The organism is Microcoleus asticus IPMA8 (genome assembly GCF_013179805.1).
In the GTDB taxonomy this organism is placed as follows: Bacteria; Cyanobacteriota; Cyanobacteriia; order Cyanobacteriales; family Microcoleaceae; genus Microcoleus; species Microcoleus asticus.
In genome coordinates this window covers 115,343-162,334 of record NZ_SRRZ01000001.1, presented here as the reverse complement: position 1 = coordinate 162,334, position 46,992 = coordinate 115,343, and the positions used below count along the sequence as shown (strand labels likewise).

Below are 46,992 nucleotides of genomic sequence, written 5' to 3'. Positions count from 1 at the left end.
CGGGTAAAAGGCAGGGCTTAACTGCTTATCAAGCTATTCAACAAGCCCTCTCTATTCATGGCTCCCTTTTTTCCCCTAGTTGAGCAATTACGATTATTTTTCATGTCCAACAGTTGATAAACTATAAGTCTTACGTGAGCTAAATAAACCAAATTAAGCTTGCTAAAGTAATTATGATAGCCATTAAAGCTACCCAGATAAATCGATTGTCTTTGGTATTAACCTGACTTAAATCTACCGGTTCTGGTACGCTGGGCTGGGGTTTAGCGTACTTGATATCAGCGTTCGGATTTGCTTGAAAACTGATTGATTGATTTTCATCTAAAGCTGCCAAATCAGGGATTTTCACCATCCATTCAGGAGGGATAGTGAGTTTGGGAGCTTCGAGAATGAATAGCAAGCGCTTTGCTTGTTGGCGGGTTTCTTGGCGGGGATGGCGGGTGAGGTTCCGGCAAAGCTCGATCGCCCTTTCTGTATTGCCAGAGGCTTCGTAGGCTGTCACTAGCCACATCTGCACCTCACCGCCCAACCGGGAATTTCGATCGACTAAACCGGTAGCTGTTTCTAAACTTTGCACAGCTTCAGCATACCGGCCACTCTCAAAAGCTACTTGCCCAGCTTGGTACTCAGTTTGAACAATTTCTAACTTTTCTGAAGTCACGAGCACCCACCCAATTCACAAATATTACTTCCCAAATTCCCCAAACGCTAGAATTCGCTGTTGTTTTGCGACATACCCGACTCGTTGTCGCGTTTGGAACCCAGCAAGTCTAAATGGTCTACCTTAATTACCGGCTTCGAGCGATTTGAACCCGTATTGCGGTCTTGCCAGCGATCGAACTTCAAAGAGCCTGTGACGCCAATTAGAGAGCCTTTGCGAACGTAGTCAGCAGCAATCTGCGCTGTTTTACCCCAGATTTCCAGATTGAACCAGTCTGGTTGATCGCTGTTCTTGGTTCTGCGGTTCACTGCCAGCGTCAAACTACACTTAACTGTACCCGACTCAAAATACTTCACGTCCGGGTCGCCGCCGACGCGGCCTACTAAAGTCACAACATTAAGACTCATAAACTTTTTTGGGAATGTGGTCGATCGGTGATGTAGTTAAACAGTCCACACGCGCATTAGCCTCCAAACTGAACTTGGAACAACGCTTGTGAGGCTTCATCCTGATTGTACACCCACTTAGCAGAACATATTGATGGTGGATGATTGGCAAGTCTGCGCTCAACCTGAGCTCGACAATGTACATTTCTGACTAGACTCAGGATGAAAAACGTAATAGAATCCACCTCGGTTACATTTTTGTAACAACATTATTGCACACAATAGTATTTTAGTTTTTGGGGGGGGTACAAATCAGTGGGTCTTCTCAATCGATTTTCGTTATCTAGAGATATGGGTATCGACCTCGGTACTGCTAACACGCTCGTTTATGTATCGGGCAAAGGTATTGTTCTGCAGGAACCTTCTGTAGTGGCGATCGACCAAGACTTAAAAATACCGCTGGCTGTTGGAGAAGAAGCTAAAAAAATGCTCGGGCGCACGCCCGGGAACGTCATAGCACTGCGCCCGCTTCGCGACGGGGTAATCGCAGACTTCGATACGGCCGAACTAATGCTCAAGACTTTTATCCGCAGGGTTCACGAAGGCCGAAGCTTAGTTTCGCCGCGGATAATTATTGGCATCCCCAGCGGTGTCACCGGAGTAGAGAGGCGTGCTGTCATTGAGGCGGCGACTCAGGCGGGTGCTAGAGAAGTGCGGTTAATTGATGAACCTATCGCTGCGGCGATCGGGGCTGGACTGCCTGTTGCTGAGGCGACTGGTAATATGATTATAGATATCGGCGGGGGTACGACGGAAGTTGCGGTTTTGAGTTTGCAAGGTACGGTGATCAGCGAATCTGTGCGGGTAGCCGGCGACGAACTCAACGAGGCGATCGTCCAATACATGAAAAAAGTTCACAATTTGGTCATCGGCGAACGCACTGCTGAAGAAATTAAGATTCAGGTGGGTTCTGCATATCCAACTCCAGAGGATGACGACGTAATGATGGAAGTGCGCGGCTTGCACTTACTGTCTGGTTTGCCGCGAACTGTTACTATCAAAGGCCCTGAAATTCGTGAAAGTATGTCGGAACCGCTTTCAGTAATTGTGGAAGCTGTCAAGCGTACTTTGGAACGCACCCCGCCGGAATTAGCAGCAGATATTATTGACAGGGGAATTATGCTCGCTGGTGGTGGCGCGCTGATGAAAGGTTTAGATACTCTGATCAGTCACGAAACAGGAATTGTCACTCACGTGGCAGCCGATCCGCTGTGCTGCGTGGTTTTGGGAACTGGTAGGGTATTGGAAAACAAACAGTTGGAACGGGTTTTCAGCGGGCAGTCGTCGCGTAATATGTAGTTAACAAATTTGGGATTGTGGATTTAGAAATACGGCTGCAATCTCAAATCTAAAATCCTGAGATAACAATTTTAGATTACTGAAATTATGCTAAAAAATACATTCCGAAAGTGGTGGGATCTGCGGCTGCAAATTGCTCTTTTAGGTTTAGCTGTAACTGCCGCTTGGGGAGTTCGGCAAACACAAGGTGCGGCAGTATTTGAAGTTTACAATTGGGTGACTCGTCCGTTTCACGCCAACGGCTCAGGGCAAGAGGAGCTGATCTCGGCGCGCACTCAAGAATTGCAAGCGCAGCTATTAGAATTAGAAAATCAAAATCAGAAGCTAAAAGAGCTTTTAGGTTACGTTTCGGGTAAGAAACCTCAAGGAATTGTAGCTCCTATTGTCGGTCGGAGCGCCGACCACTGGTGGCAGCAAGTAACCTTGGGTCGCGGCAGTAACGATGGCATTAAAACAGATTTTACTGTGATGGGTCCCGGCGGTTTAGTAGGCAGGGTTGTCAGCGTTACTCCTAATACTAGCTTGGTGCTGTTAGTCAGCGACGCTACGAGTCAATTGGGTGTGGGAATTACCCGCAGTCGCCACATGGGTTTTATGCGCGGGAAAGGCGGAAATCAGGCTGTGATGGAGTTTTTTGATAATGTTCCTAATGTCAAGCCTGGGGATGTGGTTTCAACTTCTTCTTTCAGTCAGTTGTTCCCTCCTGGTTTGCCGGTGGGAAAAGTGGTTTCGGTGGATATGAATAAAACTCCGGCTCCAGAAGCTGTTGTTGAGTTCTCTGCACCGATGAATTCTCTGGAGTGGGCGGTGGTTTACCCCCACTCTAAGCAAGCCGAAACAAAGGATTCGCAGAGTCAATCTTCTGCACCATCTGAGGGAGTACAGCAGCAATGAAAGCTTTATCTCGGATGTCTTCGCGATCGCGCCAATTTCTCAATTTCGCAGTTACATTTCTATCTGTGATGCTGTGCATACTGATATTGCCCACTCGGATGCCGGGAATGGAATTGCTGGGAATTGGGCCGAACTGGCTGTTAATTTGGTTGGTAGCTTGGAGTATTAAGCGGAAACGTACAGTTTGGGGGGCTGGTAGCATGGGCTTGGTTTTGGGGTTTCTTCAAGATGCGATGACGGCTCCTCATCCCACCCACGCTGTGAGTCTAGTTGTTGTCGGAATCCTAACTGTTGTTTTGCAGAAAACCTGGTCGATTCCGGCAGATATTGTTGAGAGAGATCCGATTCCGATCGCGTTAATTGTATTTGGGATGGCGGTGGTAGCGGAAACGGTGATGGGGCTGCAATTTTTTGCTATGGGCGATCGGGCTTTACTGGAAATTTGGAGCTATCACCAGCGAGTGGCTTTGTGTTCTGCTATTCTTAGCAGTCTTTGGGCTCCGGTGATTTATTTTCCCCTCAACCGCTTGTGGGAAATGACCAGGAATGTAGAAAAGCCTTAGTTAGTCATTAGTCCTCAGTCAACAGTTAACAGTCAACAGTTAACTGTTAACTCATTACTGTTAACTAGAATCATTCTACTATTACTTGCTGGCCGGAACCTAATAAGTGATGAACGGCAATAATCAAGTCGCTGAGAATGAAATTAGGTTGGTGCTTTTGTAGTTGATAGCGGCTGCGAATTCCGCAGGTAACGGCAATTGTAGGTATTCCTAATGCTTGTCCTGCGAGGATGTCTGCTTCTGTATCTCCGATCATCCAAGCCGAACCCAGCGATGACTCAAATTCTTCTGCAACTTCAGCCAACAATTCAGTTTTTAAGGCTGTATAGTTGTGATAGGCGGCATCCACCATCTGAGTTCCCCGAATGCTGGTAAACAGTCTGGCTAAACCGTAATTTTGTAACAGTTGAACGGCTTGATTTCTCGGCCGCAGGGTGACTAAAATCAGTCGCACGCCGCGGGAGTGCAGAAGTCCGATCGCCCATTGCACTCCCGGCTGGATGCGATCTAAGTGCAACAAGTCTGGCTGATTGACAATCTGACTCACGCATCCGAGAAAAACGTGAATTTCTTCTCCCGACAAGCCGGAACTTTTGGCTATTTCAGCATCGGGCACTCGGTTTTGTTTCATTTGCCAAAACTGCTGTTTGCTGAGGATTTGGAGGTTGAGGTTGATTCCCCTAGCAAGATAAGCTGCTTGAGTGTCGGCCAATCCCTGTTGATAGGTGGCGTAGTAGCGATCGGACACATCGACTATGGGCCCGTCTAAATCGCAAAATACCGTCATCCGGGGGGATGAGTCAGTCTCTGATGGTAGCTTGTACTGAAGGTTTTCGGAGTCTTGGGCGACAGCAGTTAACATAAAACGTTAAGTAAATCAAGGGAGCTATACATTTCTTGACTGTAGCAAAAAATGTATAAGTTATAGTACATAATTTTTAATCACTTTATTAAAAAAACCTATGAAATTTTTGAGGATGGCGTTCAATAAAGGCGATCGAGCCTGTGCGTCCATAACTTCAAGGGAAAAAGTGATTTTTGTGGCTGTTAATATGTGCTTTAGCCATTAAAGTTTAGAATTAAGTTTTTAGTCTTTTGTAATTTACCCATGCTCAAACAAAGCGATTTTGTTAGGAATTCGGACACTAATCGAGTAGAGGTGCTGTCCGAAGCACTGCCTTACATTCAACACTTTGCCGGTCGCACCATTGTGGTCAAATATGGCGGTGCGGCGATGAAAGATAGCAATCTCAAAGACAAGGTGGTTCGGGATATTGTGCTGCTAGCTTGCGTGGGGATGCGTCCGGTTGTGGTTCACGGCGGCGGCCCGGAAATTAATATTTGGCTGCAAAAATTAGGAATTGAGCCACAATTTAAGGATGGTTTGAGAGTGACTGATGCGGCGACAATGGAAGTTGTAGAAATGGTTTTGGTGGGGAAAGTAAATAAGGAAATTGTTTCGTTAATCAACCAAGCTGGCGGCAAAGCAGTGGGACTGTGCGGCAAGGATGCCAATCTGATTCAAGCTCGTCCAGATGGTCGGGAAGGAATTGGATTTGTTGGTGAAGTCAGCGGCGTGAAAATAAATATTTTGGAGTCTTTGGTGAACAGCGGTTATATTCCGGTGGTGTCGAGCGTGGCAGCCGATGAGAAAGGTCAATCTTACAACATTAATGCTGACACGGTGGCTGGGGAAATTGCGGCTGGTTTGGGAGCAGAAAAGTTGATTTTGATGACTGATACTGCGGGAATTTTAGAGGATTATCACAAGCCGGATAGTCTGATTGCTAAGTTAGATATTCAAGAAGCAAGAGAGTTGGTTGAGTCGGGAGTTGTGTCTGGGGGAATGATTCCGAAAGTTAATTGTTGTGTGCGGAGTTTGGCTCAGGGTGTAAATGGTGCTCACATTATTGACGGTCGAATTCCTCATGCTTTGCTGCAAGAAATATTTACGGATGCGGGGATTGGGTCGATGATTGTGGCTTCTGAGTTTAGCAGCGCGAACTTAAGGCCTAAGTAAGGGGTAAATCCTAGCGTGGGGAGGGCGGGTGCGTGAAATGGGTAAACTCGCTGAAAGCGTGTATATTCTAACTAAACCTGCCCCTAAAAACCTTGAGAAGGTACTTCTGGGAAATTACTTCAACTAATTCTAACCGTTGTTGGATTTCAGCTTTTGTTAAACTATGCTCAAAAACTTTAGACTTTTGGATTCTGTTGCGATTCTCAAGCCGATTTCCAATACGCGATTAGCGCTAGTGGAACCAGAATACGCATCTATTTCTAGTTTGCCAGTTGGACTTGTGGGAACTATTATTGAAGTGTATGACGATACGGGAAAGGAATGTCAGTATTTAGTGGAGTTTGCTGATAGTCAAGGGAGTGAATATGCTATGGCTATGTTAAAAGCCGATGAAATTTTAGTTCTGCAATATGAACTTGCAGTTGCTTAGTAATGTGAGGAGAATAGAAGTTAGATAAGGGCGATCGCACTTGGGGACAGAAAGGGCGCTCGCTTTTTTTAGACAAGTAAAGGGCAGGCAAGATGCCAGCCCCACAAGTCATATTTTATCCAAAACGCAGGGCTGAATCTGTAAGGGGAACGATGAATGTAGCGCTCTGAACAGTCGCTGGTGTCACATTGAGAACATTGCCTAAAATGTCGCCGTTTGCTAGTTGGATAACCGTGTTCACACCAACAGCATTAAAACGGAGTTCGCTTGAGGAAATGTTGCCTGCGATCGCAATTCTATCGCCTTGACCAAAATCAGTAATTCGATCGGCTAAATTAGCATCGCGATTTCCTGCTTCAGAATTAGCGATCAGAATAAACGTATCTGATCCACCGCTACCAGTCAGAGTATCTGAACCAATATCGCCAATCAGAATATCGTTACCGTCACCGCCAATTAAAAGGTCATTGCCTCTACCGCCCCGCACAAAGTCATTGCCTGAGCCACCTTCAAGGGTATCGCTGTCTTGGCCACCACTGAGGATGTCATTCCCCTCGTCTCCAAAAATCCGATCTTCATTTTTGCCACCGCGCAGCAAATCATTGCCAGCAGCAGCTCTCAAACTATCCGCGCCTGCGTTGCCGTTGACTACATCATTGCCAGATGAGCCTAGGATAGTATCATTTCCTTCGAGGGCAAGTACACCGCCACTTGGAGTTCCTGCTAAACCTGGAAGTGATAAATCGACAAAATTATTGTCTGGGGTTAATTGGACAAAGTTGCCATTGGCAAGGCCTGCGGCTGCTGAGTTAGATAGGCTATCAAAAGCGTTCAGCAAGCTAGAGTCATTGATAATGACACCGGTACGAATAGATGTATCTCCTGGTACTGGTGTTGGTGGCGACGGCGGTACTGGAGGCCTTGGGGGTACTGGGGGTACTGGGTCTGGCGGTGTAGGGTCTTGAGGCGAGGGAACCCCTGGTGGCTGCGGTGCAGGTGGCACCGGCGGCGGTGGAGGTGTTTCTATCAGTGGAGGTTGTGCTACTAAAGTTGGTGTTGGTGTCGGTGTTGGTGTTGGTATAGCTGCACTGCTGATTGAGGGTTCGCCTGTAGGGTCAGTTTCCTCGCCAACCCACATCACCGCGTATCCTTTGTAGATTCCGACTCCTAAAGCCTTCCACTGTCGGTTTTGCCAAGAACTGCCTTGATTCAGGATGACAGCGTTGTGTAAGGAACTTTCTTTCCAACTCTTAAAAGCACTTTCCGCTGTGGCGACAAACTCACCAGAACCTCCGAAAGCGTTTTCGTAACCATTGCCGAGATAGCCTGTATTGAGTCGCTGGGGAGCTTTCCACATATTAGGCCAAGTGGCGGTATTGCTACTATCATAGGGTGCATCGCTCCAGCCATGAGTCAGAGTACCAACGTTTTCTGCTAAATCTTGGACATGGCGATTAGCAACGGTAGTAAGTGCCTTGGATTTTGGTATGGGTGGCAGTCCGTTTTCAGCGCGATATTGATTGATTAAGTTTATTAGCTGAACTTCTTCTGACTCTAAAGCGTCCTGCGGTGAAGGGGCGTAGATATTGACTGTCATGTTGAATAAACCTATTTATGTGTGATGTTCTTGATAGTATCTTTATTTAGGCGTCTTTAGCTTTGATTGGCAAAGATGTCTAAACTTCAGAAATCTCTATAGTTTTTATCTGTATGAATCTGCGATTTTTATGCAAAATTCTAATTTTTGGTTACAAAGGTTTAGTTGTCGGCTGTCAGACTTTGGTAGATACCGATGTTGGAGGCAAATAGGGAGCGATCGCACTTTCGGAAAATAAGCGCGATCGCCATTAATTAATCAAGGCTGTGCAGTAAAGAAAACATTTGCATTTAGAGCGCTTTGAGCTACTCCAGAGACAATAGCCAAATAATTGTCACCCCGTTTAATAGCAGTAGAATTGACAGAACTACCTCCATCAAGCTGTAAACTAACAGGCTCAAACGTCAGAGCAGAAAAAGTGAGGCCTTCGCTCAAACCAAAGCTATCTCCAGGGCGGAAGTCTGCAATGACATCAGCTTGATTAATCGTAGAAGCACTCGGCTCTAGCGTTAATATAAAGGCATCATTGCCGTCGCCACCTGTGAGAATATCTTGACCGCGCTCGCCATTGAGTATATCGTTGCCAGCTCCGCCAGTGAGGATATCATTTCCTTGACCGCCTAAGAGAACATCATTGCCGTCTCCTCCGATCAGGGTATCGTTATCATTGTTTCCTCGCAGAAAATCGTTAGCAGCACCGCCGTCAATGAAATCTGAGCCTTTCCCGCCTAATAAGATATCGTCACCACCTAGTCCAATTACTTGATCGGCACCTTGATTGGCGCTAATGGTGTCAGCACCCTCTGCGCCTGTCAGAAAGTCATTGCCGGATAGGCCTATAATTCCTTTACCAATAGCGACTGTTGGGATGGCTGTATCAGGATTGTCTGTTAAGAAGTAAAAGTCAGACCCGCTAAGATTTTGCGGTAGTCCTGTCGGATTCCCATTGCCTGTAGCATTCGGTTGGGGCGTTGTGATTATTGCTGTTCCTAGGATCGGTGTGGGAGTTACTGGCGTTGGTGTCGGTGTGGGAGTTACTGGCGTTGGTGTCGGTGTGGGAGTTACTGGCGTTGGTGTTGGATCTTGCGGTGTCGGCCTTACCGGCGGGATCAATGGTACTTGTGGTCTGGGTGGCTCTGGTGGCAGTGGAGAAAGGAATAGTAGTGGAGGGGGTGCGACCACTGGCACGTTGTTGCTGAGACCCGTAGCAGAATCAGTTAATATCTGACGTACTTGCTGTGGAGTCAGGCTAGGATTTGCACTCAGCATTAAGGCTGCAACGCCTGCGACATGAGGTGCAGCCATTGATGTACCGTTAGAAAAACCGTACTTTTCAGTAGGTTTAGTAGGTAAAGTTGAATAAACTTCTACTCCGGGCGCAACTATATACGCCATCTTGTTATCTGAACCTGCCAGATTGGAAAAATTAGCAATCTCTTTATTTATATTTACAGCACCTACAGCGATGCCATATTGAGTGGCATAGCCCGCAGGAAACGCAGGCGAAGGTAGACCATTACCCTTCTCATCTCCATTTCCAGCACTACTGACAACAACAACATTTTTACTAGCTGCATAGGCTATGGCTTCTTGCAATGCAGAATATCCTTTTTCCACATCCAGACTCATGTTGATGACATTGGCACCCATATCAGCCGCATACCGGATGGCGTCGCTCAAACTGCCATTATTGATGTATGAGTTGTTTCTAGTATCTCCCAACCTAATCGGCATGATCTTGGCATTGTAGGCAACACCACTGATACCTAAATTGTTGTTTGCGGCTGCGATCGTACCAGCAACATGAGTACCGTGAGCCTGCCCTGGATCATTAGTACCAGGTTTAACATCGTTGTCACCGTTCGCGTTAGTGCGTGTGCCAAAATTCCAGCCGTTGATGTCATCAACTTTGAGGTTTCCATCATCATCAATACCATTTCCTGGGATTTCGCCGGGATTTTGCCAAATATTGTTTTTGAGGTCTTCGTGAGTAATGTCTACACCACTGTCAATGACGGCAACAACAATTCCTTGGCCCGTGTATCCTTTTGCCCAAGCTTCGGGAGCTTTGACCAAATCGTTTCCCCAACTATTACCGCCCAAATCAGGGACATCTGTAAATGTGGCTTGTCCAGTTGCACCGGCAACTGCTGCCGCTGCGTTCACCAAGCCATAGCCAGAGGTACTGTTAAATTCTGATGTCATTTTTTCCTTTGTTTCTCAAATAGAGGTTTGATGGCTCGATATGTCTGTTTTTGTCTAGAACTGTTAGCTGAGCAAAAGCCCGATCGCACTTTCGTTATTAAATTCAGGCGTGAAAAAATTAGACACGTTATTCTCCCGTGTTGATTAGAGATAAGTACATAGACTTGCCCTGTGTTTGCTTGGATTAAATAAACTGTTTGTTGTAAAAGCCGATCGGCCGATCGCCCTAATGAACCCTTAGCCACGATGAACCGCAACAGTAGCGGTACTTCTAAAGCTCTATTTATCTATCAGGCTGAGTCCGCAAGTTTTATGCAAAATACTGCTTTTTTGTTACAAAACTTTACTTAGCGTTGTCTGCCTTTTGCAAATACTAGCTTTGACGTTAGTTGAAGCGATCGCGCCTCCCCGTTTATTTAAGTATTTACACTTATATATTTAGTCTTAGTAAAATAATACACTAGCTACCGCTACCAAACAACTAACAAACGCTAGCAATTTCGGTTATGCTATCGTTAGCCACATCTCACCGCACCCGAAAATGGCCTCAAAGGAAGACTTATTTGCCGAAGCCGCCAAACACTGGGATTTAGAAAGGCTGTACCAAGCTTTTGCAGAAGCTAAACGGCAAATCTCTCCTCGATCGCGAAGGGGACTAACAGAAACAGAAAAACTTTACCTGCGAGGATTGCTTTCCGGTTGCAGTCCCGCCGAAATCGCCCGCCAACTGTTTCAGAGTTCCAAAAGTGCAGAGGTTTATTTATGTAAAACTTTATACCAATATGTTAAAAAAATCGCAGATGTACCTAATGAACCTGTAGGAAATTGGCGCAATATTTGCGATCGGCTAGAGGAAGCCGGATATAAAACTCAGTCTTGTCCTGAATTTAAAATAAATAATTCTGTACCTACAGAAGCATTAATAAAGATAGTTAATATAGGTTGGCTGGAGCAAAGTACAATATCAATGGATATTAACATCCAATTAACATTCCCTTCAACTTCAGAAACTACGAAAACAGAAGACTTGCATAAAGACGGTTAGATGGGCGATCGCACTTGGGGACAGAAAGGGCGATCGCCCCTCCACTGAGAGGCAAAAATGTTAATAATCTTATAGCTGATAGTTTTAGAAGGAACTTTTTGATAAGATATCAAAATTAAAACTGTCTTACCGCTCGGATTTTACCTAAAACAATAAAATCAGTCAAAATTATGTCTCGATTAAGTATCCGATCGAACAAAAAAGCTCTGGGCTTTGTCCTTGGTTTATTAATTTTTGTCATTTTCATTCCCGGATGTTGGGCTTTAACAACTAATATTGCTCCCACAGCAGCACGGCAAGTAGATAACAAAGTAGCTGTGCGTGCAGATGTACAAAATACATCAAATTCTCGCTCTTCTTTAGGAGTTGGGCTTAATGGTATTGCTGACTACTCCACACAATTACCCTTTTTAGATGCTTTCAAATCTTCTAGACAATGGATAACTCAATGCGTCAGCGGACAACCAAACTGTAAAGGTGAATGGGATACAGAGGAGTATAATCTTTTAAATGTTGATGAAAATGGGTGGGTGAAGTCTCTCCCCTCGCCCGAAGATGCTCCTAAATATACTAGGGTAAGTACCCTATTACTTAGGGAAATCCCCAATCGCTATCCTTCAGGGCAATATATTGTTAGTTATGAGGGTGAAGGTGCGATCGAATATACCTATGATGCCAAAAAAGATGAGGCTGCGTCGAAACCCGGGAGGGATATTATTAATGTTGATGCCACACAAGGCGGAGGCATAATGATTACAATTACTGCTACCGATCCAAAGAAAACAGGGAACTATATCCGCAATATTAAAGTTGTTCGATCCCAAGATGAACAGCTTTATCAAAGCGGTGAAATATTTAATCCGCTGTTTATAGACAAGATTAAAAAGTTTAAAGTTTTGCGTTTTATGGACTGGATGGGAACAAATGGTTCGGAACAAAAAGACTGGTCAAACCGACCTAAACCAGAAAGCGTATCCTATGCTTATAGAGGAAATGTTCCCATAGAAGTTATGGTGAATTTAGCTAACAAAGTCCAAGCAGAACCCTGGTTTAATATCCCGCATCAGGCTACTGATGAATATATGACTAACTTTGCTAAAAGGGTAAAAGATAGTGTAGATCCAAAGCTGAAAGTTTATGTAGAGTATTCTAATGAGGTTTGGAATTGGTCATTTCCACAATCGCATTATGCTTTGGAACAAGGTAAAGCGAAGTGGGGAGATAAAGGCGATGCTTTTATGCAGTGGTACGGAATGCGTACTGCTCAAATGTGCGATATCTGGAAAGGTGTTTTTGAGGATCAAAAGAATCGAGTTGTCTGCGTTTTAGGAGTTCAAAGAGGCTGGAGAGATTTAGAAACTTATGCTTTAGAGTGTTCCTCTTGGGTAGCTGAGGGCAATAAACCTTGTTATCAACACGGGATTGATGCCGTAGCCATAGCTGGATATTTTAGCGGCAACTTGGGCGGAAAAGAAAGTGTCAGCACAGTAGAGTCTTGGTTGAAGGACGCAGATGGCGGGTTTGGAAAAGCTTTTAAGCAATTAAGAGAGGGCGGGTTACTTCCTGGCTTCAAAGATAGTTTGCCAGATGTTGATAATGACTTTAAGTATTTTTTAGATGTGGCTCAAAAAAAAGGTCTCAAGTTATTTGTTTACGAGGGCGGTCAACATATTGTAGGTACTGAAGGAGTGGAGAATAACGAAAAACTGACTGAGTTTTTTATGGAATTAAATAGGCGTCCAGAAATGTATGATATGTACACCCAATTACTGAATAGTTGGAAACAAGCTGGAGGCAGTCTTTTCATGCACTTTGTGGACGTGGGTGGATTTAGTAAGTGGGGAAGTTGGGGCGCTTTGGAATATGTGGAACAAAAGGGTTCGCCTAAGTATGATGCTTTGATGGATTTTATCGATCGCAATCCTTGCTGGTGGGATGGGTGTGCTGTGGAGGGATGATGAGGAATTGGGTGCAATCAAGAATCGTTCGATCGCACTTCTTCAAAATCTTCCGCATCCCCCGGCAAACCCGAACCATCGCTACCCCTCAACCGTGGCGATTCCCCATTACTCGCACCCGCACCGTAAGGCCCAGAATACCTATCCTCCAAACCCGAATCCCTCAGCGAAATCGCACTTCTTTGACTCGGCGATAATCTCTCTGTCGATCGGCGATTTGTCCCAGACACGGGCGGCTTCCTAGTTAAAGTTTTCCAAGCAGCCTTAATCCCAGTCACGACGCTGCGAGTTGTTACCTGCACGTTTTGCGCCTGCTTTTTAGCGCTACCAATACTCCGATCGACCTGTTTGACAACCTCGCCCGCACTTTGTACTCCCTCGCTGACATCATCTGTCAACTCGCTAATTTCCAGCCCCGTCAACCGAATCGCCTCCAAAGTGGGCGGAAATTCGCGAGAAAGCGTGTCAGCGAGCTTTTCCACGCTGCGCGCCGCCCTGGCCAGGGCTTGCACTGCAGGTATTAAAGTCACTAAAACAGCAGTCAGGCTAACTGCCACTAGAAAAATCGAAAGTCCTAGCCAAAATATGGGATCGCTCACTTGAATCTGGGATTTGGGGTTTGGGATTTCATGTCATTTAGCGGACGGGAGGGCGCAACGGGGGACTCACTTCGACTTCAGTTTCCGACAGCGTTTGGCGTTCCCGCTGAGTCGCCTCCAGACCTGCCGCGATCGCCTCTTTGAGTCTAATCAAAGTTTCGTCCCAATTTCGGATTGCAGTTTCAGAAAGTCGATCGGCCTGCAACTGCACGCTAGTAGATAAATCTTCCGCCAACTCCGGCAAAGCATCAGCCGATTTTTTCAATATCTGTCGCGTCTCCTTGCCCGTTCGCGGTGCCATCAGCAACCCAGTCACGGCCCCGATCGCAGAACCCACAAGCAAACCGCCAATAAAGAATCCTGAACGTTTAGTTGACATTTGTATAACTTCTCTCTATACACCAATTTTAGGCACGTTTGCCCGATCGCAGCCCTTTGCAAAGGTAGAAATATTGTTGACAATCCTAGGGAGTCAGCACGGGCGACTGTTTTAGGATAGCTTACCTCAAAGGTCGAGCGCGCCTCCGCCAAAGTGTCCGTCCCAAACCCAGCAATCCCAAAAGTTGCTGAACTTGTTGCAGTTGCAATTCTAATTGTTGATAACGCCGTCGCAGTTGGCGGGTACCTTGCTGCCTGTTAGCAAGAAAATCCGGCGACGTGCTGAGGACATTGCTGCTACAGCGTTCGATTGCTGCGATCCGAATTTCTAAAAGTGCGATCGTCCGCCTGATTTTCCACACCTTCGCAGCGATATAAAAGCAAACCAGAGATATTAGTAGATTGATAATTACAACAGCACTCAACATTTAATACCTGTTTTAAACTACTAACATATTCAGCTTTTTGTTGCTGCCTATAAGCCCTCTTGTGTAGGGACACAACAATGTTGTGTCCTCATCCATTTTGTAGGGACACAACAATAATGTTGTGTCCCGCTCTATGTGTCCCTATCCCTAAGCTGAGTCAAGTTTTAAGCCTGAGACATAGCAGGCAAACAAACCTTAGTACCGCCCAAACCGCAATAACCGTTCGGGTTTTTAGCAAGATACTGTTGGTGATAGCTTTCTGCGTAATAAAACTCAGGAGCCTCAATAATCTCAGTGGTAATCTTGCCGTAACCGGCCGCCGTCAAAGCCTGCTGGTAAGCATCTCGCGAAGCTTCAGCTTGCTGCATTTGAGTAGCTGAATACGTGTAAATTCCCGATCGGTACTGAGTACCAGAATCATTGCCCTGACGCATTCCTTGAGTAGGATTGTGACTTTCCCAAAAAACTTTGAGCAGCGTTTCGTAACTAATTACTTTCGGATCGAACACAACCAGAACTACTTCGTTATGTCCCGTCATCCCGCTGCAAACTTCGTTGTAAGTAGGATTTGGAGTAATCCCGGCTGCGTAGCCAACAGCCGTCGAAAAAACTCCATTTTGCTGCCAAAATTTGCGTTCTGCTCCCCAAAAACAGCCCAGGCCAAACAAGGCAGTCTCCATGCCGTTTGGAAAGGGAGGTTTGAGCGGATTGCCGTTAACAAAGTGACTTGCCGGTACCGACATCGACTCTGCCCGTCCCGGTAATGCCTCTTGGGGAGAGGGCAGGCTCGACTTTTTGCCAAATCCAAATAGCACCATAAGTTTGTGAGGGGATCTCTGATAAACGTCTTTACCTTACTTAATAATATCAGATCTACACTAAAATAGTCGCCCTCTTGAAGGTAGAAGGTAAAAGCCAAAAGGCAGATTTTTTTTACGGATGCTTTTTGGTGATACTGCTCACTGCCAACGCAGTTTTCAATCACATTAGGCCGTGCTATCTGTCACCAAACCATACCTAAAATATCACCTATTGTTCAGGTATAAATCACGCGGATTTTAGGCAAAACATCCGATGATTAAAGGTATGGTGTTGTAGTAGTTATTCAATACCAGTTTTTGGGAGTGTGTACAAATGGCGGCTAAACCTTGCAGTGAACCCTTAAAATCCAATCCGTTTATTACTTACCGCGACCCGATTACAGGTAAATGGATTGTTGTGAATCAGAATTTGCCGAAATCAACGGAATACTTACAGCTAGCAGCAGCTTGAGTTTTCCTATTAACTTTACCTGAAAAATCCACTATAATTTATGATTGCGTAAGGGCGGGTTTTACCAACCATCTATGCCTAACCTAAAACAAACAATCTCGTAAACCCGCCCCGCTCAACGGTCAATTGGAATCTACATTTTTTTTATTCTATCAAAGAAAGGGTTGATGTAGATTATTAGTTGTATGGGGCGGGTTTAGCTAGATTGTTTGCGGTTATTAAATATTTTTGGTAAAACCCACCCCTACGGTATTTAGGGTTATTTAATCGGAGTTTAGTTCATCTCTTTTTGCAGTTCCAAATACCGATAGAGATATTCCGAAATTATCCCGTGCAAAAACAAGTCGCGTGCCGCATTAAACGGACTGTTTGGCGCTAGCGGGTGGCGGTTGACAATTACATGATTCCAGTCGCAATTTCCAGTAATCTCGCTGACGTAAACTCCGAAGTTTTCATCTAACTGAAGCGACATCACTGCTCGCGCAAATTCGTCGCTAGTCAAACACAGAGAATAAAAAACTTTAAACAGCTCGATCGCCGATTCTAAATCCAGAATTTTGAGCCATCTGCGTTTTTCAAAATCTATTGAAACTTCTACTGGTTGAATGCTATCATAATTAATTCCGCGTTTTTTGACTGCCTGCAACCAGTTAGGATTTGTCAGCATTGCCTGGTTGTAATCCCAGACAAAGTTATAGAGAATTAAGTCGTGTTCGAGAAACGCATTGTCAGCTAAATCGCTAACTGTGCGCGGATAAAGCTTTGACTTTTCAATCTGGGTGTCGGGGCCGTTATCAATCAAGAAGTTGATAATGTTGGAGCCGGCGCAGATGTGCCGGACTATTAAATAACAAGCTTCTGGCGAGACAAAGTTATTCAGGAAAAATGCAGCCGATTTGTGCATTAAAGTGTAAGCGCGAAATTGAAAGGGCAATAAGCGCTTTGTTGTCATAATTACCGCCAGCAATACGTTAGCAATTACTTTGATCGGGATGAGCAAATAACTGCGAGTCCAGCTTTGCAAATCCCGCATCATGTAGGCTTTTGCCACTAAATCGACGGGAATCGACCGATCGCAAAACAGCACGTCCCAAACATTCGGATCTCGGCGGTTGTAAGGTTTGGTAGCGTAAGGGATTTTTCGCTCATCTGGGAGATTTTCGGTATCTTGTTTTTGCAGCTTTTGCATTAGCGAATTTCCTCCAATTGCAGCAAATATAAACGAGCAGTGACGCGAGCGGTTTTGACAATGCGGCGGGCTATATCATCTGTCATCCATTCGGCATTAATCAAATTTTCCAGTTTGCCGAGGTGCGACTCGTCGTTAGCTCCGTGATAAGCTAAAAACGATACTTGTTCATCTTGTAAACCGAGAGTTTCTTGAATTTGTTTTGCCCATTTTCCTGCCAACCGATTGCCCAATCCTTCGATGATAAACATACTGCCAATTAAATCAACCGGATTTTCCCGCGATGCTTGGTGGAAGATAAAAGCTGACAGTGCTTCGCTGCCAATATTCTTATCATATTCCACAATTTTTGACAATTCACCGCCCACAGCAACATAATTTTGTTCTAGCATTTGATAGTCGCGGTGTTCGTCTTGAGCGTGACCGATAAAAGTCGATCGCAGTCGAAAATCACTCATGTTAGAAGCAGCGCGAGCAATCCAGCGAGCTCCCTCGACCACTTGCGGGCGCAGATTGCAAAGTAAAGCTTGATAGTCTTCTATTGTAAACTCTCCCCGGTACAATTTGCGGACAATGGGAACAGAACGAATTTCGCGATCGAACTTCAGCCAAATCCATGCTAACTCCCGCAACAAATAAGCTTGCGGAGAGTTGGGCTGTTCAGGTTTAACACTTTCTAGAGGCGAAGCTTCGGGAACCTCAAGAAAGTTAGAAATTTGAGAAATTATAGGTTGATTGGTATTTTCGACAGCAGTTAACATCATGTAAGCGGTTGTAAAGCGCCCGCTTTCCGGCACAAAGCAAAAGATTTTTTGCCCGGGCTGCAACTTGCCAGAGTTGAACAATTCCTCTAACATTAAATAAATCGAAGCGCAGCCTGTATTTCCCCGCGTATACAAGTTAGTAAACCATTTTTCCTCGGGAATCATGCAGCCTGCTTGTTCCAGAAGTTCTACAATTTGTCCCCGGAAAAAATGAGACGAGTAGTGGCAAAGCAACCAGTCTATTTCTTGCGGACAAACCCTCCCTGATTTAATCAACCGCAGCCAACCTTCAACGCCTAATTTCATTACATTGTCCAACAAGCGAATATTTTGCCGCAAGTCAAAAGCTCCCGCTGTGGCTGCATCAAGGTAGGAGGAATAATCCAGCCAGCTTTTGGTTGATGTTTCGTTTGCTAATCCTGAATACATACAAACAGGATAGGCGTTGGCATGAGAAACGAGTTCAATCCATTCTATTTTTAAACTAATTCCCGTGGAGTTGGGATGGTTTTGCAGCAAAAAGGCTCCGGAACCATCGGAGAGCATCCAGCGCAGAAATTCTGTATCGAAAGGCAGGGGTTTTCCCGCTTGGACGGAAGTTTCAGCTTCAAATTTGGTGTTTTTGAACAGGCGCGAGGGAAATTCGGAAGCGACGGCAATTGCTGTTTGTTTTTTGCCGAGTTCGATTTGGGATGCGGCGTAATTTAAAGCACTAACTCCGGCACAGCAAACTCCTTGAGTTGACACTATTTCTAGAGGAGATAATTCGGAAAGTTCTCCGTGTACTGTGCTGGCAAATCCCGGTACTAATAAATCGGGTAAAGTGGTAGCGCAGGCCAATAAGTCGATCGCCCCTGGTTCCAAATTTCCCTGGGCGAGCGCGTCACGGACGGCAAACGCTGCCATTTGGCTGTTAGAATATAGTGTTTGCTGCTGTTTGTCGATCGCGTAGTAGCGCTGTTGAATGCCGTTGCTGTTGAGAATTCGCTGCCTGGCTCTCGAAGGGCGCGAGGCAATTTTGCCGAGATACTCTTCCATCTCATCATTATTAATTGGCGAGCCGGGTAAAAATTTGCCAATCCGATTGATATAAGCACTGTACATGGCGTAAACCTCTAAAGTTGCTAATTGACTCGGGTTCGTTGTTTTGTTAAATCAAGCCAGAAATATCTAAAATTGATTGTGGCTTGGGAAGCAGTGAAGTTGCAACGAGAAACTAGCTATCTTGTCAAGCTTCTCGAAATCACAGAAATCGAGCAACAGCAATCACAAGTCACCTGAAGCATGGTGAAGTTTTTTCAGAAAGTGAGCCAATATGTAAGTAGAGTTCCTTCACTGCTTGGCAACTACAATGGATTTGGAAGAAATAAATGTTTGGTATTCTCAATCTCAACGACGCACGGCTGTCTCGCTGTTGATGAAACGAGTCGGCGTAACTCGCACTAGGGCTGAATGCTTTATCAGGCTGTGGATTTACTTATTGGTTAAACAGCTTCAGGAAAATCAGCCCCGCCTCAAACCGCCGCTGGCAAAACTGGAATTGCCCGCAACAGAAGTGCAGTGCACTCACCGGGAAGCCGCAGAACTATTTTACTGCGATTCCGATCGCGGTAGCGATCGCGCGGCGGGAATGATGTTAGATAAATTAGCAGCCCTGGGGTTAATTAAAAAACACTTTGACGGTAACACTACAGAAATAGAAATTAAACCCGTTCCAGAAATTTTAAATATTTCCGAACCTCAAAAGCCTGTACAACTGGAATTAGATAATTTTGACCCCCGGTGCGACCCGATTCCCGTTGCACATTTATTAGCCACCAATTACAACTGGATGAACCGCAACACAAACGCCGTTCCCCACAAAATTGCTAAAATCCTGCGAGTTTTGGCCAGTCAATACTCAAAGGGAATGCGAGTTTTGCGCCGATCCGATAATCTCAATCCAGTCGGGTTTTACTTACTTTATCCCACCGCTAGCGAATCCGAAGTAAATTTTTTTAACGCTGCTAGCAAAAGCCTTCATTTAAGTTCAATTTCCGAGATCGATCCTTTCAATATGGCGCTACCAGGAGATCCAAATTGCCAGTCTGTATTTGTCCGCAGTTGGATGATCGATCCGCAGTATTTGTCAGAATACCGAATTGCTTTCCTCGAAGACACACAAAAATTTTTAGTCGAAATGCAAACAGATTTTCCGAATCTTTGCGACTTGTACACGCTGATGATTCACCCCATGTACGAAAAACAGGCTCTGGCTTTGGGATTTCACAAGACTAGCAGTGACAGTCAGTTATCTGTTTACTGGATGTATCTCGCATTGGATAGATTTTTAGCGCTCGATATCAAGGAAGCTCTAAGGAATTTGTAATATAGTATCAATTCCGGCTGCGCCGGAATGATATAGAGGATACGGCAGTGCCGTATCCCTACGGTGATAAATTGTAGGGACACGGCACTGCCGTGTCCTGATTTCGGGTAATATTAATTCCGATGCAACCGGAATTAATATTACTCGGCGATTTCAATGGCCTAGTGACTTATAAAACTTCCCGTCCCAAATAGGGTTGTAAGGCTTCCGGCACTTTTACAGTTCCGTCTGGCTGCTGGTAATTCTCCAAAATTGCCGCCATTGTGCGGCCTATAGCTAAACCGGAACCGTTGAGCGCGTGAACGAATTGAGTGCCTTTTTTACTCGCTTCTTTAAAGCGAATATTTGCCCGCCGCGCCTGAAAATCTGCGACGTTGGAACAACTGGAAATCTCGCGGTATTTGCCCGCAGATGGCAGCCACACCTCTAGATCGTAGGTTTTTGCTGCCGCGAAACCTAAGTCGCCCGTACACAGTTCGATCGCCCGGTAAGGCAATTTCAGCGCCTGCAAAACTCCCTCAGCATCCTGCACTAACTTTTCGTGCTCTGCCTCGGAGGTACTCGGATGCACGAGTTTTACCAATTCTACTTTATTAAATTGATGCAATCGAATTAATCCCCTCGTATCTTTGCCGTAACTGCCAGCTTCGCGGCGAAAGCAAGGAGTGTAAGAACAGTGATAAATTGGCAACTGTTCTGCTGTCAAAATTTCACCTCTGTACAAATTGACAACCGGAACTTCGGAAGTAGGAATTAACCACAAATCATCTTGGTCGCACTTGAAACTTTCTTCGGCAAATTTGGGTAATTGACCCGTAGCAGTCAGGGATTCAGTGTTAACTAAAAATGGGGGGATAACTTCTACATAACCTGCTTTTGTGTGGCGGTCGAGCATAAATTGAATTATCGCTCTTTCCAAGGCTGCACCAGCTCCAATTAAGCACACAAAGCGGGGCTGAGCGATTTTTACTGCCCGTTCAAAGTTGATAATTCCTAATTTTTCGCCGATTTCCCAGTGCGGTAAAATACCGGAATTTTGGGGAATGTATTCGTCTCCCCAGCGCCGGATTTCGATGTTTTCCTCTTCATTTTTGCCGATCGGCGTTGACGGGCTCGGCAAGTTTGGCAGCGGTAGCAATAGAGCTTCTATTTGAGCTTTTAGGTCTTTTTCTTCTGCTTGCAGTTCGTTCGACTGCGTGCCGACTGCGTTGCCTTCTGCTTGCAAAGTTTGAATTTCGGGAGATTCGAGGGGTAAACCCGATTTTCTTTTTTGACCGATGAGTTTGGCAATTTCGTTGCTGCGGGCTTGCAGTTGCGATCGCTTGCCTTCCAACTCCCGCTGCTGTTTGTCTAATTGCAAAATCGGCTCGATTTCATAGTTGCCTCCGCGCAGGTTGAGGCTGTCTTGCACGGCTTGCGGGTTTTCTCGGATTAATTTGAGGTCTAGCACAGATTTATTCTAAATTTTAAATTTTATCGGACTTGCGCTCATAAACCCGGTTTCTTGGAAAATCTTGGCTTTGGCAAGCATAAATCTATGAATTAACAAGGTTTCTGAGGATTCCTGCGTCTGTCCTATCTTAGGTTAAGAGGGACAATCCGCTCGGACATACAAGTTTTATCAATGTTTTATAACCTCAACTATAATTTATTTTAATTAAAAATTCTTCCAGGGTGTCACCAATCAGGGGTGACACCCCACAATAGATGCTATAGTAAGCACATTAGTAGATGCACCCTGATAATTTTCTACCCCAGCCAGCAATGGTAGGGGTTTTTTGTTGTGTGGCATGGAATTGAAGCCCTGGATGCACTATCAGTCTAAAAAACCCGGTTTCTTGTGATTATCGTCTCAAATGAGGCAATTACGTCAAGAAACTGGGTTTTTGCGTCCAGGACTAGGTTAGTAAAATATCTTTCCGGTTAAAAGTTAAAGCCGGTGCGGAGCAACCAAACCCATTGAGTGTCGTTGCGGCTGTCATTCTCAGGATTAACAACGGCCCAAACACCAGGGGTGATGGAAATGTTGTCGTTGACCTGAAAGCGATAGAACGCTTCAATGTGATAGGAAGTATCTCGCTCGCGGCGCACATTACTGCTCGTCACGCGACCTGGCAAACCCACCAAAATCCCCGGTAGGTTGCCTTGACCTCCAACATCTGGGAAACTTATCCCGATCGCTGCATACACAATATCGGCGCGATCGTTACCGTCAACATTTAGCAAAACCACGCCACCTCTACCATCCGAAACGCTGCTAACACCGGAATTTTCTGCATTGGCGCGAGTATAAACGCCCCAACCGTGAACTTGCAACCGGGGAGCAAGGCGGTAAAATCCTTGTACGGCTACAGAATCGCTGGATGTAGCAATATTGTCCCCAAACGGTCGCGCAGCCAGAAAACTGCCCGTACCGCCTGTGAGGTCGGCTTTACCGCTTGGTGCAAAGGTACGAGAATAGGCTACGCCAATTGCTCCGCGATCGCCCCGGTAGGCAAGCTGAACCAGAGCATTGTAGGAACCGTTGAATAAACCGTTACTTTGCTGCGAGAGATTGGGATTGCCGGCTAAATAGCCCACAGTCAGCGTGAGGTTTTTGACGATCGTCCAGTTGACAGCAGCACCGCCACCTCCCCGGCGGTAGAGGGGGCTGTATTGTCCGAACTTCGAGGGAATTCCCTCACTATCGCTAGCGATCGTGGGAGGAGTCAGCAAATCGGTAATATCGGAATACCCAACACCTGTCGGGCCCACGGTCAGCGAGAGATTAGAGGTCAGCGGGGTGACATACAATATGTGAGGGACGGTGATTGTGTTATCGACATTGCCATCAAAGTTCAATGCCGTCATATTTGTACCCGTATTGTCGGCAATCCTGCCCAAGTTGCCGAATTCCAAACGGGTTCTCAGCATATCGCGACCGGTGAAACTGGTTTCAAAATTTAATCGCCCCCGGTTGGCAACAATAGTGTTGGTGCGATCGCGCGAATCCCCAACACTGTTACCCGAGGTATCTGTTACCACCACGATAATTTCCGCATTCAGTTTCGTCGTAGTCGAGAACTGATTCGCTTCTAGTTCGGCTGTGCGTGCATCGAGAGCATCGACTCGACCACGCAACACCGATAATTCAGTGGCAAATTCTGCTTGCAGTTTTTGGACGATCGCTAAATCTTCCCCAGTAATCTGGTTGGTTGTTCCTGTGGCAATTAGTTCGCTGACTCGATCGAGACAGCTATTCAATCCTGCGGCAAATTCGTACCGCGTCAGCGCCCGGTTTCCTCTGTAAGTTCCGTCAGGATAACCGGCAATGCAGCCGTAGCGTTCTACTAGAGATTGCAGCGCCTGAAACGCCCAGTCAGTGGGTTTTACATCCGAGAGTTGAGAGACAGAATTCACCTGCGCGAAGGGGTCTTCTGCCAAGGTATTTAACGGTTCAGGAGCAACTAATCTATCAATTGGTGCAGCAAAACTTGGGGATGATGTTAGCAGAAATACACCCGGTGTTCCCAGGATAAAAGCAGTAATCAGGTGAGGAAAATGCTGGATGTGCATAGGACAAAGCTCCGGATAAGGAACCGATCGACCGAATTAGCAATATTACGCTGCGCTTGAACCGGTGCGAAGTTTGTCAATTGTCACTGCGATAATTATCACCAGACCTTTCACAACTAACTGCCAGAAGAAAGACACGTTCATGAGAGTTAGTCCATTGTTGAGCAGGGCAATAATTAAAGCCCCCAGCAAAGTACCCCAAATAGTGCCAATTCCACCTGTGAAACTGGTTCCTCCCAAAATTACAGCAGCGATCGCATCTAATTCGTAGCCTTGCCCTAACATCCCCGTCGCACTGTAGAGGCGCGACGCGCTCATAATTCCACCTAAACCAGAAAGCAACCCACTCACGCCATAGACAAATAACAGCACGCGACTCACCTTAATACCTGTCAATCGTGCTGCCCGAATGTTGCCTCCCACGGCGTAAATATGCCTTCCGAGAACAGTCCGCCGCAAAACAAACCAACTCGCTAAAACTGCGAGAAAAGCGATAATAACCAACCAGGGAATTGGACCGACATAATTGTTACCTACCCAAGCAAAATTCAGATTTCTATTGATAACGGTAGTGCCGTTAGCTACTAAATAAGCAACACCCCGCAAAGCTGTGTAAGAACCCAGGGTTACGATGAACGGAGGCAAACCTAAATAGGCAATTAGCGAGCCGTTAATTAATCCCAAAAATACTCCGGCTATTAACGCAGCCGGTACGGCAAACCAACCCAGACCTGGAACTAAGGAAACCAGCACGCCGACAACTGCCGTCACGCCCAAAATTGACCCAACAGAAAGGTCAATCCCGCCCGTCAAAATCACAAAAGTCATGCCGGTAGCTAGGACAATATTGATCGATGCTTGCCGAATGACATTGATCAAATTTCCTAAGGAAAGAAAGTTGGGCGTTACCAGGGAAAAAATTACACATATGGCCACCAAAATCGGCAGGATACCGGCAACTTGGATAAAATTTCTCCAAGCTTGAGCTTTACTTATTTTCTGCCGATCGCTTGATTGATTTCTGGTGCTTTTTACTTCTGTTTGACTCATGATTTTTTTACCTCTGTTGCCCCGGTGGCATAAGCCATAATGTTCTCTTGCGTAATTGCTTCCCCAGTCGATCCGCCTACTTCACCGACGAGGCTTCCTGCTCGCATCACTAAGACGCGATCGCTCATTCCCACAATTTCCGGCAGTTCGCTGGAAATCATTAAAATACCTACGCCCTTGGCTGCCAAATCGCTAATAATTCGATAAATTTCGCTTTTTGCGCCAATATCCACACCCCGCGTCGGTTCATCTAGTAAAAGTACCTTTGGGTTGATAGCCAACCAACGCGCTAGCAGCAACTTCTGCTGATTCCCCCCAGAAAGATCCATTGCCCTGATGCTCGGACTTGCAAGGCGAATCTGCAAATTATTAATAGCATCATTGACAATTCTCAAGAGAAAATTTTGGTTAATAATGCCAGCTTTTGCTTCTCGGTCGAGGACATTCATGGTGATATTCTCACCCGAACTAGCCTCTAAAAATAGTCCGAGAGCCTTACGATCTTCTGGCACGTAAGCAATTCCGGCGGCCATTCCTTCATCGGGTGTCGAGACATTGAGATGACGACCTTCCAGTTTTATTTCACCGCTTACCTTCCGATCTGCACCAAAAATTAGGCGGGCAAGTTCTGTTCTGCCGGCGCCAACTAAACCCGCTAAACCCAAAATTTCGCCCGCATGAAGTTTAAAACTGGCAGGCTTTACTTTGTTGCCGTCGCTTAAATTTGTTACCTCAAGAACTACTGCACCCGGTGTTATTTCATGCTTGTTTTCGTACAAATCCTGTAAAGAACGACCCACCATCATTTCCACCAGGCGTTCGGCCGAAATTTCGTGCTTTTCAAGAGAGCCAATATACCCCCCATCTCGGATGACGCTCACGCGATCGGCAAGGGCATAAATTTCTGCCATTCTGTGGCTGATATAAATAATAGCAATGCCCTCATTCCGCAAGCGGCGAACCACTTCAAAAAGCTTATCTGTTTCGCGGTCTGAAAGCGCGGCCGTCGGCTCGTCCATCACTAAAATTCGGCTATTGTGTTTGAGCGCCCTAGCTATTTCCACTTGCTGCTGTTCGGCAATTGAAAGTGTCGAAACCAGGTCTCCAGCCTCAAAATTTGCATCGAGGTTTTTCAAGACCTCAGCGGCCCTACGCCGCATTTCATCTTGGTCTAGAAATGTACCTCCTTTCTTGATCTCGCTGCCCATAAAAATGTTTTCAGCAACTGTCAGATTGGGGGCGAGATTGAGTTCTTGATAAATAATTGCTATCCCTAAATCTCTGGCTTGAGCGGGGTCTGTCATCTTAACAGCTTGACCGTCAATTCTGATTTCGCCTGCATCGGCTATGTAGGCTCCCGCCAGAATTTTCATCAGCGTACTTTTGCCCGCACCGTTTTCCCCCATGAGGGCGTGGACTTCACCCGGGTAAACGGTGATATTTACATCGTGCAAGGCTGTAAAACCGTGAAAGGTTTTTTTTATACCTTGCATTTCGAGGACGGGCTTAGTTTTAATTGCATCTTGAGTGCTATTTACCATCGCAAGTACCGTAATTTTATGCGACTTACAAGTCGAGGTTTGCTGCATCAATTTGTGGAATTAATGGCAGATATCTTTGTAGAGTGCCTCTTGGGCACCTTACCCCTAGCAATAGCCGAATGACTACTAAAAATAAGTAATTTCCCAAACAACTCGGTTTCCAGCGATTCCTGGTTTATTCACTTGTCCAGCCTTTATGTTGATTGACGTTTTCGCGAGTAATCAGCGCGACTGGAATCAGAATGTTTGGATTGGCTGGCTTGTTTCCTTTGAGAATGTTGTTCCCGACTTCAACGGCCTTGGCTGCCATGCGAAATGGATCTTGAGCTGCTGTAGCCACAAATAAACTGTTGTTCTGCTTGAGCGCATCTAAAGCTTCAGGTGCACCATCGACTCCAACAATAAAGAACTCGCTCCTTTGTGCCTGTTTGGCTGCTAATTCTGCACCAATGGCACAGGGGTCATTAATTGCAAAAACAGCATCAATTTTTGGGAAGGAAGTAAGCAAATCGCTCATCACTCTTAACCCGCCATCGCGGCTGCCTTCAGCGTTCTGATCTTTGGAAAGAACCTTGAGATCGGGATATTTGGAGAAGACACTCTGGCAACCCTGAACTCGCTCGACTACTGAAGCGACGGGAGGCCCGTTGATAATCACAACGCTGCCTTTTCCTTGCAAGCGATCGGCTATATATTGACAGCTTACTTCGCCAGCTTGCACGTTATTTGAAGTAACTGTGGCATCAACGCCTCCCTCGGCGCCGGTATCAACTGCAATTATTGGAATTCCGGCTTGCTTCGCTTTTTCGACAGCGGGTGCAATGCCTTTTGTGTCCGCAGCATTGAGTACAATCATGCTGACTTTAGAGGCAATAAAGTTTTCGATTTGATTAAATTGCTGATTTAAATCGTCGCCGCTGGAAACGAGAGTTGTCCTCACGTTTGCACCGCCGATTTTCTTGGCTTCGGCCTCAGCGCCCTTGCCAACTTGTACGAAGAATGGATTGCCGAGGTCGCGGACTGCTACAGCAACTGATGAAAGTTCGGAGCTGCTTGGTTGTATACTGTTTTGAGCGTTCTGGGAAGCTGCGGTGCAACTTGCCAGAGTGCTGCTGAGTACACTAAAAAGACTGAGTGCGATCGTTACTCGTTTCACCTCAAACTCCAATGAATTCTCGTTTGGAGAGAGTCACTCGTACATATGGCGTTGCCAACCTAAGATTAGCTTTTGTCAGGTTTAAGCTCGAATACCTAATGTTTTAGGTGACAGGCTTTTCCTCGTACATGATTGTACAAAACCTTGTTTATTTTCTGCTCGTAAAACTTTCTTGCTCGGCTCGCCACACTACTTTTGTAAACCGAAAAGATATGAATATTCAATCTCTCTCCTCGATCTCAAAAAAATAACTATCTTAATTTTATTAATGCTTTATGAGCATTAATTTTTTGGCAATGCGTGAGAAAATTTTAGGAGAATATTTTCGACAAAATTTTTCAGAAATTGTTTTTTAAACCTGGCAGAGTCATATTTAATTTAACTCTCTATGTTGCTGATGATAACAGTTACATACTGGCTCTATATCTATCTTTAGATAGACCATACTTTCACCAAAAACTAAAAATCCGATCGCCTCGATCGGCATCGGTCTGCTAATCCACACTCTGGTCGCACGCGCTGCACCAACTCAATAAATCTTAAATTTTGCTTGGGGTAGGATATTGTAAAAAATCATTAAGTTTACAGTCAATAACGGTAGATCATAGTAAACTGAAAGCAAAGCTTCGCGCTCACCCATGCAGCTAGTTAAAAAGCATATCGTCGCTCAAAACCAACCGTGAGAGTAGATAAGTCCAATATTTGGCTGTAAAACTTGCAACTACAGTCATTTTGACATGGTTTAAAAGCTCTGGATAATGGCGATCGCCCTTTTTTGCCAAGTTACTCTACAGCAATAATTGTCTGCGCTGTCAATGCCTAAATCTGAGATGCGATCGACAAATTACCTATTCTGTTTCCTAGAAATATTTGCCAGCGAAGGCGGCATTCAATCCTACGTTAAAGACATTTTCAAAGCTTACTTGTCAATAACTGCAAGGACAAACTCGCCGCCGCAAGCTGAAGTTTTGCTGTTGCGAGATTCCCCAGACTGCAACAATGCTTACGAGTCAAAAAATCTGAAATTTTATTACCTCAAAACCGAGAATGCCGGGTTTGGCCGTCTTAAGTTTGCTACAGTATTACTAACTCGCTTGCTGCAAAAACGACCGGAACGGGTTTTTTGCGGTCACATCAAACTCGCACCGCTAATTCAAACTTTATGCCAGCCGCTGGGAATTCCCTACACGATTTTAACTTACGGCAAGGAAGTGTGGGAACCGCTTCCGCCCAAATACCAAACAGCAATGAGACAAGCTGAGAGTATTTGGACTATTAGCAGGTACACGCGCGATCGCACTTGCGAAATTAACAACTTAAATCCCGAAAAATTCCAAATAGTGCCTTGTACTGTACATGAAAATATATTTACGACTGGGCCGAAGCCACAGGATTTATTAGAGCAGTACAATTTGGTTGGTGCTAAAATATTGATGACTGTAGCTAGATTGCGATCGACAGATATTTACAAAGGCATCGATGTCACAATTCAAGCTTTGCCGCAAATAGCCAAAACTTTTCCGAATGTGAAATACTTAGTTATTGGCAGAGGAGACGATCGATCTAGATTAGCCAAACTCGCCGATGATTTGGGAGTTACCGAAAGAGTAATATTTGCGGGTTTTGTACCTACAGAAAATTTAGCAGCCCATTACCAGTTGGCCGATGCTTATGTAATGCCCTCCCAGGAAGGCTTCGGTATAGTTTATTTGGAAGCGCTGGCTTGCGGAGTACCCGTACTCGCGGGAGACGCGGACGGGTCTGCCGATCCGCTGCAAGATGGTAAACTGGGATGGAGAGTTCCCCACCGAGATTCGGCAGCAGTAGCGGTTGCTTGCGTGGAAATGCTGCGAGGGGAGGATAAAAGGTGCGATCGCCACTGGTTGAGGGAACAAACCCTCGCAAAATTTAGTTTTGAATCCCTTTGTCTATCATTACAAGGAATTTTGCCACCCTCTCACTGAGATTAACTTATAACGTAGAGAGCGGTTTCTCCGTGTATGATGGGAAGATTAACTCGAACAAGTGCGTGATTTTCTGAGTAGGATAGAGTTATGCCTACGTGCAAAGACACCAAAGGAGACAACCGTGAACCAAGGTACCCCCAAAATATCTTTAAAGCTACCCCGTATTAGCAATTGGCTGATACTGCTGGGCATCGCGTGTTTGTTGGTGTCTATTGGTTTGGGTTGGGTAGTTAAATCATTGTTGATTGTAGTAGCTTTTTTGTTGCTGACACCTGTAGTCGCATTTTTCGCGCTTCAGTGGTGGTTGAAACGCAATTTAATAGAAGACAAGTGTCCCGTTTGTCAATACGAATTTACAGCTTTAAATCAAACTCAGTTTCAGTGTGCCAACTGTGGCGAACCTCTGAAAATAGAGGAAGGTCATTTTAGTCGCTTGACACCGCCCGGTACGATCGATGTTACCGCAGTTGAAGTATCATCGGTTCAACAGTTAGAAGATTAACCGATTTTGGATTTTAGATTTTAAATTTTGGATTTGGGATTAAAGAATTGCAAAATTGAAGAATTGTTGACTGTTGACGGTTAACTGCTAACTGTTACCAATTCCGAATTTCGGATGCCCGATACTTCGACTACGCTCAGTATAAGTGCTCAATTCGCAGTTCCGCATTCCCAAAATTACTTTTCCAAGCGCACAGCGTACCACTGCAAAAATTTTCCAGGCCCGACATCTAATTCACAATAAGTATCAATTAAATACTTGGCTTGAGCTTCCACGCCAGATATTTTATCCACGTCCTGCGGCAAATCTTCGTGTTTCTCGGTTAACACGGCTTTCAGCTTTTCTAACAGTTCCGCCGCAGTCAAAAACTGCTCTGACTGGTTTGTTTCTAAGACCACAAAGGTGTCTTCGTCATACAGTGACATAGTTTCAAAGGTTGAGGTTAATTATTTCTAAAGTTTCGTAAACTTAAGCGAGCGAAAGTATAAACTCTTAATTACAATTTTTCAGCCCCCGCTCGATCGTGTTACAATTAAGCACCATCAGAATTCCTAGCGGATTACCGTTATTAACTTAGTTGTTAACCGAGTTGTCAACAGATCCGACACAGCATTTCTGAGGAGATTTGTCAAGTGCAAATTTGTCAAGTGTCACACTGTCAAGAAATATTCGATCGGCTGTATCTAATTATAACTGGCACTATACATTCCCATGATCACATCTTCCACTTCAACCCCTGTTGCGCGCAAACCCTCTAAATCAGAAGGTCTCAAAGAACGCAGCAACTATTTACGAGAACCCGTTGCGACTGAACTGTTACAAGAAACTACCCACTTCACCGAAGACGGGATTCAGATTCTCAAATTTCACGGCTCATACCAGCAAGACAACCGCGACAATCGAGTTAAAGGACAAGAAAAAGACTATCAGTTCATGCTCCGCACCCGCAATCCCGGCGGGTTCACTCCACCGCAATTATATCTAGCCTTAGACAAGCTATCTGAAGAATACGGCAACCACACCATCCGCGTTACAACGCGCCAAGGTTTCCAACTTCACGGGGTGTTGAAAAAAAATCTTAAAGCAGTGTTTTCCTCAATTATTAAAAATATGGGGTCAACCTTGGGAGCTTGCGGCGACTTGAACCGCAACGTCATGGCACCGCCAGCACCGTACAAAAATAGCCCAGAATACAAGTATGCGCTGGAATACGCCAACAATGTCGCCGATTTGCTGACGCCGCAAACCGGTGCTTATTACGAAATTTGGCTGGACGGCGAAAAAGCTGTTTCGGCCGAGGAAGACCCCGCAGTGAAGGCGGCGAGACAGAAAAACGGCAACGGCACAATTTTTAGCGACGACAAAGAAGAACCGATTTACGGCAGCCATTATATGCCGCGCAAGTTCAAGTGTTCCGTTACCGTGCCGGGAGACAATTCAATTGACTTGTACTCTCAGGATTTGAGCTTGGTGGTAATTACCAATGAAGCTGGCGAGTTGCAAGGTTTTGACGTGTTTGCTGGCGGCGGTTTGGGCCGCACTCACAACAAAGAAGAGACTTTTGCGCGGGTTGCTGACGAGATTTGCTATGTTGCCAAGGATGATGTTTACGATTTGGTCAAGGCAATTGTAGCAACGCAAAGAGATTACGGCGATCGCACAGACAGACGGCACGCGCGGCTGAAGTACCTGATTAACGACAAAGGTGTACAGTGGTTCCGCGAAAAAGTAGCAGAATATTTTGGCAAACCCCTAGAAGCCTTTAAACCGCTGCCTGAGTGGAAGTATTTTGATTTCTTGGGCTGGCACGAACAAGGAGACGGCAAGCTGTTTGTCGGCATTTCTGTTGATAATGGCCGGATCAAGGATGAAGGTTCATTTCAGCTAAAAACTGCTTTGCGGGAAATTGTGCAGAAGTACAACTTGCCGATACTGGCAACGCCGCACCAAAACGTGCTGATTTACGATATTTCGCCGGATATCAAACAGGAAATTCAGGGAATACTCCATCGATGCGGCATTCAGTCGGAAACTGCGATCGACCCCTTAGTGCGCTATGCAATGGCGTGTCCGGCAATGCCAACTTGCGGGCTGGCGATTACCGAGTCTGAGCGCGTGATTCCCAGCATTTTAGAGCGGATTCGCGCACTTTTGACCAAAGTGGGCTTGGAAGACGAGCATTTGGTGGTGCGGATGACTGGTTGCCCAAATGGATGCGCCCGCCCTTATATGGCAGAATTGGGGTTTGTCGGGAGTTCGCCGGAATCCTACCAGATTTGGCTGGGCGGTTCTCCCGAGCAAACGCGGCTGGCAAAACCAATTGAGGAAAAGCTGCACGTAAAGGATTTTGAAGCTTTTCTGGAGCCGGTTTTTGTTTATTTCAAGCAAAAACGGCAACTGAGCGAGAGTTTTGGCAATTTTTGCGATCGCGTCGGGTTAGAATCTATCCGTCAATTTGTAACCAACTACCAATCTACTGACTCGATGACAACTGAGATTAATGATTTAGATGTTACGTCTAGTAACGATGACGGAAACGAGACTGCCACTGCTAGCGGTGGCAAAGTCCGCCGTCGAATTAGCGTCCGCGATGAAATCTACAACGAGCTCAAGGAAGAAGCTGCCCGTCAGGGCAAGCCGATTACACAGCTAGCTACAGAAGCGATTTCTACTTATTTAAAAAAGATCAAGGAGGAAGCATAAGCTGATTTTCAATTTGTGATTTTCGATTGTATTCAATAGACTTCTGGCAAAAGTAATATAAAGGCAGAGCATTTGCAGAAAAAAACTTGAATTTGTAAGATAATTCCGGTTGTAGATGCTCTGCCTTTATTATTTTTGAGCGGTTGAAACTCCGCTGGCCTATATCTTCTCTTTTTCTCTTCCTCTGCGTTCTCTGCGGTTAAATAAAAAAATATATTAAGGAAAGAGCAATCCAAAATTCAATGGCTCAATTACAAAGATTAGCAGTTAGTGCCACTCAAATTTGCGATCGCAAAATCGACTTAACTAGAGAACAGCAGCATTATTTAAACCGAGTGCTGCGTTTGAGTGAGGGCGATCGATTTATTGCGATGGACGGCCGGGGACATTGGTGGTGTGCCGTCCTAGAAGTGCGGGAAACCGGGTTATTTGCCTCGATAGCAGAGGAGATTTCTGTGAACAGGGAGCTTCCCGTGGAAGTAACTTTGATGGCGGCATTGCCCAAGGGAAACGGCTTTGACGAGGTTGTGAGACAGGCGACGGAGTTGGGTGTGGCAAGTATTGTTCCGGTGACGAGCGATCGAACTTTGCTCAAACCAAGTGCTCAGAAGGTCGATCGGTGGAGAAGGATTGCTGGGGAGGCGGCGGAACAGTCGGAACGTCAATTTGTGCCGACGATTTTAGAGCCTGTTTCGTTTGATATTGCTGTCAAAGATTGCGGTCAAAAAAATCGATTTATCTGTGTTGCTCGCGGGGACAATCGGCATTTGTGGGATTGTTTGTTGGGTAATTTAGAACCCCCCCAGACCCCCTTGTTAAGGGGGGAGCAAGATGGAGCGACTGGTTTCGATCCCCCCCAGCCTCCCTTAATAAGGGGGGAGCAAGAACAAGAGGAATTAGCGATTGTGATTGCTGTTGGGCCGGAGGGTGGATGGACTGATGGTGAGGTGGAAAGGGCGATCGAATTTGGTTTTGAAGCTGTTTCTTTGGGTAGTAGAATTTTAAGAGCGGTGACAGCACCGATTGTGGCTTTATCATTGGTGGGCGCAGCTTTTGAGAAGTGCTAATATCATAGTCTTGGACGCGGGTGGCCAGAAACCGGGTTTTTTCCCTTGGGTGCGGGCTGTAACGCGTCTTCTCAACAAAAAATCCGGTTTCTTTGGTTTTAATGCGTAAGTCTCGATCGCAAAATTACCAAAAATTTATAAAATAATTAGGTTGAGAGCCAATGAAAATAGAGTTGAAGAAAGGTCGATCGCTCTTTTGGTCGATTCCCTACGGGATAGCTTCGCTTCACGCGCTTTTGGCAATTTTCGGTACAACATCAGTTTCTGCACAATCTCCTAGCTTTCCCATTGCTCAACAGATTAATTGCGATCGCCCTCAAGGAGATGTGCAAGTCAGAACTTGTATTCGGTTGAGGTATGAAGCCTCGGATCAACGACTGAACGAAGTTTACAAACAACTGATGTCCCAATTGAGCAGCGAAGAGCGATCGCTACTTTCCGAAGCACAATTAGGATGGATTAAGTTAAGAGATAAAACCTGTGAATTTGAAGTTTATAAAAGTCGTGGCGGTACGGGTTATGGAGGTTTCCTCAATGAATGTTTGGATCGCATGACTAAACAGCGCACTGTGGAACTAGAACAGTATTTAATAAAACAGAGATAAAATATGAAGTAGACCGTACAACACCTGACAATAATAAATAGAAACAAGTATTTATGAAAAGCCGATCGCCCTTCACCCTCACCCTCACGATCATCTCAGCAATTGTAACCACCACCGTCCCAGCAGTTTTCGCCCAGCGACAGCCATCAGCCAACGAAATCTACATCGATAAAAATTGCCAGCGCAACCAGCAATTATCGCAACTTGAAAGATTCACTATCTTTAGCCGAAACGAATTTACAACTAACGGTCAAAACTATTTGTTCTACGCCGCCCGCTATCAAGACGGAGCCGTGCTTTTCTGTACCTCAAAACCCAACTTCAACCAACCTAAACCTCTAACAGCCAAAGAAATACAATCCCAATTTATTGACAAAATACTCCGAGATCCCAACAACAAAACAGCCTTTATCATCGCTGTCAGAGAAGGAAATGGCCCCGGGGCCACCGTGACAAATTACGGCTTAAATTTGAGCAATGTCGATCGACCAAAACTCACATCCCTTTCCATCCTACAGCGCCGAGAAATCTTAAAAGAAGGCGAATCCCGCCAACACACATTTCAAGGACGGGCAGGTCAATCTATTACGATCGACCTCAAAAGCAGAGCATTCGACCACAACATAACACTGTTGGACACCAGCGGCAAAATTATTGCCGAAAAAACAAGCAATTCCCAGAATGGCCGAGAGTCTCTACTCACCGTAAAATTGCCTAGTAACGGCACTTATAAAATAGTTGTTAAAGGAGGCGATCGCACAAGCAAAGGTTCCTACAGCTTAAGCATTAATTCCAATCAGCTTTAACTGAACTTTAACCAACCCCTAAGCAAATTCAAAAACAGGTGTTTCAATCACCCTAGTCGGCTTTCTCTCTTCCCAAATCATCTTCTGCAACTGTTCCACAGTTTCAGGCGAAAAAAATCGCTCTCCTGTTTCCAAACACACTCTAGCAGGAACATTTTCAATAATAATAAACTTACCATTGATTTCAAGGGTATAACTTACTTTTTGTTCCACCATTGTTTCTTGCCAAATATCATTGTTCATTTTGATTTATCCTTAACTTAAAATCAATCCAAATTTTCGGATCAGGTTCGTATAAAGTAATGATTTTTACCAAAAGACGAGATGGATAACTGCAATGAACGTGCAAAGGTCTATTGGTCGTGGTGAACCCGAAAATCAAACAGCTTGGGCCATATTTGTCATTCGGATACTCTTCGATAACTTCACCAGCCATTATTGCTTCCCGGAGCTCTTGTACCCTGATACGGCGAACAATACTTTGGTTTACTGCGTGTTGTGAAAGCTCAAAATCATTTTTTACAACTTTGACACGTATTTTTTCAATGATTGTCATAGTTTCATATCATATCTATAAGTTAACACAAGAGCCAAAATTGTTAACCAGTAGCGGAACCAACCAAACATCAGCCAAGATAGAAACAACGCCATTCCCGCAACCGCCATGACAGACATCAACCAAATAGCCGCCGCCCTAGATGGCAAAGAGTACAAACAAGCCGCCCAACTTATCAAACAACTGCAAAAAGAATCCCCCGAAAATCCGTGGGTGCAATACTACATCGGCCGTTACTACGAACTCACCAACAACCTCGAAAAAGCCCAAACAACCTACAAACAAATACTCCGCGACATCACCAACCCCAAAATCGTCTCCCAGACCCGCCAAGGCATTCAACGGATTGAAATCGCACAACAAAACGTCCGCCAACAAGCCATAGAAACCGCCAAAAATGACCCCAGCAACCTCGAACCGGGACTCCTCATCCTCGAACCAGTTAGTCCCGAAAACAAACCCGCAGCCATTCAAAATATCAGCAGAATCTTTAAAATCGACGCCTACACAACCCGGATGCAAATTCAAAGCCGCGGCTGGAGACTCTACAAAACAGGCCCCATTGCCGAACTCCGAATTTACGGTCAAGAACTCCTCAACGCCGGCATTCCCGTATTTTGGGCCACCCTAACCGATATTCAAAAAATCCAAATCTTCCGAGTGCAACACTTCAAGTCTCTCTCTTCCCCAGCCGTTGTTTGCAAAGATCAACTCGATCGACTCGGTGCGATCGAATTTAACTGGTCAGAAGTTACCCAAAGAGTAGAAGGCTTGTTGCCGATGTTCATCGAAATCATGGACTACTCACCCAACCGAAGAACCGAGCAATTTCGCCACAGAGAAATCAGGCAAGATTACGCTCAAATCTGTGACTTGCACATTCCAAGCAGAAACTGCATTCTGCGAATTTGCGACCAAAGTTACGAATTTCAACAAGGAGTTGACTTCACCAAAGCTTCTGCCGATCTCCCCACTTCACCGAACCCGAAAAACAAAACATCCAGAGTCAGAAACTCTCAACAGATTCCTCAAAGTACCACCAGAATTAACTGGAATCACTTACTGGAAATATTCGATCGCCAGCTTGACGTTACAGTTTGGTCAGAATTTACGCCCTTTGCCGAGACAGTTCTCGATTACACTAATATGTTGAGCAAGATCGAATCTCATATAGAAGTCGATCGCAAATCCGAAACTCCTTGGGACTCAGCTTTTCAGCTATACAGCGGATTAGCCTTCCTCAGAAACCAAGAAAATAGGGAATAGAACCAAGAGTTAAAATTAAAAATGAGTAATACCATTTTTAAAATTTTTAACGCCCGCATTGGGAATTATCCAATGCCCAATTCCCTATTATCAATTCCCAATTTCCTACTTCGTTTTCACCTGACGGGCCATTTCCCGAAAATTGTTCATGCTGGGACCAGGGCTCCGACGACTTGCATTTGATGTCGGCATTAAATTATTAGGAGCAAAAGTCCGAATCGGTTCAGCTTGACTCGGTACTTTCCCGTTATTTGCTGCCGCAGCAGGTATCTTCGCGGGTTCTGGAGTATTAGCAGGAACGCTAGCGGCTGGTTCCTTTTCTTTTTCTTTCTTAGACTTTTTCTCTACCTTAGCCTTTTTAGCTGGTTCAGACTTCTCAGACTTTTCAGACTTCTCAGACTTCTCAGACTTAACAGGCTCAACTTTTGCCGGTGCGATCGCAGCAGTCTCAGCCTTCTTGGCAACAGCAGTTTCAACCTTCGCAGGCTCAACTTTTGCTGGTTCCTTCGCTCCGGACTCGCCCAAATCTAGGAAATATTCAGACTTTTTCAAGCCCAACAGTCTGCCGAAAAAGCCGAAAATACCGCCGAAGAAATTTTTGATAAAACCAAACATTAGACTTACTCCTTTTGTTCTTTTAGAGAAATTTGTACAAGCTTGTCAACAAAGTTAGATTACGAGGTAAGGCAACTTTTGTCTACATTTATTAATCAAAATTTACATTTTGCTTTATTTAAGCTACCTCATCCAAGCAAATTTTAGGTATAAATACCAGCACAGCTTTGCACTTATTTACAAGTATCTCAGAATTTGTTAGCGATTCCCACTAATTGCCGATCGTACCTCGATCCGATTCGCTAGCTGTCCTAGTAGGGGTAAAACTCCCTAGGGGAGTGATTTATGCTGTAATCAGCAAGCAATTTTCCCCCAAAATGAACAGTTCGCTCGATCGCAATCCCGTCATCCTCATACACGGCATCTGGGACACAAAGATGATTTTCAGCCAAATGTCCGCCCGCCTCACCCAACTCGGATGGTCAGTCCACAGCCTCAACCTCACCCCCAACGACGGCAGCCTCGGCCTCGACTTACTGGCCAAGCAACTCGCAGACTACATCTCTGAAAACTTCGATCCAGAACAATCTTTAGACATAGTAGGCTACAGCATGGGGGGCATCGTCAGCCGCTACTACGTCCAGCGACTCGGAGGAATCAACCGCGTACAGCGTTTCATCACCCTATCTTCCCCTCACCACGGCACCCTCACAGCCTATTCCCTACGCCTACCAGGATACCTGGATATGCGCCCCGATAGTGGCTTGCTGCGCGATTTAAATCAAGATGTGACAATGCTCAAACGCATAAACTTTACATCAATGTGGACGCCATTTGACATAATGATTGTACCCTCAAACAGCTCCCAAATGCCAGTAGGTAAAGAAGTTAAAATCAACGTTTTGCTGCACCGCCAAATGGTGACAGAACCCCTAAGTATTAACGCATTAGTTGAAGAACTAAAAGCACCTATTGAAAATAAAATTCCACTTAAAAATGAATAGCTATTTCAGCCGCAATCCAGTCTTGCTAATTCACGGAATCTTCAGAAAATCGGGAATTTTTCACAAAATGTCTGCCTACCTCACCCAACTGGGATGGTCTGTCTACACCCTCAATCTCTCGCCCCATTGGGGCAACGCCAGCATAGACGAATTAGCCCAACAAATAGCAGATTATATAGACAAAACCTTTGCGCCCGAACAGCATCTAGATATAGTAGGATTGAGTATGGGCGGTTTAGTAACTCGCTACTACCTGCAAAGGTTAGGCGGCATTAACCGAGTGCAGCGCTTTATTGCCATATCTTCTCCTCACAGCGGTACTTGGATGGCTTACACTCTCTGGGGAAAAGGCTGCGTTCAAATGCGTCCGGGCAGTGCTTTTCTGGAAGATTTAAATCGAGATGCTGCCTTGTTGGAAAAGCTTAATTTTACTTCGATTTGGACAGATTGGGATTTCATCATCGTACCGGCTTCTAGTTCCCAAATATCTGCTGCCAAAGAAGTAAAATTGTCTGTTTTCGCCCATGCCATGATGGCGAGGCATTCCAGCAGTTTAAAAGCGGTCGCTGAAGCGCTGTCACAACCATTTAAAAATCAATAAACTTATTGCATAAATCTTTAATTGATAGGGAAATCGCACATCAACGAAGATGAAATACAGAGGTATTTTAAGATAGTTTGCGACTTTTGCAATATTGTCTGATGATTAACTTGTAGGGTGCGTCAGCAGAGAATTTCTCACTTACAGAAAAAATAACTCTATTCTGACGCACCCGAATTATGACTAAAACTTTTAAACCAAAGTTCAACCTCCCCGATTCATCAGTGGAGTCAATTCTTCAATCTAAAATCTCAAACCTCAAATCGACTTGCGCACCCTAAGAGACTACTAGACATCTCCATAAAAGACAGTCTTGAACAAGCAATATGCCTGTTCCATAATTATTGGAGAGGTCTACTACTAAATAGCGTCGCCAACTTCAGCGTATTCGCTGCGGCCAAAAATTGCTTCAGCTTCACAGTAATACTTGAACTCCAGTATATTGTGGAAAGGGTCTTCTAAGAAGAAAGTACGGTGCTCTGTAGGCAAACCGACAAATCGCCGTCTCGGTTCTTGATAGAAATTTAAGTGGTTTTGCTGGGCTTTTTCTAGCAACCCTTCCCAGTCAGCTTCGGAAGTAAAAATTAACCCAAAATGCCGGGGATAAATGCCTCGCTGAGGCGTCAAAGGTTCGTGGCTGACGTGGGCGACAATTTGATGGCCGCACAAACCCATAATCGCAGAATTCGGCGATTCGCGACCTAGTTCGCAGCCGAGCCCGTCTACATAGAAGGCTTTTGTTTGCGCAATATCGGTCACGGGGAAGGCAAGATGAAATAAGACTTGGCTCATGGAGGTACTAAATGCAGAATTCAGAATTGTTCTTTAATTATTTATCTTGGTCTAATCCTTGGTTGGTGGCGATCGCCCTAAATACAGTTTTACTCGCGATCGGCACCATTGCTCCTAAAAAATTGCTCACTCCCGCTGGCCAATTTCACGGCTGGGTATTGGGCGTCCTCATCTGGGGCTGTTTGGGATGGCAAGGCTATGCTGTGGTGATGTTTTACTTTCTTGTCGGATCGGGAGTTACCAGCATCGGCAAAGCCCAAAAAGAAGCAGAAGGCATAGCTGAAAAGCGTTCAGGCGCCCGAGGCCCGGAAAATGTCTGGGGTTCTGCTTTAACCGCTACTCTTTGTGCTGTGGGAGTTTTGGCATTATCTATTTTAGGAGAGACAGGCAAGATGCCTGTGCCGCAAGATGCTATTTCCCTGTTATTGCTGGGTTACGCGGCGAGTTTTTGCACCAAACTTTCCGATACCTGCGCCAGCGAAATCGGCAAAGCTTACGGGAAGCGGACTTTTTTGATTACCAGCTTGCAGCCTGTACCTAGGGGTACGGAAGGGGCCGTAAGTTTGGAAGGAACAATTGCGGGTATTGTCGGCTCAATTCTGATTGCGCTGTTGAGTTGGGCAGTCGGTTTAATTGACTTGACAGGAATTGTTTTTTGTGTTGTTGCAGCTTTTATTGCCACGAACATCGAGAGCGTGATTGGAGCGACGGTGCAATCAAAGTTTGAGTGGCTAACGAACGAGGTAGTAAATTTTTTTAATACACTCATAGGAGCGATCGCAGCGATCGTTTTAGCGGCGACCTGGAGAGCTTTTTTAGCTTAGTTAATCCTGGACGCATTCGCGACCCAAGAAACCGACTTTTTTACGATAATTCAAGGCATTAACGCAGTATTTTTTGAAAAAAACCCGGTTTCGTCCTTCAGGGCTATTAGTTATTAGTTATTAATCATTAGTCTCCAGCAATCAACTCATGACTAATGATTAATAACTAATCGAACTAAGCGTCGTCTTGCGGCCCAAAAACCATTTGTACAATCATCGTCGGTTCGCCCTGCTTGTGATAGCGATCGGCCCAATTGCGAATAATCTCATCTAATTCCTCAAGCGCTTGGTCGAGGCGTTCCGGCGGAATATCCAAAGTCTCCATAACTCGCATCACCTTCGGTTGTTTTTCCGCCCAATCCTTCATCAGCCGGAAATATCTAGCTGTATCCTCCACCATAGTAAATGTCCGCTCTTCCTGCTCTGCCGGAGAGTAAGTAGCGCGGCTGAGGGCATAAAACGGCATTCCCCAAGGAGCATCAATGCGAGTAACTGTTCCCGAATAGATCAAGCGCCGCTTGATGTGTTCTGCTAAAGCTTCGCTCAAAGGCATTCGCCTTTCTGGAGGCATATCTTCTTGCGATCGCCTGTGCAGAAACTCGATCAACTCCATAAACTGAAAAGAATTGATCAGTTGAGCGTCAGGGGGATTCGGAGGAATTTTGCCTTCGAGATATTTTTTTTCATCCGCAGTCAAGCTGTTTCCCGGAATGCGAGGGCGTCCCGGCAACCAACCATACTGTTCCAGCCAGACGTAAGGAAACTGAATCAAATATCGAGGTTCTTGGGAACCCAACATTTTCAGCAATTTTCCTTGAGTCAGAGCTTCCTGGACTTCCTCCACAATCACCTTCACCCGTTTAGGCTCAATGTGATGCAAGTGTCCGGTCATCCGCAGGTTGTTTTTCTCCTCAATATAGGTCATGTAAATAGCACACTTAGCCGCCGTTGCGGCCGCGTCTAGAAACGCCCCGTGCCTGTGCCCACTGGTTCTCATGGCGCTAAACGCCAGATATAGCATGATCTGATCCATTGCACTAGGGCTGAGGCTTTTGACCAGATCCAAAGAGTCATTTTTCATCACTATCCCCGAAATAGCCAAACTTGGAGGCATCTTGTCGTCCTCCATTAAATTATTGCGAGAGCGCCGAATCAAGCATAGCCGACTGTCGCCGGAAAGCTTACCAGCTACCCTAATATTCAGGTTAGTTAATTTCCCTGAGGTAACAGGGGCATGGGCTTAAAGGCGATCCACACCGCATAAGTGGTTCTTATTGGTGGCGAATTTAAGTAGATTGCTGCACCCTCTGCGCTGACAGTTTACCTATATATAAATTAGTTATCGCACGTTAATTATAGTGCAGCCATTGAAAATTAAACCCCACCTGCGGCGGGGAAACAGTAAATAACTGTTGCGATCGGAGGAATTTGAGGCGACTCCGAGCTGATAATGTTTGAATAGTTATGGATGAAAACCCGGTTCGATCAAAATAAGGGGTGGAGGGCGAGGAATATCGGTTGAAAAACCCGGATGCTGCCAGGCCTGTGGGTAATTCCTGTTTAATTGAAGAGTTTTCAATACAAAACCGCCATATACTAGAATCTATATCTAGATAGATGGCGGTTCCAGGTTTATATGCTATCATCTATCACACACAAAACAATATCCTCATAACTGTCAACAAAAAGTGCAGTTGTCGCTTAAGCTCAAAAAATAGAATCCCAGAAAATCCGATCGCTCGAATCAACAGCCCGAACCAAGTCAGTGGTGATAATCGCTTACGTCCATTGCCATTAGAAATCTTGTAGCGGATGAGTGTAAACATTAGGCTCGGTAAAATCCCTGCGTCCGCTGCCCCTGTGAGGAACGCGCTCGGCCTTTTGTTGAGTTTGGGCGGATAACATATATTGGGGGGTGGCAGTTTCGAGCATTGCGAGTGGAGATTCAACAGCTCGAGCGGCATTGGCACTCAAGGTAATGCCCAACAGGCTCAGTAAAGCAATTGCAGTGTAGGTTTGCATGGGTAGTATCCGTGTCAGTGTCTATTACGTGATACGGACTTGCCCCGATCGATCAGGATAGATATCTCTGCAATTTTCGGATCTCTGCAAAAAACCTTACCTCTTCAATTCTACTGATACCGACAGTAGCCAAGCACCAGCAAAATTCAGCCTGCCCCATACTGTCAGAGGCTTTTCGGTTTCGCACTTCTGTAAAAATCTGTCGGTTTCTGAGTCCAAAGTCACGAGTTGCCAAGTTTGACCGGCTAAGGATGTGGGGCTTGTCAGCATTAGCGTCCAGTCTTGTTCGCCGAGGCGGCGGAAAATCCCCGAAAATTCGCTGTGAGTATTTGCTGTTTGACTGCTTTGTTTCTCTACTGAGAAAGGACATTCGCCGCTGGCGGGATATGCTTGAGGTCGATCGATATAATAGCGTTGCCAATCCAGCCAGTCCGATCGATCCCGTGTCAAATTAAATAAGGGAATAACTGCCGCACTCGCCTCGGAATCTTGCAGCAAAGCTTCCTGCAAAACTCTCACCGGCAACTCCCGCGGCTGACATCCAGATTCCGCGCACAAAGCCGCCGCCATCCCCGCCGCCTGTCCAATATTCATTACCGTCGGTTGTAAGCGAGTTGCACCGTTGGCGATGTGAGAGACGGAAATATTTTTTTCGCAGACTAGCAAACCGTCTGTACTCCCAGGAATTAGCGCGCTGTAAGGAATGGTAAACGGAGTTCCCGTCCAGCGGCCGCCCCAGCGGATGGATTTGGGCTGCAAGGGAATGTCGCCACTGGTGTAGTGGTGGTCGTTGGCATAGTTGCCGATAGCCACCGCTTCGCAAATTCCCTCAGAATTTATCGGCAACTTCGCGACTCTTCCACCGACAATAGGCAAAATATCTTGTTCTCTGACTGTACTTATCCCTCGCAAGCGCCGACTTTCTCGGTAGTAAGGATGTAAGGCAAAGGAAGGAAGAAGGGAAGAATTTTGTTGATTTTCGATCGTCGTTGAAATCGGGAAAATATTCTCTGCTAAACCGTAGCGGGGGCCGAGTTGCGTTTGAATGAAGCGGGCGAAACTTTGACTGTGCCAGAGACTTTCTTGCAGGAATTCTTGTCGAGATGCTTCAGATTTAATGAGTCGATCGACTCCTTCACCATAATCATTACCTCGAATCGGCCAATTAATCATCAACAATCCGCCCGGAAGCCTGCCGTAATTGAGAAATTGTTCGGGAGTGTAGCCGTCCCAAGCACCAGTAAATCGATCGGGATTGTCAACAGGCGGCGCGGGAATTTCTGGTGCAACCGCACCTTCGCCAAAATCCTGCATGATTGCCACCCAAGTCGGAGCTTGCACCGAATAGCGCTCTGTGAGAGCATTAGAGGCAGCCGGCGCGCTGGGTTCTCCCCACTCGGCTTGGAATTCCCAACCCCAGCGGTGTCTAACTTCCGCTAAAGCCAGCAAATCTCCCAATTCCGTTGCATCTAAAGTGATTTTGGCCGAAACCGTAAAATCTGCAAACTGAACGCCAGAAATGCGATCGCCTTCTATGATCACATCTTGAGCAATTTGTCCAGAAATCCAGTGCAAGTTCGGCAAACATTTAACCCAATCAGCGAAAATTTCAGCACCGGTGCGGGGATCGTAAGTAAAAAAACTTACCCAGCCCCAATCCAAACCTCCCGGCTGTCGCTGCTGGAGTTCCCGCAAAAACGCGCCCCACAAACCAGTTTGAAAAGCTGCTAATTCGTTGCCATCAGGGGCCGAAACGCCAGCCGAAGTCAGCATTCCTCCCAGCCAGGGGAATTCGCTTACTAAAATAGTTTTGGCACCTCGGCGGGCTGCTTGCACGGCCGCAGCGGTGCCGCCAGTGCCGCCACCCACTACCAAAACATCTGCTTTCAAAACGGAAGACATAGGCAATACTATTTGAGATTTTAGGTTTATTGCAAAAGGCTCAGTCAGGTAATCCGTGCCGTGAGCCCTGCGGATAGATGTTCGGCGTTTGCCATTGTGTCAGAATGTAAGCGAAGCTGTTCCCTGCGCACCCTGCGGATAGATGTTCGGCGTTGGCGATCGCGAATTGAATTTTAGTGTGTAAAGACTTGAAAAATAATAAATCGGGAATTATGCAGCGAGCGCACAATTCTGTTACTAAATGACTGCAGGAGCGATCGCAACTTTTGATTTCTCATTTTTTGCGCTCCAATATTGCCAATATGACACCGCGAATAACGATAATAGAAGAAAGGGAACTGCATCTATAAAGTTTTACGTCTTAATAATTTCCCAGTTAGTAATTAACGGCTGAAAATGGAAAAAGGTTTTATTTTGTGGTTTACCGGGCTGAGCGGTTCCGGCAAGACAACTATCACCAAAGCTCTAGAACCCGAACTGAAGGCAAGAGGTTGCAAAGTTGAAATATTGGATGGAGATGTCGTTCGCACCAACTTGTCAAAAGGTTTGGGATTTAGCCAAGAAGACCGAGATACTAATATTCGGCGGATTGGATTTGTTGCTCACCTGCTGAGCCGCAATGGAGTAGCCGCAATCACGGCAGCTATTAGCCCCTACAGAGCAATTCGCGGCGAAATTAGAGCAATGGAGCCAAATTTTGTTGAAGTATATGTCACAGCGCCGTTAGAAGTGTGTGAAGGTCGCGATGTCAAGGGGCTATACGCTAAGGCTAGAGCAGGAGAAATTAAGGGTTTTACGGGAATTGACGATCCTTATGAAGAACCGCTCAATCCTGAGATTATTTGTTACACAGAGCGAGAAAGTGTGGAAGAGAGTGTTAAAAAAGTTCTCAGCAAGTTAGAAGAGTTGGGTTACATTTGATGTTGGCGGGGTTGGATGAGGATAGGGGCAAAAAGCGATGGTGGTGAAAAGTTCTTCGCACGGCGTGCAACTTGAGAAAAAATCTCACCCTTCTGTCCCCTTCGCGGAGAGAGAAAGGGGAGAATTTCTCCCTTTTCCTGCAAGGAGAGGGGCTGAGGCAGAGGTTTCCAGCAAAAGCTGCAAGCTGGGTTATTGGGCACGCAATGCTGTCAAAAGTTTAATTGTTCAAAGTTTAACAGTGTCAGTGCTGGCGGCGGTGGGTTCATCTCCTGCGGCGGCCCAGTTTTTGCCTCCTCCTCCTCCTCCTCCGGGTTCTCCTGTTCCTGTACCGGTACCCGCAGTGCCGGGATTTCCCGAATTTCCGGCAAGTACACCTTCAACTGTACGATCGGAAGTTTACACTTTGGGAGCGGGCGATCGTATTCAAATGGACATCTTCAACGTCCCGGAATACAGCGGCCCCAACGGTCAACACCAAGTACAGGCGGACGGTTCCTTGAGTTTGCCGTTAATTGGCAGCGTTTCGGTGTACGGGATGACCTTAGAACAAGCTTCTAATGTTGTTAAAGACAAATACGGCAAATACCTTAAACGTCCTTGGATTACCCTGAAACTGCTGGCGCCGCGTCCTTTGCAAATTGCGATCGCGGGCGAAATCAACCGCCCCGGAGCCTATACAATATCCTCAGCAGCAGGCCCCGGAGGCACATCAGAGCAAATGGGAACTCAAATGCCAACGATATCGCGGGCTCTGCGAATGGCCGGCGGAATTACGCAGTCAGCAGACGTGCGGCAAATCAAAATCCGCCGCCCCCAGCGCAACGCACGGGAACAAATTATTAGTGTGGATTTGTGGGAATTATTGCAAAACGGCGATTTGCGGGCCGATCTGACTTTGCGCGACGGCGATACTATATTTATTCCCACTGTAACGAGCCTCAACCGCCAAGAAGCACCGACTTTAGCAGTAGCTAATATTACCGGACAAAGCACTCAACCAATTAATATTGCTGTGGTGGGCGAAGTAACTCGCCCCGGTACTTATACTTTGGCAAAAGAGGCTCAAAGTAGGGTACAAGACAATGAAATGGGTGCAAATTCGGGTTTGTTTGCTGCCAGCGAAACAAACGGCGGGGAAACGGTTTTGCAGCAAACTGTAACGAGGGCAATTAAAATGGCGGGCGGCATTACGCCGGTAGCTGATATCAGACAAATACAAGTTCGCCGCCTGACACGGGCGGGTACAGAACAAATTATTAATGTAAATTTGTGGCAACTTTTGGAAGCTGCAGATGTCTCCCAAGATTTAACGCTGCAACAGGGAGATACGGTAATCGTTCCCAAAGCCGAAAATCTCGATGCAGCTCAAGACGATCAAGTGGCTAATTCTAATTTTTCACCTGATACGATTAAGGTGAACATTGTGGGAGAAGTTGTGAAACCGGGAGCGATTGCGGTGCTGCCCAATACTACTTTAAATC

General features: G+C 45.8%; 45 protein-coding genes (1 of these 45 running past the window's edge). 21 read left to right on the top strand and 24 right to left on the bottom strand.

What is annotated here, in order from left to right:
* Window positions 1-139: 139 nt before the first annotated feature.
* Both E5S67_RS00730 and E5S67_RS00725 read right to left on the bottom strand, forming a co-directional pair.
* Window positions 140-661 carry a tetratricopeptide repeat protein gene (locus E5S67_RS00730; RefSeq protein ID WP_172184495.1) on the bottom strand — a complete coding sequence of 174 codons (522 nt, stop codon included), beginning with the start codon at window positions 659-661 and terminating at the stop codon, window positions 140-142.
* A 47-nt stretch (window positions 662-708) separates the two neighbouring features.
* Entirely contained in the window at window positions 709-1,068 is a 360-nt protein-coding gene (locus tag E5S67_RS00725) for a single-stranded DNA-binding protein (RefSeq protein WP_172184493.1), read from the bottom strand.
* 330 nt (window positions 1,069-1,398) lie between these two features.
* On the opposite strand from E5S67_RS00725, the gene E5S67_RS00720 reads away from it, so the two are divergent.
* The 3 genes from E5S67_RS00720 to mreD all read left to right on the top strand — a co-directional run bounded on the left by E5S67_RS00720 (window position 1,399) and on the right by mreD (window position 3,863).
* Window positions 1,399-2,406: a rod shape-determining protein gene (locus E5S67_RS00720; RefSeq protein WP_006632285.1), complete on the top strand. Its 1,008-nt coding sequence runs from the start codon at window positions 1,399-1,401 to the stop codon at window positions 2,404-2,406.
* 87 nt (window positions 2,407-2,493) lie between these two features.
* Window positions 2,494-3,300: a rod shape-determining protein MreC gene (gene mreC / locus E5S67_RS00715; protein ID WP_172184491.1), complete on the top strand. Its 807-nt coding sequence runs from the start codon at window positions 2,494-2,496 to the stop codon at window positions 3,298-3,300.
* Window positions 3,297-3,863, top strand: coding sequence for a rod shape-determining protein MreD (gene mreD / locus E5S67_RS00710; protein ID WP_172184489.1), 567 nt, complete (start codon window positions 3,297-3,299; stop codon window positions 3,861-3,863). Before mreC ends, mreD begins: the two co-directional genes overlap by 4 nt.
* Before the next feature lie 70 nt (window positions 3,864-3,933).
* Here mreD and E5S67_RS00705 read toward each other — a convergent pair whose 3' ends face one another.
* Entirely contained in the window at window positions 3,934-4,725 is a 792-nt protein-coding gene (locus E5S67_RS00705; RefSeq protein ID WP_172184487.1) for an HAD family hydrolase, read from the bottom strand.
* Window positions 4,726-4,971: 246 nt separating this feature from the next.
* Here E5S67_RS00705 and argB point away from each other — a divergent pair, with 246 nt between their 5' ends.
* Both argB and E5S67_RS00695 read left to right on the top strand, forming a co-directional pair.
* Complete coding sequence (gene argB, locus E5S67_RS00700; protein WP_172184485.1) at window positions 4,972-5,883, top strand: acetylglutamate kinase; 912 nt, start codon at window positions 4,972-4,974, stop codon at window positions 5,881-5,883.
* 163 nt (window positions 5,884-6,046) lie between these two features.
* Window positions 6,047-6,313 carry a DUF4926 domain-containing protein gene (locus E5S67_RS00695; RefSeq protein WP_172184483.1) on the top strand — a complete coding sequence of 89 codons (267 nt, stop codon included), beginning with the start codon at window positions 6,047-6,049 and terminating at the stop codon, window positions 6,311-6,313.
* A gap of 115 nt (window positions 6,314-6,428) precedes the next feature.
* Here E5S67_RS00695 and E5S67_RS00690 read toward each other — a convergent pair whose 3' ends face one another.
* Both E5S67_RS00690 and E5S67_RS32995 read right to left on the bottom strand, forming a co-directional pair.
* Window positions 6,429-7,910, bottom strand: a complete 1,482-nt coding sequence (locus E5S67_RS00690; protein WP_172184481.1) for a CAP domain-containing protein — start codon at window positions 7,908-7,910, stop codon at window positions 6,429-6,431.
* A gap of 258 nt (window positions 7,911-8,168) precedes the next feature.
* Window positions 8,169-10,115: a S8 family serine peptidase gene (locus tag E5S67_RS32995; RefSeq protein WP_281363506.1), complete on the bottom strand. Its 1,947-nt coding sequence runs from the start codon at window positions 10,113-10,115 to the stop codon at window positions 8,169-8,171.
* Between the two features lie 541 nt (window positions 10,116-10,656).
* Between E5S67_RS32995 and E5S67_RS00680 the strand changes: the two genes are divergently transcribed.
* Both E5S67_RS00680 and E5S67_RS00675 read left to right on the top strand, forming a co-directional pair.
* Window positions 10,657-11,160, top strand: a complete 504-nt coding sequence (locus tag E5S67_RS00680) for a helix-turn-helix transcriptional regulator (protein WP_172184479.1) — start codon at window positions 10,657-10,659, stop codon at window positions 11,158-11,160.
* A 170-nt stretch (window positions 11,161-11,330) separates the two neighbouring features.
* Window positions 11,331-13,118: a cellulose-binding protein gene (locus E5S67_RS00675; protein WP_172184477.1), complete on the top strand. Its 1,788-nt coding sequence runs from the start codon at window positions 11,331-11,333 to the stop codon at window positions 13,116-13,118.
* Window positions 13,119-13,135: 17 nt separating this feature from the next.
* Here the strand turns inward: E5S67_RS00675 and E5S67_RS00670 are convergent, their stop codons facing one another.
* From E5S67_RS00670 to msrA, 4 genes are all read right to left on the bottom strand, one after another.
* Entirely contained in the window at window positions 13,136-13,717 is a 582-nt protein-coding gene (locus tag E5S67_RS00670; protein WP_172184475.1) for a DUF948 domain-containing protein, read from the bottom strand.
* Window positions 13,718-13,754: 37 nt separating this feature from the next.
* On the bottom strand, window positions 13,755-14,096 hold the full coding sequence (locus E5S67_RS00665; RefSeq protein ID WP_172184473.1) for a YtxH domain-containing protein: 342 nt from the start codon (window positions 14,094-14,096) through the stop codon (window positions 13,755-13,757).
* Window positions 14,097-14,217: 121 nt separating this feature from the next.
* Window positions 14,218-14,523, bottom strand: a complete 306-nt coding sequence (locus E5S67_RS00660; RefSeq protein ID WP_172184471.1) for a hypothetical protein — start codon at window positions 14,521-14,523, stop codon at window positions 14,218-14,220.
* 164 nt (window positions 14,524-14,687) lie between these two features.
* Window positions 14,688-15,341: a peptide-methionine (S)-S-oxide reductase MsrA gene (gene msrA, locus E5S67_RS00655; RefSeq protein WP_172184469.1), complete on the bottom strand. Its 654-nt coding sequence runs from the start codon at window positions 15,339-15,341 to the stop codon at window positions 14,688-14,690.
* A 316-nt stretch (window positions 15,342-15,657) separates the two neighbouring features.
* On the opposite strand from msrA, the gene E5S67_RS00650 reads away from it, so the two are divergent.
* Window positions 15,658-15,795 carry a hypothetical protein gene (locus E5S67_RS00650; protein WP_172184467.1) on the top strand — a complete coding sequence of 46 codons (138 nt, stop codon included), beginning with the start codon at window positions 15,658-15,660 and terminating at the stop codon, window positions 15,793-15,795.
* Between the two features lie 274 nt (window positions 15,796-16,069).
* On the opposite strand, the gene E5S67_RS00645 is transcribed toward E5S67_RS00650, so the two are convergent.
* Window positions 16,070-16,984 carry a DUF6999 family protein gene (locus E5S67_RS00645; RefSeq protein WP_172184465.1) on the bottom strand — a complete coding sequence of 305 codons (915 nt, stop codon included), beginning with the start codon at window positions 16,982-16,984 and terminating at the stop codon, window positions 16,070-16,072.
* Window positions 16,984-18,852, bottom strand: coding sequence for a 3-oxoacyl-[acyl-carrier-protein] synthase III C-terminal domain-containing protein (locus E5S67_RS00640; protein ID WP_172184463.1), 1,869 nt, complete (start codon window positions 18,850-18,852; stop codon window positions 16,984-16,986). The genes E5S67_RS00645 and E5S67_RS00640 overlap by 1 nt, the downstream gene beginning before the upstream one ends.
* A gap of 247 nt (window positions 18,853-19,099) precedes the next feature.
* Between E5S67_RS00640 and E5S67_RS00635 the strand changes: the two genes are divergently transcribed.
* Window positions 19,100-20,116 (top strand): hypothetical protein, encoded by a 1,017-nt coding sequence (locus E5S67_RS00635; RefSeq protein WP_172184461.1) that lies wholly within the window; start codon window positions 19,100-19,102, stop codon window positions 20,114-20,116.
* Window positions 20,117-20,285: 169 nt separating this feature from the next.
* Here E5S67_RS00635 and serS read toward each other — a convergent pair whose 3' ends face one another.
* The 5 genes from serS to E5S67_RS00610 form a co-directional block, all read right to left on the bottom strand.
* Window positions 20,286-21,566: a serine--tRNA ligase gene (gene serS, locus E5S67_RS00630; protein ID WP_172184459.1), complete on the bottom strand. Its 1,281-nt coding sequence runs from the start codon at window positions 21,564-21,566 to the stop codon at window positions 20,286-20,288.
* A 473-nt stretch (window positions 21,567-22,039) separates the two neighbouring features.
* A complete protein-coding gene (locus tag E5S67_RS00625; protein ID WP_172184457.1) occupies window positions 22,040-23,671 on the bottom strand; it encodes an iron uptake porin in 1,632 nt (543 codons plus the stop codon).
* A gap of 45 nt (window positions 23,672-23,716) precedes the next feature.
* Entirely contained in the window at window positions 23,717-24,721 is a 1,005-nt protein-coding gene (locus E5S67_RS00620; RefSeq protein WP_172184455.1) for an ABC transporter permease subunit, read from the bottom strand.
* Window positions 24,718-26,262 carry a sugar ABC transporter ATP-binding protein gene (locus E5S67_RS00615; protein ID WP_172184453.1) on the bottom strand — a complete coding sequence of 515 codons (1,545 nt, stop codon included), beginning with the start codon at window positions 26,260-26,262 and terminating at the stop codon, window positions 24,718-24,720. Before E5S67_RS00615 ends, E5S67_RS00620 begins: the two co-directional genes overlap by 4 nt.
* 175 nt (window positions 26,263-26,437) lie before the next feature.
* Complete coding sequence (locus E5S67_RS00610) at window positions 26,438-27,418, bottom strand: substrate-binding domain-containing protein (RefSeq protein WP_172184451.1); 981 nt, start codon at window positions 27,416-27,418, stop codon at window positions 26,438-26,440.
* Between the two features lie 815 nt (window positions 27,419-28,233).
* Between E5S67_RS00610 and E5S67_RS00605 the strand changes: the two genes are divergently transcribed.
* Together E5S67_RS00605 and E5S67_RS00600 are read left to right on the top strand one after the other, a co-directional pair.
* Window positions 28,234-29,382 (top strand): glycosyltransferase family 4 protein, encoded by a 1,149-nt coding sequence (locus E5S67_RS00605; RefSeq protein WP_172184449.1) that lies wholly within the window; start codon window positions 28,234-28,236, stop codon window positions 29,380-29,382.
* A gap of 124 nt (window positions 29,383-29,506) precedes the next feature.
* Window positions 29,507-29,887: a hypothetical protein gene (locus E5S67_RS00600; RefSeq protein ID WP_015174131.1), complete on the top strand. Its 381-nt coding sequence runs from the start codon at window positions 29,507-29,509 to the stop codon at window positions 29,885-29,887.
* 176 nt (window positions 29,888-30,063) lie between these two features.
* Here E5S67_RS00600 and E5S67_RS00595 read toward each other — a convergent pair whose 3' ends face one another.
* Window positions 30,064-30,312, bottom strand: a complete 249-nt coding sequence (locus E5S67_RS00595; RefSeq protein WP_172184447.1) for a CRR7 family NDH-1 assembly protein — start codon at window positions 30,310-30,312, stop codon at window positions 30,064-30,066.
* A 286-nt stretch (window positions 30,313-30,598) separates the two neighbouring features.
* On the opposite strand from E5S67_RS00595, the gene sir reads away from it, so the two are divergent.
* The 4 genes from sir to E5S67_RS00575 all read left to right on the top strand — a co-directional run bounded on the left by sir (window position 30,599) and on the right by E5S67_RS00575 (window position 35,068).
* Window positions 30,599-32,590, top strand: coding sequence for a sulfite reductase, ferredoxin dependent (sir, locus tag E5S67_RS00590; protein ID WP_172184445.1), 1,992 nt, complete (start codon window positions 30,599-30,601; stop codon window positions 32,588-32,590).
* A 242-nt stretch (window positions 32,591-32,832) separates the two neighbouring features.
* Window positions 32,833-33,657 (top strand): RsmE family RNA methyltransferase, encoded by an 825-nt coding sequence (locus E5S67_RS00585; RefSeq protein WP_172184443.1) that lies wholly within the window; start codon window positions 32,833-32,835, stop codon window positions 33,655-33,657.
* 161 nt (window positions 33,658-33,818) lie between these two features.
* Entirely contained in the window at window positions 33,819-34,262 is a 444-nt protein-coding gene (locus E5S67_RS00580) for a lysozyme inhibitor LprI family protein (protein WP_172184441.1), read from the top strand.
* A gap of 53 nt (window positions 34,263-34,315) precedes the next feature.
* Window positions 34,316-35,068, top strand: a complete 753-nt coding sequence (locus E5S67_RS00575) for a PPC domain-containing protein (RefSeq protein ID WP_172184439.1) — start codon at window positions 34,316-34,318, stop codon at window positions 35,066-35,068.
* 18 nt (window positions 35,069-35,086) lie between these two features.
* On the opposite strand, the gene E5S67_RS00570 is transcribed toward E5S67_RS00575, so the two are convergent.
* Complete coding sequence (locus E5S67_RS00570; RefSeq protein WP_172184437.1) at window positions 35,087-35,311, bottom strand: YgiT-type zinc finger protein; 225 nt, start codon at window positions 35,309-35,311, stop codon at window positions 35,087-35,089.
* Window positions 35,301-35,624, bottom strand: coding sequence for a DUF4258 domain-containing protein (locus E5S67_RS00565; protein ID WP_172184435.1), 324 nt, complete (start codon window positions 35,622-35,624; stop codon window positions 35,301-35,303). Before E5S67_RS00565 ends, E5S67_RS00570 begins: the two co-directional genes overlap by 11 nt.
* Window positions 35,625-35,732: 108 nt before the next feature.
* Between E5S67_RS00565 and E5S67_RS00560 the strand changes: the two genes are divergently transcribed.
* Entirely contained in the window at window positions 35,733-36,890 is a 1,158-nt protein-coding gene (locus E5S67_RS00560) for a tetratricopeptide repeat protein (RefSeq protein ID WP_172184433.1), read from the top strand.
* Window positions 36,891-36,995: 105 nt separating this feature from the next.
* Here the strand turns inward: E5S67_RS00560 and E5S67_RS00555 are convergent, their stop codons facing one another.
* The gene (locus E5S67_RS00555; RefSeq protein WP_172184431.1) at window positions 36,996-37,505 is read right to left on the bottom strand and encodes a hypothetical protein; all 510 of its coding nucleotides are present in this window, start codon (window positions 37,503-37,505) and stop codon (window positions 36,996-36,998) included.
* Window positions 37,506-37,822: 317 nt separating this feature from the next.
* Between E5S67_RS00555 and E5S67_RS00550 the strand changes: the two genes are divergently transcribed.
* Window positions 37,823-38,449, top strand: a complete 627-nt coding sequence (locus tag E5S67_RS00550; protein ID WP_172184429.1) for an esterase/lipase family protein — start codon at window positions 37,823-37,825, stop codon at window positions 38,447-38,449.
* Window positions 38,442-39,050: an esterase/lipase family protein gene (locus E5S67_RS00545; protein WP_172184427.1), complete on the top strand. Its 609-nt coding sequence runs from the start codon at window positions 38,442-38,444 to the stop codon at window positions 39,048-39,050. Before E5S67_RS00550 ends, E5S67_RS00545 begins: the two co-directional genes overlap by 8 nt.
* 360 nt (window positions 39,051-39,410) lie before the next feature.
* Here the strand turns inward: E5S67_RS00545 and E5S67_RS00540 are convergent, their stop codons facing one another.
* Window positions 39,411-39,842, bottom strand: a complete 432-nt coding sequence (locus E5S67_RS00540) for a VOC family protein (RefSeq protein WP_172184425.1) — start codon at window positions 39,840-39,842, stop codon at window positions 39,411-39,413.
* Window positions 39,843-39,853: 11 nt separating this feature from the next.
* Here E5S67_RS00540 and E5S67_RS00535 point away from each other — a divergent pair, with 11 nt between their 5' ends.
* Window positions 39,854-40,666 carry a TIGR00297 family protein gene (locus tag E5S67_RS00535; RefSeq protein ID WP_172184423.1) on the top strand — a complete coding sequence of 271 codons (813 nt, stop codon included), beginning with the start codon at window positions 39,854-39,856 and terminating at the stop codon, window positions 40,664-40,666.
* A gap of 175 nt (window positions 40,667-40,841) precedes the next feature.
* Here the strand turns inward: E5S67_RS00535 and hetR are convergent, their stop codons facing one another.
* The 3 genes from hetR to E5S67_RS00520 all read right to left on the bottom strand — a co-directional run bounded on the left by hetR (window position 40,842) and on the right by E5S67_RS00520 (window position 44,590).
* Window positions 40,842-41,747, bottom strand: coding sequence for a heterocyst differentiation master regulator HetR (hetR, locus tag E5S67_RS00530; RefSeq protein WP_172184509.1), 906 nt, complete (start codon window positions 41,745-41,747; stop codon window positions 40,842-40,844).
* Between the two features lie 713 nt (window positions 41,748-42,460).
* On the bottom strand, window positions 42,461-42,688 hold the full coding sequence (gene patX / locus E5S67_RS00525) for a heterocyst-inhibiting protein PatX (RefSeq protein WP_172184421.1): 228 nt from the start codon (window positions 42,686-42,688) through the stop codon (window positions 42,461-42,463).
* 96 nt (window positions 42,689-42,784) lie between these two features.
* Entirely contained in the window at window positions 42,785-44,590 is a 1,806-nt protein-coding gene (locus tag E5S67_RS00520; RefSeq protein WP_172184419.1) for an FAD-dependent oxidoreductase, read from the bottom strand.
* A gap of 396 nt (window positions 44,591-44,986) precedes the next feature.
* Between E5S67_RS00520 and cysC the strand changes: the two genes are divergently transcribed.
* Both cysC and E5S67_RS00510 read left to right on the top strand, forming a co-directional pair.
* Entirely contained in the window at window positions 44,987-45,511 is a 525-nt protein-coding gene (gene cysC, locus E5S67_RS00515) for an adenylyl-sulfate kinase (RefSeq protein WP_172184417.1), read from the top strand.
* A 37-nt stretch (window positions 45,512-45,548) separates the two neighbouring features.
* On the top strand, window positions 45,549-46,992 hold the 5' portion of the coding sequence (locus tag E5S67_RS00510) for an SLBB domain-containing protein (RefSeq protein ID WP_172184415.1). The gene runs 275 nt beyond the window's last position; the window shows 1,444 of its 1,719 coding nt (coding positions 1-1,444); it begins with the start codon at window positions 45,549-45,551; the stop codon falls past the right edge of the window.

Excerpts from the sequence above, each read along its gene's own strand:
- E5S67_RS00665 (WP_172184473.1), bottom strand. The coding sequence starts at position 14,096 with ATGTCAACTAAACGTTCAGGATTCTTTATTGGCGGTTTGCTTGTGGGT.
- E5S67_RS00580 (WP_172184441.1), top strand. The coding sequence starts at position 33,819 with ATGAAAATAGAGTTGAAGAAAGGTCGATCGCTCTTTTGGTCGATTCCC.
- E5S67_RS00545 (WP_172184427.1), top strand. The coding sequence starts at position 38,442 with ATGAATAGCTATTTCAGCCGCAATCCAGTCTTGCTAATTCACGGAATC.
- E5S67_RS00570 (WP_172184437.1), bottom strand. The coding sequence starts at position 35,311 with ATGAACAATGATATTTGGCAAGAAACAATGGTGGAACAAAAAGTAAGT.
- E5S67_RS00535 (WP_172184423.1), top strand. The coding sequence starts at position 39,854 with ATGCAGAATTCAGAATTGTTCTTTAATTATTTATCTTGGTCTAATCCT.
- E5S67_RS00660 (WP_172184471.1), bottom strand. The coding sequence starts at position 14,523 with ATGTTGAGTGCTGTTGTAATTATCAATCTACTAATATCTCTGGTTTGC.
- E5S67_RS00540 (WP_172184425.1), bottom strand. The coding sequence starts at position 39,842 with ATGAGCCAAGTCTTATTTCATCTTGCCTTCCCCGTGACCGATATTGCG.
- E5S67_RS00690 (WP_172184481.1), bottom strand. The coding sequence starts at position 7,910 with ATGACAGTCAATATCTACGCCCCTTCACCGCAGGACGCTTTAGAGTCA.
- E5S67_RS00560 (WP_172184433.1), top strand. The coding sequence starts at position 35,733 with ATGACAGACATCAACCAAATAGCCGCCGCCCTAGATGGCAAAGAGTAC.
- E5S67_RS00605 (WP_172184449.1), top strand. The coding sequence starts at position 28,234 with ATGCCTAAATCTGAGATGCGATCGACAAATTACCTATTCTGTTTCCTA.
- E5S67_RS00675 (WP_172184477.1), top strand. The coding sequence starts at position 11,331 with ATGTCTCGATTAAGTATCCGATCGAACAAAAAAGCTCTGGGCTTTGTC.
- argB (WP_172184485.1), top strand. The coding sequence starts at position 4,972 with ATGCTCAAACAAAGCGATTTTGTTAGGAATTCGGACACTAATCGAGTA.
- E5S67_RS00720 (WP_006632285.1), top strand. The coding sequence starts at position 1,399 with ATGGGTATCGACCTCGGTACTGCTAACACGCTCGTTTATGTATCGGGC.
- hetR (WP_172184509.1), bottom strand. The coding sequence starts at position 41,747 with ATGAAAAATGACTCTTTGGATCTGGTCAAAAGCCTCAGCCCTAGTGCA.
- E5S67_RS00705 (WP_172184487.1), bottom strand. The coding sequence starts at position 4,725 with ATGTTAACTGCTGTCGCCCAAGACTCCGAAAACCTTCAGTACAAGCTA.
- E5S67_RS00640 (WP_172184463.1), bottom strand. The coding sequence starts at position 18,852 with ATGTACAGTGCTTATATCAATCGGATTGGCAAATTTTTACCCGGCTCG.
- mreC (WP_172184491.1), top strand. The coding sequence starts at position 2,494 with ATGCTAAAAAATACATTCCGAAAGTGGTGGGATCTGCGGCTGCAAATT.
- E5S67_RS00575 (WP_172184439.1), top strand. The coding sequence starts at position 34,316 with ATGAAAAGCCGATCGCCCTTCACCCTCACCCTCACGATCATCTCAGCA.
- E5S67_RS00585 (WP_172184443.1), top strand. The coding sequence starts at position 32,833 with ATGGCTCAATTACAAAGATTAGCAGTTAGTGCCACTCAAATTTGCGAT.
- E5S67_RS00625 (WP_172184457.1), bottom strand. The coding sequence starts at position 23,671 with ATGCACATCCAGCATTTTCCTCACCTGATTACTGCTTTTATCCTGGGA.
- cysC (WP_172184417.1), top strand. The coding sequence starts at position 44,987 with ATGGAAAAAGGTTTTATTTTGTGGTTTACCGGGCTGAGCGGTTCCGGC.
- E5S67_RS32995 (WP_281363506.1), bottom strand. The coding sequence starts at position 10,115 with ATGACATCAGAATTTAACAGTACCTCTGGCTATGGCTTGGTGAACGCA.
- E5S67_RS00595 (WP_172184447.1), bottom strand. The coding sequence starts at position 30,312 with ATGTCACTGTATGACGAAGACACCTTTGTGGTCTTAGAAACAAACCAG.
- E5S67_RS00550 (WP_172184429.1), top strand. The coding sequence starts at position 37,823 with ATGAACAGTTCGCTCGATCGCAATCCCGTCATCCTCATACACGGCATC.
- E5S67_RS00555 (WP_172184431.1), bottom strand. The coding sequence starts at position 37,505 with ATGTTTGGTTTTATCAAAAATTTCTTCGGCGGTATTTTCGGCTTTTTC.
- E5S67_RS00635 (WP_172184461.1), top strand. The coding sequence starts at position 19,100 with ATGGATTTGGAAGAAATAAATGTTTGGTATTCTCAATCTCAACGACGC.
- E5S67_RS00650 (WP_172184467.1), top strand. The coding sequence starts at position 15,658 with ATGGCGGCTAAACCTTGCAGTGAACCCTTAAAATCCAATCCGTTTATT.
- patX (WP_172184421.1), bottom strand. The coding sequence starts at position 42,688 with ATGCAAACCTACACTGCAATTGCTTTACTGAGCCTGTTGGGCATTACC.
- E5S67_RS00645 (WP_172184465.1), bottom strand. The coding sequence starts at position 16,984 with ATGCAAAAGCTGCAAAAACAAGATACCGAAAATCTCCCAGATGAGCGA.
- E5S67_RS00520 (WP_172184419.1), bottom strand. The coding sequence starts at position 44,590 with ATGTCTTCCGTTTTGAAAGCAGATGTTTTGGTAGTGGGTGGCGGCACT.
- E5S67_RS00620 (WP_172184455.1), bottom strand. The coding sequence starts at position 24,721 with ATGAGTCAAACAGAAGTAAAAAGCACCAGAAATCAATCAAGCGATCGG.
- msrA (WP_172184469.1), bottom strand. The coding sequence starts at position 15,341 with ATGGTGCTATTTGGATTTGGCAAAAAGTCGAGCCTGCCCTCTCCCCAA.
- sir (WP_172184445.1), top strand. The coding sequence starts at position 30,599 with ATGATCACATCTTCCACTTCAACCCCTGTTGCGCGCAAACCCTCTAAA.
- mreD (WP_172184489.1), top strand. The coding sequence starts at position 3,297 with ATGAAAGCTTTATCTCGGATGTCTTCGCGATCGCGCCAATTTCTCAAT.
- E5S67_RS00680 (WP_172184479.1), top strand. The coding sequence starts at position 10,657 with ATGGCCTCAAAGGAAGACTTATTTGCCGAAGCCGCCAAACACTGGGAT.
- E5S67_RS00565 (WP_172184435.1), bottom strand. The coding sequence starts at position 35,624 with ATGACAATCATTGAAAAAATACGTGTCAAAGTTGTAAAAAATGATTTT.
- E5S67_RS00615 (WP_172184453.1), bottom strand. The coding sequence starts at position 26,262 with ATGGTAAATAGCACTCAAGATGCAATTAAAACTAAGCCCGTCCTCGAA.
- E5S67_RS00725 (WP_172184493.1), bottom strand. The coding sequence starts at position 1,068 with ATGAGTCTTAATGTTGTGACTTTAGTAGGCCGCGTCGGCGGCGACCCG.
- E5S67_RS00695 (WP_172184483.1), top strand. The coding sequence starts at position 6,047 with ATGCTCAAAAACTTTAGACTTTTGGATTCTGTTGCGATTCTCAAGCCG.